56 protein-coding genes (2 of these 56 only partly in view) are annotated in these 54,710 nt (G+C 72.7%); 22 read left to right on the top strand and 34 right to left on the bottom strand.

The window, feature by feature from the left end; all coding sequences use genetic code 11:
- The 3 genes in view from IEY30_RS19105 to IEY30_RS19095 are tightly spaced (at most 59 nt apart) and all read right to left on the bottom strand, a layout consistent with a single transcriptional unit that may run on beyond the window.
- Positions 1-517, bottom strand: partial view of a penicillin-binding transpeptidase domain-containing protein gene (locus IEY30_RS19105; protein WP_043417322.1) — the 5' portion only. The gene continues 1,409 nt to the left of window position 1, outside the view; the window shows 517 of its 1,926 coding nt (coding positions 1-517); it begins with the start codon at positions 515-517; the stop codon falls past the left edge of the window.
- A 35-nt stretch (positions 518-552) separates the two neighbouring features.
- Entirely contained in the window at positions 553-1,605 is a 1,053-nt protein-coding gene (locus tag IEY30_RS19100; RefSeq protein ID WP_156035462.1) for a hypothetical protein, read from the bottom strand.
- Positions 1,606-1,664: 59 nt separating this feature from the next.
- A complete protein-coding gene (locus IEY30_RS19095; protein ID WP_229675098.1) occupies positions 1,665-2,378 on the bottom strand; it encodes an N-acetyltransferase in 714 nt (237 codons plus the stop codon).
- Between IEY30_RS19095 and IEY30_RS19090 the strand changes: the two genes are divergently transcribed.
- Both IEY30_RS19090 and IEY30_RS19085 read left to right on the top strand, forming a co-directional pair.
- Positions 2,377-3,489 carry an App1 family protein phosphatidate phosphatase gene (locus IEY30_RS19090; RefSeq protein ID WP_030202294.1) on the top strand — a complete coding sequence of 371 codons (1,113 nt, stop codon included), beginning with the start codon at positions 2,377-2,379 and terminating at the stop codon, positions 3,487-3,489. The genes IEY30_RS19095 and IEY30_RS19090 overlap by 2 nt on opposite strands.
- Before the next feature lie 12 nt (positions 3,490-3,501).
- Positions 3,502-4,362 carry an Fpg/Nei family DNA glycosylase gene (locus IEY30_RS19085; RefSeq protein WP_030202296.1) on the top strand — a complete coding sequence of 287 codons (861 nt, stop codon included), beginning with the start codon at positions 3,502-3,504 and terminating at the stop codon, positions 4,360-4,362.
- Between the two features lie 58 nt (positions 4,363-4,420).
- Here the strand turns inward: IEY30_RS19085 and IEY30_RS19080 are convergent, their stop codons facing one another.
- Positions 4,421-6,103: a phospholipase C gene (locus IEY30_RS19080; RefSeq protein WP_030202298.1), complete on the bottom strand. Its 1,683-nt coding sequence runs from the start codon at positions 6,101-6,103 to the stop codon at positions 4,421-4,423.
- A gap of 287 nt (positions 6,104-6,390) precedes the next feature.
- On the opposite strand from IEY30_RS19080, the gene IEY30_RS19075 reads away from it, so the two are divergent.
- A complete protein-coding gene (locus IEY30_RS19075; RefSeq protein ID WP_156035463.1) occupies positions 6,391-7,128 on the top strand; it encodes a hypothetical protein in 738 nt (245 codons plus the stop codon).
- Positions 7,129-7,150: 22 nt separating this feature from the next.
- Here the strand turns inward: IEY30_RS19075 and IEY30_RS19070 are convergent, their stop codons facing one another.
- The 4 genes from IEY30_RS19070 to IEY30_RS19055 all read right to left on the bottom strand — a co-directional run bounded on the left by IEY30_RS19070 (position 7,151) and on the right by IEY30_RS19055 (position 9,438).
- Positions 7,151-7,657 carry a CD225/dispanin family protein gene (locus tag IEY30_RS19070; protein ID WP_052358908.1) on the bottom strand — a complete coding sequence of 169 codons (507 nt, stop codon included), beginning with the start codon at positions 7,655-7,657 and terminating at the stop codon, positions 7,151-7,153.
- Positions 7,658-7,773: 116 nt separating this feature from the next.
- Positions 7,774-8,103, bottom strand: a complete 330-nt coding sequence (locus IEY30_RS19065; protein ID WP_043417302.1) for a rhodanese-like domain-containing protein — start codon at positions 8,101-8,103, stop codon at positions 7,774-7,776.
- Between the two features lie 22 nt (positions 8,104-8,125).
- Entirely contained in the window at positions 8,126-9,085 is a 960-nt protein-coding gene (locus tag IEY30_RS19060; RefSeq protein WP_030202316.1) for a DUF1648 domain-containing protein, read from the bottom strand.
- Entirely contained in the window at positions 9,082-9,438 is a 357-nt protein-coding gene (locus tag IEY30_RS19055; protein WP_030202318.1) for a GntR family transcriptional regulator, read from the bottom strand. Before IEY30_RS19055 ends, IEY30_RS19060 begins: the two co-directional genes overlap by 4 nt.
- A gap of 53 nt (positions 9,439-9,491) precedes the next feature.
- Between IEY30_RS19055 and pdxY the strand changes: the two genes are divergently transcribed.
- The 3 genes from pdxY (at position 9,492) to IEY30_RS19040 (ending at position 12,467) form a co-directional block, all read left to right on the top strand.
- Entirely contained in the window at positions 9,492-10,340 is an 849-nt protein-coding gene (pdxY, locus tag IEY30_RS19050; RefSeq protein WP_030202320.1) for a pyridoxal kinase PdxY, read from the top strand.
- A 222-nt stretch (positions 10,341-10,562) separates the two neighbouring features.
- On the top strand, positions 10,563-11,831 hold the full coding sequence (locus tag IEY30_RS19045; RefSeq protein ID WP_030202323.1) for an ATP-binding protein: 1,269 nt from the start codon (positions 10,563-10,565) through the stop codon (positions 11,829-11,831).
- A gap of 96 nt (positions 11,832-11,927) precedes the next feature.
- Entirely contained in the window at positions 11,928-12,467 is a 540-nt protein-coding gene (locus IEY30_RS19040) for a hypothetical protein (RefSeq protein ID WP_156035464.1), read from the top strand.
- 259 nt (positions 12,468-12,726) lie between these two features.
- Here the strand turns inward: IEY30_RS19040 and IEY30_RS19035 are convergent, their stop codons facing one another.
- Complete coding sequence (locus IEY30_RS19035; protein WP_030202328.1) at positions 12,727-13,056, bottom strand: hypothetical protein; 330 nt, start codon at positions 13,054-13,056, stop codon at positions 12,727-12,729.
- A gap of 187 nt (positions 13,057-13,243) precedes the next feature.
- Between IEY30_RS19035 and IEY30_RS19030 the strand changes: the two genes are divergently transcribed.
- Positions 13,244-13,744 (top strand): DUF5063 domain-containing protein, encoded by a 501-nt coding sequence (locus IEY30_RS19030; protein WP_030202330.1) that lies wholly within the window; start codon positions 13,244-13,246, stop codon positions 13,742-13,744.
- Between the two features lie 23 nt (positions 13,745-13,767).
- On the opposite strand, the gene IEY30_RS19025 is transcribed toward IEY30_RS19030, so the two are convergent.
- From IEY30_RS19025 to IEY30_RS19015, 3 genes are read right to left on the bottom strand one after another with little or no spacing between them, the layout of a single operon-like run.
- Entirely contained in the window at positions 13,768-14,292 is a 525-nt protein-coding gene (locus tag IEY30_RS19025; RefSeq protein ID WP_156035465.1) for a hypothetical protein, read from the bottom strand.
- A gap of 44 nt (positions 14,293-14,336) precedes the next feature.
- Positions 14,337-14,600: a type II toxin-antitoxin system RelE family toxin gene (locus tag IEY30_RS19020; RefSeq protein ID WP_030202334.1), complete on the bottom strand. Its 264-nt coding sequence runs from the start codon at positions 14,598-14,600 to the stop codon at positions 14,337-14,339.
- On the bottom strand, positions 14,597-14,860 hold the full coding sequence (locus IEY30_RS19015; protein WP_229675097.1) for a type II toxin-antitoxin system Phd/YefM family antitoxin: 264 nt from the start codon (positions 14,858-14,860) through the stop codon (positions 14,597-14,599). Before IEY30_RS19015 ends, IEY30_RS19020 begins: the two co-directional genes overlap by 4 nt.
- Before the next feature lie 447 nt (positions 14,861-15,307).
- Between IEY30_RS19015 and IEY30_RS19010 the strand changes: the two genes are divergently transcribed.
- A complete protein-coding gene (locus IEY30_RS19010) occupies positions 15,308-15,925 on the top strand; it encodes a DUF1062 domain-containing protein (RefSeq protein ID WP_052358912.1) in 618 nt (205 codons plus the stop codon).
- 23 nt (positions 15,926-15,948) lie between these two features.
- Here IEY30_RS19010 and IEY30_RS19005 read toward each other — a convergent pair whose 3' ends face one another.
- On the bottom strand, positions 15,949-16,875 hold the full coding sequence (locus IEY30_RS19005; protein WP_030202345.1) for a threonine/serine dehydratase: 927 nt from the start codon (positions 16,873-16,875) through the stop codon (positions 15,949-15,951).
- 102 nt (positions 16,876-16,977) lie between these two features.
- Between IEY30_RS19005 and IEY30_RS19000 the strand changes: the two genes are divergently transcribed.
- A complete protein-coding gene (locus IEY30_RS19000; RefSeq protein ID WP_030202347.1) occupies positions 16,978-17,280 on the top strand; it encodes a hypothetical protein in 303 nt (100 codons plus the stop codon).
- Between the two features lie 75 nt (positions 17,281-17,355).
- Here IEY30_RS19000 and IEY30_RS18995 read toward each other — a convergent pair whose 3' ends face one another.
- On the bottom strand, positions 17,356-18,108 hold the full coding sequence (locus IEY30_RS18995; protein ID WP_030202350.1) for a class I SAM-dependent methyltransferase: 753 nt from the start codon (positions 18,106-18,108) through the stop codon (positions 17,356-17,358).
- A 297-nt stretch (positions 18,109-18,405) separates the two neighbouring features.
- Positions 18,406-19,143, bottom strand: a complete 738-nt coding sequence (locus IEY30_RS18985; protein ID WP_081920637.1) for a metal-dependent hydrolase — start codon at positions 19,141-19,143, stop codon at positions 18,406-18,408.
- A gap of 179 nt (positions 19,144-19,322) precedes the next feature.
- Between IEY30_RS18985 and IEY30_RS18980 the strand changes: the two genes are divergently transcribed.
- Entirely contained in the window at positions 19,323-20,117 is a 795-nt protein-coding gene (locus IEY30_RS18980; RefSeq protein ID WP_229675096.1) for an HNH endonuclease family protein, read from the top strand.
- 202 nt (positions 20,118-20,319) lie between these two features.
- Here the strand turns inward: IEY30_RS18980 and IEY30_RS18975 are convergent, their stop codons facing one another.
- On the bottom strand, positions 20,320-21,726 hold the full coding sequence (locus IEY30_RS18975; protein WP_229675095.1) for an alanine--tRNA ligase-related protein: 1,407 nt from the start codon (positions 21,724-21,726) through the stop codon (positions 20,320-20,322).
- A gap of 78 nt (positions 21,727-21,804) precedes the next feature.
- Between IEY30_RS18975 and IEY30_RS18970 the strand changes: the two genes are divergently transcribed.
- Positions 21,805-22,806, top strand: coding sequence for a YdcF family protein (locus IEY30_RS18970; RefSeq protein ID WP_052358916.1), 1,002 nt, complete (start codon positions 21,805-21,807; stop codon positions 22,804-22,806).
- Positions 22,807-22,820: 14 nt separating this feature from the next.
- Here the strand turns inward: IEY30_RS18970 and IEY30_RS18965 are convergent, their stop codons facing one another.
- Together IEY30_RS18965 and IEY30_RS18960 are read right to left on the bottom strand one after the other, a co-directional pair.
- Complete coding sequence (locus IEY30_RS18965; RefSeq protein WP_030202362.1) at positions 22,821-24,359, bottom strand: acyl-CoA synthetase; 1,539 nt, start codon at positions 24,357-24,359, stop codon at positions 22,821-22,823.
- Positions 24,356-25,162, bottom strand: coding sequence for an enoyl-CoA hydratase/isomerase family protein (locus IEY30_RS18960; protein WP_229675094.1), 807 nt, complete (start codon positions 25,160-25,162; stop codon positions 24,356-24,358). Before IEY30_RS18960 ends, IEY30_RS18965 begins: the two co-directional genes overlap by 4 nt.
- Positions 25,163-25,268: 106 nt before the next feature.
- Between IEY30_RS18960 and IEY30_RS18955 the strand changes: the two genes are divergently transcribed.
- From IEY30_RS18955 to IEY30_RS18945, 3 genes are read left to right on the top strand one after another with little or no spacing between them, the layout of a single operon-like run.
- A complete protein-coding gene (locus IEY30_RS18955) occupies positions 25,269-25,868 on the top strand; it encodes a sulfite oxidase-like oxidoreductase (RefSeq protein ID WP_030202368.1) in 600 nt (199 codons plus the stop codon).
- Positions 25,838-26,593, top strand: a complete 756-nt coding sequence (locus IEY30_RS18950; protein ID WP_030202371.1) for a ferredoxin reductase — start codon at positions 25,838-25,840, stop codon at positions 26,591-26,593. The genes IEY30_RS18955 and IEY30_RS18950 overlap by 31 nt, the downstream gene beginning before the upstream one ends.
- A gap of 12 nt (positions 26,594-26,605) precedes the next feature.
- Positions 26,606-26,914, top strand: coding sequence for a DUF6510 family protein (locus tag IEY30_RS18945; RefSeq protein ID WP_030202375.1), 309 nt, complete (start codon positions 26,606-26,608; stop codon positions 26,912-26,914).
- A 4-nt stretch (positions 26,915-26,918) separates the two neighbouring features.
- On the opposite strand, the gene IEY30_RS18940 is transcribed toward IEY30_RS18945, so the two are convergent.
- Complete coding sequence (locus tag IEY30_RS18940; protein ID WP_030202377.1) at positions 26,919-27,443, bottom strand: hypothetical protein; 525 nt, start codon at positions 27,441-27,443, stop codon at positions 26,919-26,921.
- Positions 27,444-27,600: 157 nt separating this feature from the next.
- Between IEY30_RS18940 and IEY30_RS18935 the strand changes: the two genes are divergently transcribed.
- Positions 27,601-28,176 carry an RNA polymerase sigma factor gene (locus IEY30_RS18935; RefSeq protein ID WP_030202380.1) on the top strand — a complete coding sequence of 192 codons (576 nt, stop codon included), beginning with the start codon at positions 27,601-27,603 and terminating at the stop codon, positions 28,174-28,176.
- 176 nt (positions 28,177-28,352) lie between these two features.
- Positions 28,353-28,970, top strand: coding sequence for a hypothetical protein (locus tag IEY30_RS18930; protein ID WP_030202383.1), 618 nt, complete (start codon positions 28,353-28,355; stop codon positions 28,968-28,970).
- An 81-nt stretch (positions 28,971-29,051) separates the two neighbouring features.
- Here IEY30_RS18930 and IEY30_RS18925 read toward each other — a convergent pair whose 3' ends face one another.
- A complete protein-coding gene (locus IEY30_RS18925; RefSeq protein WP_030202386.1) occupies positions 29,052-34,589 on the bottom strand; it encodes an ATP-binding protein in 5,538 nt (1,845 codons plus the stop codon).
- Between the two features lie 91 nt (positions 34,590-34,680).
- On the bottom strand, positions 34,681-35,589 hold the full coding sequence (locus tag IEY30_RS18920; RefSeq protein ID WP_052358920.1) for an aminoglycoside phosphotransferase family protein: 909 nt from the start codon (positions 35,587-35,589) through the stop codon (positions 34,681-34,683).
- Positions 35,590-35,669: 80 nt separating this feature from the next.
- On the opposite strand from IEY30_RS18920, the gene IEY30_RS18915 reads away from it, so the two are divergent.
- Positions 35,670-36,278 (top strand): thymidine kinase, encoded by a 609-nt coding sequence (locus tag IEY30_RS18915; RefSeq protein ID WP_030202390.1) that lies wholly within the window; start codon positions 35,670-35,672, stop codon positions 36,276-36,278.
- A 55-nt stretch (positions 36,279-36,333) separates the two neighbouring features.
- On the opposite strand, the gene cysM is transcribed toward IEY30_RS18915, so the two are convergent.
- Positions 36,334-37,221, bottom strand: a complete 888-nt coding sequence (gene cysM / locus IEY30_RS18910; RefSeq protein ID WP_030202391.1) for a cysteine synthase CysM — start codon at positions 37,219-37,221, stop codon at positions 36,334-36,336.
- Between the two features lie 150 nt (positions 37,222-37,371).
- Here cysM and heR point away from each other — a divergent pair, with 150 nt between their 5' ends.
- Together heR and IEY30_RS18900 are read left to right on the top strand one after the other, a co-directional pair.
- Positions 37,372-38,217 (top strand): heliorhodopsin HeR, encoded by an 846-nt coding sequence (gene heR / locus IEY30_RS18905; protein WP_030202394.1) that lies wholly within the window; start codon positions 37,372-37,374, stop codon positions 38,215-38,217.
- A gap of 58 nt (positions 38,218-38,275) precedes the next feature.
- A complete protein-coding gene (locus tag IEY30_RS18900; protein ID WP_156035466.1) occupies positions 38,276-38,422 on the top strand; it encodes a hypothetical protein in 147 nt (48 codons plus the stop codon).
- A gap of 55 nt (positions 38,423-38,477) precedes the next feature.
- On the opposite strand, the gene IEY30_RS18895 is transcribed toward IEY30_RS18900, so the two are convergent.
- From IEY30_RS18895 to IEY30_RS18865, 7 genes are all read right to left on the bottom strand, one after another.
- Entirely contained in the window at positions 38,478-39,113 is a 636-nt protein-coding gene (locus IEY30_RS18895; RefSeq protein WP_156035467.1) for a uridine kinase family protein, read from the bottom strand.
- Between the two features lie 26 nt (positions 39,114-39,139).
- Positions 39,140-40,306: a VWA domain-containing protein gene (locus tag IEY30_RS18890; protein ID WP_030202398.1), complete on the bottom strand. Its 1,167-nt coding sequence runs from the start codon at positions 40,304-40,306 to the stop codon at positions 39,140-39,142.
- Positions 40,303-42,531 (bottom strand): DUF5682 family protein, encoded by a 2,229-nt coding sequence (locus tag IEY30_RS18885; protein WP_030202402.1) that lies wholly within the window; start codon positions 42,529-42,531, stop codon positions 40,303-40,305. The genes IEY30_RS18890 and IEY30_RS18885 overlap by 4 nt, the downstream gene beginning before the upstream one ends.
- 1 nt (position 42,532) lies before the next feature.
- Positions 42,533-43,630 (bottom strand): ATP-binding protein, encoded by a 1,098-nt coding sequence (locus IEY30_RS18880; RefSeq protein ID WP_030202405.1) that lies wholly within the window; start codon positions 43,628-43,630, stop codon positions 42,533-42,535.
- Positions 43,627-45,147 (bottom strand): DUF5691 domain-containing protein, encoded by a 1,521-nt coding sequence (locus IEY30_RS18875; protein ID WP_052358922.1) that lies wholly within the window; start codon positions 45,145-45,147, stop codon positions 43,627-43,629. Before IEY30_RS18875 ends, IEY30_RS18880 begins: the two co-directional genes overlap by 4 nt.
- Positions 45,144-46,481 (bottom strand): SWIM zinc finger family protein, encoded by a 1,338-nt coding sequence (locus IEY30_RS18870; protein ID WP_030202414.1) that lies wholly within the window; start codon positions 46,479-46,481, stop codon positions 45,144-45,146. The genes IEY30_RS18875 and IEY30_RS18870 overlap by 4 nt, the downstream gene beginning before the upstream one ends.
- Before the next feature lie 89 nt (positions 46,482-46,570).
- A complete protein-coding gene (locus tag IEY30_RS18865; protein WP_043417305.1) occupies positions 46,571-46,786 on the bottom strand; it encodes a MerR family transcriptional regulator in 216 nt (71 codons plus the stop codon).
- A 140-nt stretch (positions 46,787-46,926) separates the two neighbouring features.
- On the opposite strand from IEY30_RS18865, the gene IEY30_RS18860 reads away from it, so the two are divergent.
- On the top strand, positions 46,927-47,619 hold the full coding sequence (locus tag IEY30_RS18860) for an SDR family NAD(P)-dependent oxidoreductase (protein WP_030202416.1): 693 nt from the start codon (positions 46,927-46,929) through the stop codon (positions 47,617-47,619).
- Here IEY30_RS18860 and IEY30_RS18855 read toward each other — a convergent pair.
- A complete protein-coding gene (locus IEY30_RS18855; RefSeq protein ID WP_162181026.1) occupies positions 47,609-49,819 on the bottom strand; it encodes an acyltransferase family protein in 2,211 nt (736 codons plus the stop codon). The genes IEY30_RS18860 and IEY30_RS18855 overlap by 11 nt on opposite strands.
- A complete protein-coding gene (locus IEY30_RS18850) occupies positions 49,788-51,065 on the bottom strand; it encodes an MFS transporter (RefSeq protein WP_030202428.1) in 1,278 nt (425 codons plus the stop codon). Before IEY30_RS18850 ends, IEY30_RS18855 begins: the two co-directional genes overlap by 32 nt.
- A 71-nt stretch (positions 51,066-51,136) precedes the next feature.
- Here IEY30_RS18850 and IEY30_RS18845 point away from each other — a divergent pair, with 71 nt between their 5' ends.
- A complete protein-coding gene (locus tag IEY30_RS18845) occupies positions 51,137-52,066 on the top strand; it encodes a LysR family transcriptional regulator (RefSeq protein ID WP_043417306.1) in 930 nt (309 codons plus the stop codon).
- Here IEY30_RS18845 and IEY30_RS18840 read toward each other — a convergent pair.
- Positions 52,050-52,289 carry a hypothetical protein gene (locus IEY30_RS18840; RefSeq protein WP_030202433.1) on the bottom strand — a complete coding sequence of 80 codons (240 nt, stop codon included), beginning with the start codon at positions 52,287-52,289 and terminating at the stop codon, positions 52,050-52,052. The genes IEY30_RS18845 and IEY30_RS18840 overlap by 17 nt on opposite strands.
- A gap of 117 nt (positions 52,290-52,406) precedes the next feature.
- Complete coding sequence (locus tag IEY30_RS18835; RefSeq protein WP_052358924.1) at positions 52,407-53,078, bottom strand: cobalamin B12-binding domain-containing protein; 672 nt, start codon at positions 53,076-53,078, stop codon at positions 52,407-52,409.
- A gap of 156 nt (positions 53,079-53,234) precedes the next feature.
- On the opposite strand from IEY30_RS18835, the gene IEY30_RS18830 reads away from it, so the two are divergent.
- Entirely contained in the window at positions 53,235-54,275 is a 1,041-nt protein-coding gene (locus IEY30_RS18830; RefSeq protein WP_052358926.1) for a DUF3800 domain-containing protein, read from the top strand.
- Here the strand turns inward: IEY30_RS18830 and IEY30_RS18825 are convergent.
- Positions 54,245-54,710 carry the 3' portion of an NHL repeat-containing protein gene (locus IEY30_RS18825; protein ID WP_052358927.1) on the bottom strand. 539 nt of this gene lie beyond the right edge of the window, so 466 of the gene's 1,005 nt are visible here — the last part of the coding sequence; its start codon lies off the right edge, out of view; the stop codon is at positions 54,245-54,247. The genes IEY30_RS18830 and IEY30_RS18825 overlap by 31 nt on opposite strands.

Raw genomic sequence — 54,710 nt, 5'->3', positions numbered from 1 at the left:
CGCGCTCGGTCATGATCTTGCCGCCGGAGGAGTCGACGATGTCGGCGCGCTGCGGCCACTTGCGGGCGAGGTCGAGCGTCTCGTCGGAGGTCAGCTGGGGCGCGACGACGCCGGGCGTCCACGACACCTGCCACTGGTCGTCGACGAGGGTCATGTTGACCCGCGTCTCGTAGGTCCAGTCGGTTGCGGACTTCGAGACGTCCCAGCGGGTGAAGAGCGTCGCGGTCGCGTGGTCGGAGCCCTCGTTGTGGCTCATCTCGCTGAGCGACACCTGGGGCCGCAGGGTGCCGAGGTCCTTGTAGGCGGCCTGCACGAAGGCGGTCGCCTTGGCCGGCGTGGTGCCCTTGAACGTGACGGCGCCGAGGTCGGCCTTGGCCAGGCCGGTGGCGAGGGCGCGTGCGGCGTCGCCGGGGTCGGGCGGCGACTGGAACATCGAGCAGCCGGCCGACAGCGTGCCGACGAGCACGCCCGTGAGGGAGACGGAGACGAGAGTCCTGGAGCGAGATCCCCTGAGCATGTGCCCACGGTACGTGCCGCCCCGCGACGCCCCGGTCATGAGGCCGTGACGTCGGCGTGACGATCCTGTGCAGGAGCGGTCGTATGCCGTGTGGCCGGGCTCGGCGGCACCGCTGCGCCTCGCATGGGCCGCTTGGGCCGCGTGGGCCGGGTGGCGGGACGCCGCACGCGCAGCACCGAGCCGAGGAGGCCGACGACGACCGCGACGACGTAGACGCCCCAGGCCTGGCGGTCGGGGCCGATGGCGGCGAGGAAGACGTCGCGGCTGGCCTCGACGTGGTCGCGCAGGCTGTCGGGCAGGCCGGAGCGGGGCCGCAGGTAGGCGACGAGGTAGGAGAAGGCCGTCTGGCCGGCGGCGCCCATCGCGACGAGGAGCAGCACGGCGACCCAGGCGAGCAGGCGCCGGGCCGGTCGCAGGCCGAGACCGACGAGGGCCAGTCCGGCTGCGACGCCGACGACGACCGGTGTCCACCGCAGGGCGCTGATCGCGCGCTCGACACCGATCAGCGCCACGAGGACGGCGCTGACCCAGCTGCCGAGGGCGACGGCGAGCGGCGCTGCGGCCAGGGCGCGCAGCACCGGACCGCCGAGCACGACGAGCAGCCCGAGTGCGATCCCGAGCAGGGTGCCGGCGACGGCGACGGCGAGCATGCCGAGCAGCACGCGGTCGTCGCGGTCGAAGTCACTGCCGAGCTGGCGGGTGGCACCGGCCGACTGGGCGATGGCGTAGGCGGCGGCCGAGAGGGCGCCGAGCGCGGCGAGGACGCCGACGACGAGGCGCCGGCGGTCGCGGCGCCCGGCCCAGAGCACGGCCAGGGCAGCGATGCCGCCACCGATGAGGGTGATGGTCACGAGCAGGCCGAGGCGGGCCGTCGTGAAGGGCAGCAGGCTGATGTAGCCGTCGGTCGCCGAGCCGGTCGCGACGTCGTACGGCCAGTCGCGTGGCGACTGCGCACCGAGCCCGTCGAGGACCCAGGGGAGCGCCCCGCCGAGCCACCACGCCGCGGCCGCAAGGGGCAGCACGGGCCACACCCGGGCCCGGACCCACCCGGGCCGAGCTCCTCCACGCATGCCGACGCCGCTGTCCACGCGCAGATCCGATCATGTCTGCCCGACATGCGCCAGTCGCGCCAGTCGCGGCGTCGCCCTCAGCGCTCGGGCCGCCAGAGCTGCACGGAGGCGACGGGCTCGAAGCCCGCGGACAGGAAGGCGCGCAGGGCGCGCGCGTTGCCCGGGGCGCAGGCCGCGACCACGACCTCGCCCTCCGGAATGAGCGTCAGCGCGTCGCGCACGACATCGGCGCCGACGTGGTCCTTGGCCGGGTCGGTCTCGAGGCTGACCTCGGGCAGCCCACCCAGCCCCGTCGAGAGGGTCACGAGCGTGTGGTCGTCCGGCGCGGCATACCCGAACGTCGTGACGTCGCTGCGCACGGACGTCGCGTGCTCGGCGCGCGGGTGGTTGCGCAGGTCGCTGCGCGGCACGAGCGTCGGCTCGCCGCCGGCGCCGCGGGCCACGAGGATGATGTCGAGGGCGTCGATCCAGCCGGTGCCGGCGAGGCGCGAGACGAGGCGCGGGTTGCTCGCGCCGCCGAAGCCGTCGGGGCTCAGCGAGACGAGCGTGCCGTCCGAGACGTCGTCGTCGACCGCGAGGAAGGCGTGACCGGTGAAGGCGACCACACCCTCGACTCCGGGGCGCCACGGCGCGACGCGCTGCCACCCGCCGTCGACGGCGGGGAAGTCGCCACCTGCGGCCTTGCTGAGGACTTCGGCGATGGGGTGCACGCCGTCCATCAAACCCGCCACGTCGCAGCGCCGCCCGTCGGGGTCCACCTGCTGGCACGCCGACGGGTAGGTTGAGGCCATGTCACGACCGCACGCGGCCGCCATCATCGAGGACACCGTCCACGAGCAGGTCGAACGCGTGCTCCGCAGCCGTGGCTGGGGCAACCGCATCATCACGCACGTCGGCTACGGCTCGTCGTCCTTCGTCCGCGTCTACGCGCGGGTCCTCCTCGGGCGCAAGGGTCGTGAGCACATTGAGGGGCCCGAACCGCGTCAGGACGCGACCGGCGCCCTGAGCCCGGCCCACTACGACCGCGGCTGGCGCGCCTTCATCACCTCGCCCGCCACGGGCGTCCCGGTCAAGGTGACGGTCGGCGACCGCGAGGTCTACGGCCGGTCCGACCGCGGCGGCCACGTCGACATCGTGGCCCGCGACCACGGACTCGAGCCCGGCTGGCAGCAGGTCGTCGTCGAGGTGCAGGGCGCCGACCCGGTCGCCGCCGACGTCTTCATCGTCGCCGACGGGGTCACGCACGGCATCGTCAGCGACATCGACGACACCGTCATCACGACGATGCTGCCGCGCCCGATGATCGCGGCCTTCAACACGTTCGTGCGCCGCGGCAAGGCACGGCACGCGGTCTCGGGCATGGCCCCGATGTACCGCCGGATCCTCTCGGCCCATCCGGGCGCGCCCATCGTCTACGTCTCGACGGGGGCGTGGAACACCGCCGCCACCCTCAACCGCTTCCTCGTCGAGAACGGCTTCCCGCTCGGGCCGCTCATGCTCACCGACTGGGGGCCCACCAACACCGGGTGGTTCCGCAGCGGGCAGGCGCACAAGCGCACGAGCCTCGACCGCCTCGCCCGCGACTTCCCCGACATCAGGTGGCTGCTCGTCGGCGACGACGGTCAGCACGACCCCCAGATCTACGCCGACTTCGCCGAGGCCAGGCCCGAGCGCGTCGACGCCATCTGCATCCGGCACCTGTCACCGACGGAGCAGGTGCTGTCCAACCCGATGAAGATCGACTCACCGATCCGGCCGTGGGCCTCTCGCTCCGTGCCGACCTACTCCGCGGCGGACGGGCACGGGCTGCTGCGGGTGCTCGACGCGGCCGGCAAGGTGGGCGAGGTCGTCGCGAGCGACGAACAGCCCTCGCGACCGGGCCGTTCCGTCGCCCCCGGATGACAGACTGGGGCCATGCCTGAGCTGCCGGAGGTGCAGGCGCTCGTCGACTTCCTCGCCGAGCGGACGGACGGTCTCGCCATCACGGGGGTCGAGCTCGCCTCGTTCAGCGTGCTCAAGACCTTCAACCCGCCGCCGCAGGCGCTCGAGGGAGCGCCCATCGACGGCGTCCACCGCCACGGCAAGTTCCTCGACATCGACGCCGACGGCACCCACCTCGTCTTCCACCTCGCCCGCGCGGGGTGGCTGCGCTGGTCCGACCAGCTGCCCACGACCGTCGTGCGTCCCGGCAAGTCGCCGATCGCCCTGCGGGTGCGGCTGTCCGACGGCTCGGGCTTCGACCTGACCGAGGCCGGCACGAAGAAGTCGCTCGCCGCCTACATCGTCAAGGACCCGGCCGAGGTGCCCGGCATCGCACGCCTCGGGCCCGACCCGATGGCCGACGACTTCACCCTCGAGCGGTTCCGGTCGATGCTCGACGGCCGGCGCACCCAGATCAAGGGTCTGCTGCGCGACCAGGAGTTCATCGCCGGCGTCGGCAACGCGTACTCCGACGAGATCCTGCACGTCGCCAAGATCAGCCCCTTCGCCATCGCGGGCACGCTCGCTCCCGAGGTCGTCGACCGGTTGTATGCCGCGTTGCGCGACACGCTGGAGAGCGCGGTCGCGACGGCGTCGGGCAAGCCGGCCAAGGAGCTCAAGGACGCCAAGCGCGCCGGCATGCGCGTGCACGCCCGCACCGGCGAGGCCTGCCCGGTGTGCGGCGACGTCGTGCGCGAGGTGTCCTTCGCCGACACCTCGCTCCAGTACTGCGCGACGTGCCAGACCGGCGGCAAGCCGCTCGCCGACCGCCGGATGTCACGGCTGCTCAAGTAGCCGCGGGGCCGTGAGGTGCGACCACAGGTCGGGCCCGCGGGACGAGGTAAGGGTCGGGCTAGAGGGTCGGGCGCACCGAGGTCACGGCGCCGGTCGAGCCCAGGACGACCTGAGGGGCGCGGGACTCACCGAAGGTGAACAGCCCGCCGAGGGAGCCGGCCCAGGCGTCGGCCGACCCGTCGCCGATGCGGCCGAGGCCCCAGTTGTCCTCGATGAGGCGCAGGATCGAGGCCTGGTCGGTCTGCCGGTGGTCGACGTAGTTCGTCCGCGCGAAGGGCGAGACGACGATGAGCGGCTGTCGCGGCCCGGGCCCGCAGCGGTCCTGGTAGCCGCGGGCGATCGGCACCCCAGCCGCCGCGGCGTCGCGGCAGAAGGCCGCGTCGTCACTCGTGTTCGAGGCGTTCTGCAGCTTCGCGGCGACGTGGTCGTACCACCCGTCGGAGTCGTCGTAGGCGAGGATGATCGCCGTGTCCTTCCAGTGCTTGCTCTGCTGGATCGCGTTGACCTGCTTGACGATGAACCGCTGCTCGTCGATGGGGTCGGAGTAGCCCGCGTGGCCGTCCTGGTAGTTCGCGGCCTTGAGGAAGCTGACGGCGGGAAGGTTGCCGCTCGCGACGACCCGGTCGAAGTCCGACAGGTCGTACTGGTGGTTGGCCCGGCCCGCGTGGCCGATCTCGGCGAGACTCGCGGGCGCCAGGTGATGCGGGTTGGCCGTCGACGCGTAGTACTGGAAGGGCTGGTGGTGTGGGTTGTAGTCGGTCGAGCTCACCCCGGCCACGTTGCGGTGCGAGGTGAGGCAGGCGGCGGGCTTGCCCGGGGCCGCGGCGGTCGTCGGGGTGAAGCCGCCCTGGAACCAGCCCCACGTGATGCGCTTGGCGTTGAGCAGGTCACCGATGTTGCGGCCCGTCATGGCGGCGAGCGGGTTGCGCCTCGTGTGGCTGGCGTTGGAGCAGTCGTCGTAGACGGGGTCGGGGTCGCCGGTCATGGTGCCGACGCCGTTCGCGTCCGGGAAGCGCACCGTGTAGTCGCCGGTCGACGGGGTCGCCGCGGGCTTGCCGTCGGCGGTGAACTCCTTGACGCCGTGGGTCTGCCCGGAGACGAGGTTGATCGCGCCGGGCGTGGACGGCCCGAAGGTCGTGCTGAAGGCGTGGTCGCTCATGGCGTAGTGCTGCGCGTAGTTCCAGAGGGCGGCCACGGTGTTGCCGTCGTAGTAGTTCATCGTCAGGCCCGGCCGGCCGTAGGCCGGGGCGGAGCACGTGTCCTCGCTCGTGAACTCGACGAACTGGTCCATCGCTCCGGAGTGGTAGGCCTTCTGCTCGTTGGTGTAGTTGTGGTCCTGGTCGCACGTCACGGCCTGGCCCGGCGTCAGCCGCTCCGGCTGCGACGCGTTGGGGTTGTCCGGCGCGAGCAGGCCGTCGTGGGCGAGCGTGGCGATGTCGCTCGGGGTGCCCGCCGCGGCCGTGAAGCGGGGAGCCGGCGTCGTCGAGCCCTGGAGAGTCTCGCCCGGGAGGTTGGCAGCACGCGGGTAGGTCGCGAAGTAGTGGTCGAACGACACGTTCTCGCCGAAGATCACGACGACGTGCTTGATCGGGGTCGACGTCCGGTGAGAGGGCGAGGCCCAGGAGCCCGGCTCGTGGTGGACCACGGCGGCGTCGGCGGCAGTGTCAGCGGCAGCGATGACCGGCGTGACGAGGGCGGCAGCGCCGAGCCCTGCGAGCGCGAGACGGACCGGACGTTTCATGGGTCTCCTCCGACGGTCTGCGGTCGGCCTGGGCGGGTGCGCCGAGGCGCGTTGCCGGCCCGCGCCGCTCACGCTAGCCCCGGCCGCAGGCCACGCGGGAGGCCCGGACGCCGTCCCTTAAGGAGTGTTTGCCCGAAATGCGCCAGCGCTTGGCCATCCTGTCAGCGAACTCCCAGCAAAAGCACAGGTTGGACGTCGACCGACCCATCGCGAGCCATCGGTCGGACGAGATGGGCTCGGGCTGCAACGATTCCCGGTCCGTGGTTGTCTTCCCCATCATGAAGCCGATGACGCCCAGGACCCCGGCCGTGCTCGCCACCATCGCAGCGGTGCTCGTGACGAGTGCCTGCGGTCAGGCGACACCGTCCCCGGGGGTGGCCACGCCTGCCGGTGGGGGGAGCGGCGGCACGGCGTCCTCGACGTCGGCGCACGCTGCGTCGACCCAGACCGTGACGGTCGGCGACGTGCGACTCGAGGCGACGATGGCGCCGGGTGGTCCGAAGCCGGCCGGCACGACGGGGGCGGGGATCGCCGCCATGCCGGGTCTGGTCGTCGACTACACCGTGACCAACACCGGCTCGAAGCCGCTCCTCGCCTACGACGTCGTGCCCGCGGACCTCGGCAGCGCCGCGCTGGCAGCCGACGTCGACGCCAAGCACGCCTGGGTCTACGAGCAGTCCGGCGTGCTGCGCATCAGCAAGCAGGGGTTCGCGACGAGCCCCAACGTGCGCTTCGCCGCCGCCCCCGTCATGGGTGGCCATGTCGTCCCCGCGGGCGCCTCGGTCAGCGGGAAGGCGTATGCCGCGTCGCCCCTGAAGCTCGACGTGCCCGGTGAGTCCTTCGTGGCCCCCCGTGCCGCCGTCGACCCGGGCGTGAAGCAGTGGCAGTTCTGCGTCCAGGTGGCCGACCGTGCGGCGCAGTCCCGTCCGTCGGCGGTGGGTGGCGGGGTCGTCGAGGCCGCCTCGATGGCACCGCAGGGGGACGAGCTCGTGTGCACGCCGCCGGCGCCGATCCCCGTGTCCTGAGGGCCCAGAGGCGTCAGAGGCGTCAGAGGCGGATCGAGAGGTGGCCGCCGCCCACCATGCCCATGCAGCTGAAGAGCATGAAGGAGCCGGGCCAGGTCGCGGCGGCCAGCAGGCACCACGTCTTGACCGACTGCGACGCGGCGCGGGCGCCGTCCCAGTCGCCCAGCGCCCACTTCGGGCTGACCTGCGTGGACTTGGCGATGGCGACGATCCCGAACGGCGTGAAGCAGAAGATCGTGCAGAGGATCGCCCAGCCGAGGCGGGTCGACGGCGGTGGTGCCTGGCCCGGGCGGGGGCCCACCCACTCGGCGATGGGGGTTGCGGCATACGGCAGCGGGTCGACCCGGTTGGCGGGCGGCGGCAGCGGGACCGGCGCAGCGGGCGGTGACGTCGGCGGAGCGTCCGGCCCGACCGGCGGCGTGGACCCGGGAGCCACGCCCGGAGTGGGCGAAGTGGACTGCGGCGACTCGAGGTCGGGCAGCCACTGGGACCACGTGTCCTGCGTGGGGTCGGGTCGTCGGTCGTCCATGGTCCGGGTGCTCCTGGCTCGAACGTGCCATCGGTGGGTCACTGGTGAGACCCGTCAGGAGCGACAGCGTTCCATGCGCAGGGGCGGCCCGTCCGCGAACCGGACGAATCGACCCGTCAGATGATGCTGGGGTCGCCGTCCGCCGCGAGCTGTTTGCCAGCCCGCTGCCACTCGACCATGCCGCCCTCGACGTTGGCGACGTCGTAGCCCTGCTGCACGAGCCACTGCACGGCGCGCGCGGACCGGCCGCCCATGCGGCACACGATGGCGACGGTGTCGTCGGTGTCCGGCAGCTCGTCGATGCGGGACGGCAGCTCGCCGAGCGGGATGTGGATGGCGTTCGGGGCGTGCCCGGCGGCCCACTCGTCGGCCTCGCGGACGTCGACGAGGACGGCGTCGTCGGGCAGCTCGGACACAGTGGTCGTGGGGATGCTCATGTGCTCCATCGTGACACGGTGGCCGGGTCGGTCAGGACGCGCGGGCGACGAGCGTGTTGAGCACGGCGGCCGCCTCGTCGGCGTCGTCGACGGTCACGAGGACGTCGGACTCGCCGAGCCGGCGGACGACGAGCGCCTCGCCGCCGCGGGTCACGTAGCCGCGCCGGCCGTCCATCCCGATGCGCCAGCCCCAGCCGCCGAAGTCGCGCATCGGCCGGACGGTGGTGGTGTCGGCGGAGGCGACCCGCTCGAGCGGCACCTTCGACCACGTGAAGCCGGCGCTCGAGACACGCAGGCCCGCGGCGTCGACGGTGACGCGTGCCGACAGGGTCACGGCGAGCAGAGCGCCGAGGCCGATCGCGAGGACCCACACCCACGGGTGCCCAGCCAGCGCGACCCAGACGAGTGGCAGGGCGACGACGACGGCGAGGACCATCGTCGGACGCACCGGCAGGCTCGCCCGACCGGTCCATCCGAGCCGGGTCGAGGCGGGCACGTCGAGACGGGCGGCATCGGCCGGCAGCGGCTCGCGGTGGCCGGCGGTCCCGGGAGGCGTCGTGCGTCCCCAGCGCCACAGGCCGAGGGCGACGAGTGCGGTGAGCACGAGGGTGGGCGCCACCCACTGTGGCGGGAAGGCCTGGGCGGCCTGACCCGGTCTCTGCGCGACGAGTCCGCCGAAGAGCAGGCCGCCGAGGAAGACGGCGAGCCCACCGACGATGGCGGCGACAGGGCCGCGGGCTGACCGGTGCATCAGGGTGCCGAGCCCGACGAGCGCGAGCGGGACCACCGCCGTGATCACGGCCGCGGTGGTCACCGCGCCGGTGAAGGAGGTGAAGCGGTCGGGCGCGCCGTCGATGCCCCAGTGCACGGCCAGCTCGTCGGGCAGACGGTCGCGGACGGCATACGCCATCGCGGTGCCGGAGGCGGCCACGACGGGAGCGAGGACGGCGCTCGCGACGAGGGCATGGGTGGGTCGGCGGTCGGTGGTCATCGCTGGAACTCGCTCTCGATGAGTCGGGTCAGGTCGGTCGGGGTGGCGCCGAGGAGACGGGCCTCGGCGACGATCTCGGTGACGAGGGTGCGCAGTCGGGCGTCCCCGCCGGGATCGGTCGCGGTGACGACCGCGCCCCGTCCGCGGCGCAGGTCGATGAGGCCCTCGTCGCGCAGGGACTGGTAGGCCCGCAGCACCGTGTGGAGGTTGACGTCTAGGACGGCGGCGACCTCCTTGGCGGAGGGGAGTCGGTCGCCGCGCGCCAAGCGCCCGGAGGCCATCTCCCGTCGCACGCAGGCCGCGACCTGGACGTGCAGGGGAGTGTTCGAGGTGGGGTCGACCTGCCACAGCATAGTTATAGTATGACTATAACTAGTCAGTGTTTGCAAACGACTATGGTGGGCGCGTGAAGATCCTGTCGATCCAGTCCCACGTCGCCTACGGCCACGCCGGCAACTCGGCCGCGGTCTTCCCGCTCCAGCGGCTCGGGCACGAGGTCTATCCCGTGCTCACGGTGACCTTCAGCAACCACACCGGCTACGGCTCGACGCGCGGCCCGCTCATCGCACCGACCGACGTCCGCGCCGTCATCGACGGCGTCGAGGAGCGCGGGGCCTTCCCGTCGATCGACGCCGTGCTCTCCGGCTACCAGGGCGCCGAGGCGGTCGGCGAGGTCGTGCTCGACGCCGTCGCGCGGGTCAAGGCCGCCAACCCCGCCGCGATCTACTGCTGCGACCCGGTCATGGGCGACGTCGGTCGCGGCTTCTTCGTGCGCGAGGGCATCCCCGAGTACATGCGCGACCACGTCGTGCCCCGGGCCGACATCGTGACGCCCAACCAGTTCGAGCTCGAGTTCCTCGTCGGCCGTGAGGTCGGGACGCAGGCCGACCTCGTCGCCGCCGCGCGCGAGCTCGTCGCGCAGGGTCCGTCGGTCGTGCTCGTCACGAGCACGCTGACGTCGGACACCCCCGAGGGCACGATCCAGATGGCCTGCGTCACCGCCGACGACGCGTGGGTCGTGACGACGCCGCTGCTGCCGATGACGGTGCGTGGCGGTGGAGACGTGACGGCCGCGATCTTCCTCGCCCACTACCTGACCGACGGTCCGCAGGTCGCGCTCAGCCGCACCGCGGCGACGATGTATGCCGTGCTGGAGCGCACCCACGCCAGTGGCTCGGACGAGATGCTGCTCGTCCAGGAGCAGGACGCGATCGCCTCTCCTGACGAAGTTTTTGAAATCTCTCCTGCCACTTGACCGTTTCGACCAGAAGCGCGTTATAGTCGCAACGCGCCGTTCCGCATGACCACCCCTGACCGTGCGGAACGGCGCTTTTTCATGCCCTGATTCGGTGGAATCCGAACCAAGTGGCTTCGGATTCCATGCAGACGGTGTGTGGGGCCGGGATGGCGCGACGCGCCGATGCCGCTCTCTGCGGATGTCTCAGGTTTGTCGTAGAGACGCATATAGCCTCCGAGCGTGGACCCGATCACGAACCCGTACGCCCCGGGCGCGGGCCAGCGCCCGCCCGAGCTCGCCGGCCGCGACGAGCAGCTGCGCACCTTCGACGTCGTGCTCGAGCGGATCGCCCGCGGCCGCGCCGAGCGCTCGATCGTGCTGACCGGGCTGCGTGGAGTCGGAAAGACCGTGCTGCTCAACGCGCTTCGCTCGTCCGCCGTCCGGGCCGACTGGGGCACAGGCAAGTTCGAGGCGCGCCCCGACCAACGGCTGCGGCGGCCGCTCGCTGCTGCGGCCCACCAGGCCGTGCGCGAGCTCGGCCACCCGCGCGGCGAGGACATCGACCAGGTGCTCGGCATCATCAAGGCCTTCGCGCTGCGTGACGCCCCGACCGGCGCCAAGCTGCGCGACCGGTGGCAGCCAGGGATCGACGTGCCGGCCGTCACCGGGCGCGCCGACTCCGGTGACATCGAGATCGACCTCGTCGAGCTGCTCACCGACATCGGCGGTCTCGCGGCCGACGTCGGCAAGGGCGTCGCCTTCTTCATCGACGAGATGCAGGACCTCGACCCCGAGGACGTGTCCGCCCTCTGTGCGGCCTGCCACGAGATCTCGCAGTCGGGGCTGCCCGTCATCGTCGTCGGCGCCGGACTGCCGCACCTGCCGGCCGTGCTGTCCGCGTCGAAGTCATACTCCGAGAGGCTGTTTCGTTACTCGCGCATCGACCGGCTGCCCCGTGACTCGGCCGACCGCGCCCTCGTGGGGCCGGCCTCGGAGGAGGGGTGCGAGTTCACTCCGGAGGCCCTCGACGAGATGTATGCCGTCACCGCCGGCTACCCCTACTTCATCCAGGCGTACGGCAAGGTGGTCTGGGACGTCGCGCCCAGCTCGCCCGTCACCGCGCAGGACATCCGCGTCGCCGTGCCCGAGGCCGAGTCCGAGCTCGCCGTCGGCTTCTTCGGCTCGCGCTTCGAGCGCGCGACGCCGGCGGAGCGCGAGTACCTCCGGGCGATGGCCGATGCCGCCCTCGTGAACTCGCCTGCGCAGGAGGGGGACTCGGAAGGTGAGGGTCCAGCGGAAGGTGACGTCGCGGCATACGTTCGCGACGGCGTGACCGAGCGCGAAGCTGTCCCGACCTCGGCCGTGGCGGACGTGCTCGGGCGCAAGCCGCAGTCGCTGTCGCCCGCCCGCGACGCCCTGATCAAGAAGGGGCTCATCTACTCCGGCGAGCGCGGCCTCATCGCCTTCACGGTGCCGCACTTCGGGCGCTACCTCCGCACCCAGTCCTGACGGCCCGTGCCAGTGGGAAGCGATTCCGGGGGCGGCTCCACGGTCGGGGAAGCCGTGACGCGAGAGAGGAAACGGTCCGGCGTTCCGATACTCGTCGTGGGCGGCCGAGTGCTGCTGGTCGTGGCGGCGACGATGGTCGTCCTGGCCCGCACGTCCCGTGCCTCGTGGCAGTCGGCACGAGCGGACGTGGCGGGCGTCCCGGACCACTGGATCCCGCAACTGACTTTGCTGACTGCGTTCGTCCTCGGCCTCTTCGCTCCAGCCCTGCTGCTGCCCGTCGGGTCACTGCGCGCCGTCCGGGAGCACGGGGGCATGATCGAGGTTCCTACCGTGCTGGGCTGGCGAACCGTGCCGCTCGAGCCCGTCGCCGCGAGGCGAGTTGTCGTTCCCGGCCGGGGGGCCACGCTCGACGTCCTCATGGTGCGCTCGCGGTGGCGGCTGGCTTTCGTGACCTCGTCCGGGAGCTCGAAGCCCCGCTGGGAGTCGACGCCTCGGCTCCGACGGCTGTGGCGGGAGACCTCTCGGCGCGAGAGCCGTGCGAAGCCGCGGATCATGGGCTGGGTCGTCATGGTGCTGTGGAGCGGTTCCGCTCTGTTGGTCATGTCGCTGTTCGGTGGACTCGCGGGCGTTCTCTGAGCTCCCCACCTGCCTCCGGCGGCACGTTGCCCGGCCATCACTTCACGGACCTGCCTCGGGCTGCCCCGAACGGACGGCGGCCGCTGGATACCTTGGGCGTGATGGGACTCCTCACTGACCTTGACGTCGCGATCGCCGTCGCGGACCACACGGCTGCCCTCGCCTTGGGCTACTTCGAGTCCGGGGTTGCGTCGACGCCAAAGTCTGACGTGTCACCGGTCGCCGTTGAGGGAGAGGGCAGTCACGAGCGCTGCCCCGTCTAGCTGTCATCCGTGGCAGGTTGGTGGAGGTACGTCACCTGCTTGCCCCACGAGTGGGCGTACGCAATTTCGCGCCGGGTGGCCTCGCCGACGTAACCACCGGGGTTCACGATTCGCACCTCATCTGGGAGGTCGATCCGACGGAGGTGCAGCTCTCCCAAGGCGCGGACGAGCGAGGGGTCCGAGACGGACACGTCGGTGGCCTCAGGGGCCAGGACGATCGTCAGATCGAGCGTCAGACGCTCGCGCTCAGCAGCGAACTCCCTGCCGAAGCGCAGGGACCCGCACAGACACACAACTCTGGGGCGAGGAACCGGCACGTCGGACACGAAGACCTTCCCAGAGTCGGAGAATCCGGCAGTATCTCATGGCACGCAGCCGGGAAGGGTGGACGAGCTCGGCTCCTTCCACAATGGCCAGACCGGCGCCAGCCGCACGGTGCCGTGACGGGTGGATGCGGCACCGTGCAGCCATCCCTCTTTGCACTCATCCCAGTCATGACGAAGGCTGGCCCCTATGCCCTCACCCTCCGAACCTGTTGAGGCGTTCATCGAAGTCGCCCGCTCCTACTGCGAACTCATCGAGCACGTCGAGACTCTTCCGCGCGCTACGGTCCTCGATGACCTGGCGGTGTTGCTCCCGCGGTTGCTGGAGCTGGTCGTGCGTCTTCCGGCGGTTGAGCCGTCGGACGACGTCGAGGCGGATGAGGTCAGCTACGGCGAGTGGCGGAAGCGGTACGTCGCGCTGAACGAGATACTTGCTGGCGTCGGTGACTACTGGACCGCGGCGGAGGTGCGCGGCGACCAGCAGCCTGAGGTCGTGAACCTGCCGCTCGCCGATGACCTGGCTGACATCTGGCATGACCTGCGTGCTGGTCTATCGCTCGTGGGCGGTCCCCCGACGGTCGACAATGCCGTGTGGGAGTGGCGATTCCACTTCGAGATCCACTGGGGCAGGCATGCCGTGGAGGCTCTCCGAGCCGTTCACGCAGCCCGATCCGATTCGCCACGAACGTGACGGCCATGCGGCATGACCGGACGTCAGCGCCGGCCGCCGATTTCGTCATGCCAATAGGCCGCGTCGTGACTTCCCACCCGCACGATCGCGTCCGGCGCGATTGGCGCTGGCCAGAGTTCGAGCAGGTAGGTGTCCACGACGCCTTCTGCGAACTCTCCTTCTTGACCCGCGTCACGACCGCGTGCGCTGACCCGTAGACGATATGTGCCGGCGGGGATGCGCAGCGGTCCTCCGTCTTCACCCGCCCACGAGGACCAGCGAGGCTGCGCTCCCTCCGGAATCGCGATCGAGACTTCCACCACGTCTTCCCACTCCTGCTGCCGAGGATCGGGCACCTGCTCCAGCAGTTCGATGCGCACCCGTGAACCGCCCGAACGCCGAGCCAGGTTGAGATACACGCCAGTGTCATCCCCCGCGCCGACAAGACCGTTGACCTGCCCTGCGAAGAACCGGTCGAAGTCCCCGTCGAAGCCGAAGGCATTACTCCAGCCGAGATCGAGCTGGCCGTAGTCCGTCGCGATCACCTGGTCAAGCAGGACCGTTCCCATGGCCGCAGTCTGGCGGATCGCACCGCGGCAGGACCGGGCGTTCGTCACCGACGTTCGTAGATGTCGCGCCGATGGCCAACGGCCACCACCAGGACGACCAGCACGTCGTCGTGGACCTCGTAGACGATCCGGTAGTCGCCGGTACGGACCCTCCACTCGCCCTCTCCGCCAACCAGCTTCTTGGCCCCGCTCGGCCGCGGCTGATCAGCGAGCAGCTCGATGGCCGCTTGGACGCGCCGTCTGGCGGGAGGGTCGAGCTTGCGCAGCTGACGCAGTGCCGCCGGCGCCACCTCGACCCGGTACGTCATGCCAGGCCGAGGTCGGCCTTGACCTGCTCCCACGGAATCGTTGCCTCACCGTCGGCAACCTCGGCCCGGGCGGCCTTGGCGGCTTCGATGTCGGCCAGGTCCTCGGCGGAGGCGATCAGAGCGTCAAGGTCGTCGGCGTCGATGACCGCGGCCACGCGCTGACCCCGACGGGTGAGGTACACCGGGTCATGCCCGACGCGCGCGGCATCCACGACATCGGCCAACCGTGCCCTGGCGTCGCTGACGGTGATCTCACTCATGCCATTCATGCTACCGCCGGAAACGCTGAGTTGTACATCCGAGTCATCACCGTGGTATGCCCTCAAACGTCCGACTCTCGGCATGAGGGTGAACATTCGCCCTTGGCGTGGCCAACCGGCTGGGACGTGAAGGTCTCAGCACCCGCCGACCGGGTCGGTCGAGATGACCTAGTCCGGAAGGCCGCGTCTCCTGGCTGGATTGTCGACCATCGGCCGGCCATGTGTGCCGATGCGCAGCAAGGTCTTTCGGGTCTTCACGGCACACGAAAACTCATGGAAGCGCGCTCGTGCGCGTTGCTACGGTGCCGTCGCCCCTGGTCGTTGTAGCCGAGGACCTGCCGATGCACATCCTGTGAGACCTCTCGAGCGCTGATTCGTCAAGCGTCGCGCCCCGCGCGCCGCGCACCTTTCGCTGTCGAACCTCTCACGGGAAACCGGTGCTTCTCTGTGCCCACGAACTGGGCCGTCGTGCCCATCTGCCTGCCCACCATCGTCCGGCGCTGTCACGCGTGTGCCTCCGACCGCTTCCACGCGAACGGCAAGTTCCGCGTCAACGCCAACCACAAGCTCCTCGACGCCTGGCTCCTCGCTCTCTGCGCCGTCTGCGGAGACACCACCAAGCTCACCGTGTTCGAGCGGACGAAGGTTCGCGCCGCCCGGCCTGAGCTGCTGGATCGCTTGCACCACAACGACATCGGACTGGCGGCCGAGCTGCTGCAGGATCCGGGCGTGCGCCGGCGCAACCACATCCGGCTCGACTGGGCGAACGCCTGGCGACTCGACACCGGCACGCCGCGCCACGACCGTGACGTCGTCGACGCTGCGGGCAGTCCGGGAGCACTGCCTCTCGACGTTGTGGTCCGCTTTGCCGCGCGGATCCCCGTCCGGCCGGTGCGCCTCATCGGTGAAGGTCTCCGGCTCTCACGGGCGGAGGTCGAGAGGCTGGTAGCCGAGGGGGGACTTGTGTCCGCGGTGCGTCTCGGAGGGAGGCGCTCCGACGACTTCTCGTTCACGCTCAGGAAGATTGGCCACTCGCAGACCGTGTTCGATCCGCAGGGACCGTAGTCGCTGTCCCGGCGCTGAGAGGCCTAGGGGAGGGTGGTTGGGTCGGTGTTCGCGCCGCAGATCACCACGGCCACCCGCTCCCCGTCCTCCGGGACGTAGTGCCCCGACAGCAACGCCGCATATGCAGCCGCAGCCCCGTACTCGGCGGCGATGCGGTAGTCGTTCCACAGGGCGGTGCGGGCCCTGATGATGTCGTCGTCCGTGACGAGGACCGACACGGGTGGCTCTGCAGCCTGCGCTGCGAACGCGGCCTCGCCCACGCGTCGCGCCCCGAGCGAGTCTGCGGCGACGCCTGAGACCTCGACGTCCACGGGTCTACCGGCGGCCATGGCCTCGTGCAGCGTCGCGCAGCGCTCGGGCTCCACCGCCACGACGCGAGCCCGGCCGAACGCGGCAGCGGCCACCCCGGCATACAGGCCGCCCCCGCCCACGGCCAGGACGATCGTGTCGATCGAGGGCTCGTCCTCGAGGATCTCCTCGCCGATGGTTCCCGCCCCCGCGGCCACCTCCAGCTGGTCGTACGCGTGGGCGAAGACCGCGCCGCTCTGGTCGGCGAACTCCGTTGCCGCGCGGTAGGCGTCGGCGTATTCGAGTCCGACGTGCCGTACGTCAGCCCCGTAGCCGCGGATGCGACTCACCTTCACCTCTGGTGCGCCTTCAGGCACGAAGACGGTGGCCGTGATGCCGAGCTCGCGGGCAACGTAGGCCTGGGCCAGGCCGGCATTGCCGCCCGACGCCACGACGATGCCCGAGCTGCCCACCTCACCGGCCTCGAGCGCCGCGAGCTGGCGGTTGAAGGCCCCGCGCGTCTTGAACACGCCGCAGTGCTGCAGGAACTCGCACTTGATCCACACGGCATCGGCGTCGGACGGTGGCAACAGTGGCGTGCGCCTGACCCGGCCGGCGATGCGGTTCGCCGCGGCTTGCACGTCCTGTCGGGTGACCTTCACGCACGTCAGTATGCCGTCGCGTCAGCCGAGCCGACCCGGCGCTGCTCGCCACGCGTCCGGGTTTCGGCACGGCTGATGAAACAGGACGGGCAGACTGGTCAGGTGGTCGACGTCGAGCTGAGCCGGGCTGTGGTGACGTACCTGGGCTCCCCCGGTGTGCTGAACGCGCGGGATCCCGAGCGCCGGGTCGCGGACCTGCTGGGTGATCGCGCCTACGACGTCGTCGTGCCCCGCATCCGGGCGATGCTGGCCGACCTCGACGCGGTGAGCCCTCCCCTGTGGAACACGGCCAGCCTGCAGGAGATGGGGCGCAACGTCGAACGATGGCTGGGCGAGAACCATCCGGAGCTCGATGAGGCCGCGGTCGATGCCGTCGCCAACTCGTACACGTTCACCTACAAGTAGCGCGCCAACCCCACCGCGACAGGCGGTGGAGCATCGCGTCATGCTGCCAGGTCGCGGCGACGGGATGCCCCCGCGTCAACGGCGGACTCGGGCCTCGATGAGGTGCCGGGTCGAATGCGCGACGAACGGGTGCCCGCTGCGCAGCTGGGCGTCGAGCTCGCGCAGCCGGTCCTCGTACCTCGCGACGGAGAAGTCGGGGACCCACCACACGCACTTGCGCAGGATCCACACGACGGCCCCGATGTCGTGGAACTCCATCCGGCACCGGGCCCGTTCCAGTCTCTCGACCGCCAGCCCGTGCTGCTCGGCCGCGGCGACCTCCCGCTCGGGGTCGCGGCCCTTGCGCTCCTCGATGAGGGGTCCCAGGAAGTGCTCGATCAGCTCGAAGGCCGAGGCCGGCCCGACGTGCTGCGCCACGTAGCGTCCCCCCGGCTGCAGGACCCTGCGGATCTCGGCCCAGTCGGGCCGCACGGGATGACGCGCCGTGACGAGCTCGAACGTGCCGTCGGCGAACGGGAGCGGGCCGCCGTCGGTGTCGACGACCTGCACGCCGCGCGGCCCCAGTAGCCGGCGCGCACGCTCGGCGTTCGGGGCCCAGCCCTCGGTGACCACCATCGTCGGCGGAAGTGCGGGTGCCTCGGCGACGACCTCGCCACCGCCGGTGTCGAGGTCCAGGGCGGACTGCACCTCGGCGAGGCGCCCGGCGAGCAGCCGCGCGAAACCCCACGGCGGGCGCTCCTCCGTCGCCCGGCCCTCCAGCCACCCGAAGCCCCAGCCGGTGACGTCCGCCGACTCCGCCTCTGCCACCAGCTCCTCGAACGACCTCATGACGTCAGGCTGGCAAGGCCACCGGAGCGTGGCAACTGATATCCATGGCACACGCCGAGCACCCTCATCGAGGTCCGCAGGTCCTACTCGCCCGAGGAGGAGGTGGCCATCATCGACGCGGTGCACGACGCCCTCGTGGCCGCGAGATCGTCAAACGACTCGAGGAGCTGGGGATCCCACGCGACGGCGTGTCGATCCTGTTGCGCGAGAGTGCTGTCGAGAACTGGGGTGTGGGTGGCCGGGCAGCCAGCGACTACGACCTCGGTTTCGACGTCAACGTCTGACCCGGAGGCGAGCTCAGCCCGGGACGAGTGACCGCACGGTCCACCACGACGTGCGCAGCGCCGGGCCGATGACATCGACACCACCAGCCATCGTCACCACGAGCCACGCGGCCGCCAGCATGAGGGCCGGCCCGACGACGTAGCGCTCGACGGCGTGGTCGGTGCTGAGTGCCAGGTAGTTGTAGCGGTGCCGGTGCACCGGCCAGAACAGCGGGCACCCCTGCACTGTGGCCATGTCGCCGAGCAGGTGCACCGTCACTCCCGTGGCCACCGCCCACGGCACGACCTCGACGGGGAACGAGTCGAGCACGGCCCCGCGCGTCAGCATCGCCCCCATGAGCAGGCACAGGAGCGTGTGACCGACGGTCGCGCGGACCATGTTGACGCGCAGTGCTGCCGCGGCGATCGCGAAGAGGAACGAGAGGAGCAGCCCGAGCGGCAGGCCGCCGAGGTGGGTCAGCCAGGCGGCCAGCCCGGTGAAGGCCGCGAGCCCGACGAACGAGTGCGTGCCGTTGCGGTGGCCGCCGCTGAGCAGCCCTACGCACCAAGCGAGTCCGGCCGAGACGGGTCCGAGGGAGCGCGCCGGTGTGGCGTGCGCGTGGTCGACGTCGGGCAGGATCGCGGCGCCTGCGGCCGTGACGGCGGCGACCGGGACGGCCCACGCGTCGACCGTCACGCCGTGGGATCTGAGCAGCGGCGTCAGCGCCAGCACGGCGACCGCCCCCGACAGGGCATGCGTCCTACCGAGCATCGCCGACCACCCTTCTCACGGCGGCAGACTCTAGCCCGCGTGGTCGGTGCCTCCGACGCCGGGGAGTCGTATGCCGTGTGGCCCCTCCCGTGCCCACCGGCGCGCCGCATCCCCTCGAATTCCATTGTGTGGCAATGTCTCCCGTCGTGCCTCGAACCACCCAGACTTCATCCCGGCCGGTGCGGACGCAGCTGGGTCGGTGCCTCACCGCGCTCGCTGCCGCCGGACTGCTTGCGGGCTGCGGGCTGCCGCTCGCGTCCCCGGGAGCCGGGCACGACGCCGGCGGCCCCCACGCCTCGACGCGCGTCGAGGGTGGCGCCAGCCCGTCGGGAACGAAGACCACGACGGCCACGACGAGCGCGACGGCCGTCCCGCCCCTGACCCGTGAGCAGGTGTCGGACGCGCTCGCGGCGCTCGCCCGCCTCCCGGTCAAGGGCCGCGCGCCCAAGACCGGCTACGCCCGGGCCGCCTTCGGGCAGGCCTGGACCGACGACGTCGACGTCAGCCTCGGCCACAACGGCTGCGACACCCGCAACGACATCCTCCGTCGCGACCTCACGGGGGAGCGCCTCAAGCCCGGCACCCGTGGCTGCGTCGTGCTCTCGGGCGTGCTGGCCGACCCCTACACGGCGCGGACCATCACCTTCACCCGCGGCCGGTCCACGTCGTCACGGGTGCAGATCGACCACGTCGTGGCGCTCGGCGACGCCTGGGTCACCGGCGCCCAGCAGCTGACCGCCGTCCAACGCACGACGCTCGCCAACGACCCGCTCAACCTGCTCGCGGTGGACGGGCCGACCAACAGTGCCAAGCGCGACTCGGACGCCGCGTCCTGGCTGCCGCCGAACAAGCCCTACCGCTGCGCCTACGTGGCGCGTCAGGTGAGCGTCAAGCAGCGCTACCACCTGTGGGTCACACCCGCGGAGGGCGCGCAGATCGCCCGCATCCTCGCCGGCTGCGCCGTGACACGCTGAGCCGTGACGCACTGACCCGCGCTGAGCCGCATACGACCTCGTGCGTGCCGGGGATGGCGGAAGGGCCGGACCCCACCTGACTGCCAAGCCGTGAGGGAGGGGTGGAGTGGCAGTCAATCCCGGCCCTTCCAGTAGGACACGCTACGGGAACGAACGCCGAAGTTGGGGCGAAGTGACTGAGCTTTCCCCCACGTCAACTCGGTCAGCCGGATTCCCGCGTGGCAGCACGTGAACGCGCCCGTTGCGCGGCCATGTGGTCGTCGAACTCGGTGCGCCAGGTGTCGCTGACGGCGATGCCCTCCGCGCCTGCCACCTCGGTCGACAGTTCGATGGGGAAGCCGTAGGTGTCGTGGAGCGCGAAGAGGTCGGCGCCGGTCACCACCGAGCCGCGGTGGCTCTCGAGCCGCTCGAGGCCGCGCCGCAGGGTGCGGCGGAAGACCTGCTCCTCGCGCGCGAGCACGTCGACGACGTCGTCCGCAGCCGCCGCCACCTCGGGGTAGGCGGAGGCGTAGGTCGCGGCGACGGTCGTGACGACGTGGGGGAAGAAGTTGTCCTCGATCCCGAGGTCGACGGCGAAACGGACGGCGCGACGCACGAGCCGTCGCAGGACGTAGCCCTGCGCCTTGTTGCTCGGTCGCACGCCGTCGACGGCGAGGAACGTCGCGCCCCGGAGGTGGTCGGCGATGACGCGCATCGCGAGCGTCTCGTCCTCGTAAATGCGCCCGGACAGCGCCTCGAGCCGCTCGACGATCGGCCACAGCAGGCTGATCCGGAAGACGTCGGGGCTGTCGATCGCCGCGGCGGCGATGCGCTCGAGGCCCCCGCCGTAGTCGACGTTGCGGCGCGGCAGCGGCTCGAACCCGGTCTCGGTGCGGCGGTACTCCATGAACACCGAGTTGCCGAGCTCGATGAACCGCCCGCAGTCACAGTTCGGGTGGCAGTGCAGCCCGTAGGCAGGGTCGTGCTCGACGTGCGGGAAGAGGTAGAAGACCTCGGTGTCGGGGCCGCCCGGCTCGCCGACCGGCATACGCTCCGCCGCGCCCTCGCGGCACCACCAGTTCTTCGCGCCGTAGAAGACGATCCGCGCGCCGCCGGTGCCGACCTGCGCGGCGTGCTCCTCGGTGTCGAGGTCGACCTGGCCCGCGTCGACCCCGGCCGCCGTGAAGAGCTCGGTCCACAGCGCGGCCGACTCCTCGTCCTTGGGTATGCCGTGTGGCTCGTCCCCGATGAAGCACGAGACGTGGATCCGGGCGGGGTCCAACCCGACCGTGGCGGTGAGGAACTCCCAGAACTGCCGGAGCTGCACGTCCTTGAAGTAGTCGCCGAGGCTCCAGCTGCCGAGCATCTCGAAGAACGTCGTGTGCCGGTTGTCGCCGACCTCCTCGATGTCCTGGACGCGCAGGCAGGTCTGGCTGTCGACGAGCCGCGCGCCGGCTGGGTGGTCTGCCCCGAGCAGGTAGGGCACGAGCGGCTGCATGCCGCTGCCGGTGAAGAGCGTCGTCGGGTCGTCGTCCGGCACGAGCGAGGCGCGCGGGATGACCGCGTGACCGCGGCGGGCCAGGTGGTCGATGAACGCGCTGCGGATCCCGTCCGCGTCGATGCCGGTCATGCCTCGATTCGACACCCCGGACGGCCCTGCCCACCAGCCGGTTTCGTGACAGGGGGCCAGGGAAGGCATGCTCGTCGCATGCGCCCGCTCGTCGACCTCGTCCTCGTGGCGGCGTTCCTCGTCCTGTTCGTGCTGACCGTGCGGGTCGAGCCGCGGCGCTGGCTGGCGGGTGTCCTGCTCGCGGGGGCCCTCTGGGCGGCGACGACCGCCGCGGGGGCCTCACCCCTCGTGCTGCCCTGGGTGGGAGCGACCGTGCTCGGGCTGCTCTTCGTCGGCAACGGCGTGCGGATGGTGCGCCCGGCGAGCCGCAACAAGGCCAACGCGGTCGCCCTCGTGCTCGGCCTCGCGATGCTCGCCGCGACCGTCCTCGCCGTCGTCCTCCTCCCGTCGAGCCCGAGTGCGGGCGCGAGCACGAGCCGAGGCGCCGTCCTCGGCCTCGTCGTCCTCCTGCTCCCGGGCTACCCCGGGCTCGTGCTGCTCTCCTACGCCCTCTACTGCCTCGCCTACCTGCGGCGGCGCGCGCGGCCGGAGCCGGCGGCGATCATCGCCCTCGGGTCGGGGCTCGTCAACGGCACGGTGCCGACGCTGCTCGCCAACCGCCTCGACGCCACGGGAAAGGCCTGGCGTGACGAGCGCGCCCTCGGCCACGACCCGCTCGTCGTCCCGAGCGGCGGCCAGGGCGACGACGAGCCGATGGCCGAGGGAGTGGCCATGACGGCCTACCTCGTCGCCCACGGCATGCCGCGCGAGGCGCTCGCCATCGAGGACCGCTCGACGACGACCGAGGAGAACCTGCTGCTCTCGCGCGAGATCCTGCGCGCGCGGGGGATCGACGACACCGGTCACCTGCGCGTCGTGACGAGCAGCTACCACGTCGGCCGGGCCGCCCTGCTGACCCGCCGGCTCGACCTCGACGCGGACGTCACGGGCGCGCCGACGGCGTGGTACTTCCTGCCGAGCGCGTTCCTGCGCGAGTACCTCGCGGCGCTCACGCTGCACCCGCGGATCAACCTCGCCGGCCTCGGCGTGTGGATCGCCGGCACCGCCTTCTTCCTCGCGTATGCCGTCCCGCGCGGCTGAGCGCTCCCGCCCGGTCAGGACGTGGCGGGGTGCTGCGCGAGGTCGTCGCGCAGGACGCGCTTGAGCAGCTTGCCGCTCTGGTTGCGGGGCAGCTCGTCGACGAAGTGGATCGCCTTGGGCAGCTTGAACGGCGCGAGCGTCGCGCGGGCGTGGTCGACGAGCTCGGTCTCGGTCGTGGTCTGTCCCGGACGCAGCACGACGACGGCTGTGACCGCCTCGACCCACCGCTCGTGCGGCGTCGCGATGACGGCGACCTCGGCGACCGCGGGGTGCGTGTAGAGCGCGTCCTCGACCTCGCGCGAGGCGACCATGACGCCCCCGGTGTTGATGACGTCCTTGATGCGGTCCACGACCGTCAGGTAGCCGTCCTCGTCGCGCGTCACGAGGTCGCCGGAGTGGAACCAGCCGTCACGGAACGCCTCGCTCGTCGCGTCGGGCTTGTTCCAGTAGCCGGTGCACAGCTGGGGCGAGCGGTAGAGCAGCTCGCCCGGCTCGCCGGCCGGCACGTCGCTGCCCTCGGGGTCGACGACCCGCGCCTCGACGAAGAGCACCGTGCGCCCGCAGGCCTCGGGTCGCTCGGCGTGCTCCTCCGGACGCAGGACCGTGGCGAGCGGGCCGATCTCGGACTGGCCGAAGCAGTTCCAGAACTCGAGCCCGGGCAGCCGCTGCTGCAGGCGGTCGCGCACCGGGACCGGCATGATCGACGCGCCGTAGTACGCCTTGCGCAGCGAGCCGAGGTCGGCGGTGTCGAGCGCCGGGTGGTTCGACAGCGGCACCCAGACGGTCGGCGCGAGGAAGAGCGAGCCGATGCCGTGCGCCTCGACCCGCTCGAGGATGGTCGCCACGTCGGGCCGGGTCAGCAGGTGGTTCGTCGCCCCGACCGCGAGGTAGGGCAGCAGGAAGACGTGCATCTGGGCCGAGTGGTAGAGCGGCATCGAGTGCAGGGGCGCGTCGTCCTCGCGCAGGTCGAGACCCACGATGCACGAGACGTACTCGTGGACGAGCGCACGGTGCGTCATCATCGCGCCCTTGGGCTGCGACGTCGTGCCCGAGGTGTAGAGCAGCTGGACGAGGTCGGTGTCGCTGGTCTCCCGGTCGAGCACGGGCACCTCGCCCTCGCTCCACCGCGGCAGGAGTGCGTCGTCGCTGCCGTGGAGCAGCAGCACCTGCTCGAGGTCGGTGTCCGCGCGGACGGCCTCGACCGGCTCGCGCAGCCCCACGTCGACGAGCGCCACCCGCGCACCCGAGTCACGCAGCAGGTAGGTCAGCTCGGGCCCGGTCAGGGCGTAGTTGATCGGCACGTGCACGAGCCCCGCGCGGGCACAGCCGAGGAAGGCGAGCAGGTAGGCGTCGGAGTTGACCCCGACCGTCGCGACCCGGTCGCCGGCGGCCAGCCCGAGACCCAGCAGGTGGGCGGCCGCGCGTGACACGGCGTCGTCGAGGGCGGCATACGTCCACGTCCGGTCCTCGAAGACGAGGGCCACCCGGTCGGGGTGACGCGTCGCGCTGCGGCGGACGATGTCGTCGACGGTGCTCGAGGTCGTGACACTCATGTGGGCTCTCCGGGGGTCGGACGGGCGGGGGTCGGCCGGGCGGGGGACGCGAAGGCGGCGAGCAGGGCGCCCGCCTCGTCGGTGGACGAGAGGCGCGCGATGGTGGCGGCCTCGTCGGCGAGCGACGCGGCATACGACCTCTCGCCGGAGCGGCGCAGCAGGCGGGCGGCCTCGCCCACGGCCTGGCGCGGGAGGGCGGCGATCGCGCCGACGACCGCGCCCGCGCGGGCGTCGAGGGTCTCGGCCGGGCAGACCTCGCTGACGAGCCCCCAGTCGAGCGCCGTCGCGGCGTCGACGGGCGCGCCCGTCAGGAGGAAGAGCGCGGCCCGACGGGCGCCGACCACGCCGGGCAGCAGCGCGCTGACGCCGCAGTCCGGCGACAGGCCCACCGAGGGGTACGCCGCCACGAACGTCACATGGTCGGCGGCCAGCACCACGTCGGCCGCGAGGACGAGCCCCACGCCCGCGCCCGCAGCGGGGCCCTGGACGACCGCGACGACGGGGACGGGCAGGGCGCGCAGGGCCTCGAGCGTCTCGTGGAGCACGCCCGCGAGCTCGGCGACGAAGGCGGGCCGGTCGGTGGCAGCGGCCATGGCGCGCACGTCACCACCGGCGCAGAAGAGGCGGCCGTCGGCCCGGAGCGCGACGACGTGCACCGGTGGGGTGGCGCTCGCGACCTCGGCGACGACGTCGCGCAGCGCCAGCGCGGTCGGCAGGTCGACGGCATTGCCGGCGTCGGGACGCGCGAGCCGGATCGTGGCCACGCCGCCCGACAGCGACAGCTGCGGCAGCGTCGTCGTCACGGGACTCATCCTGCCCCGCCCGTGCGCGGATGGGGAGGACCGTGCCGGGACCGCTCACGTCGTGGACGGTTCCGCCCGGACGCGCCGGCCCCTACAGTCAGGGGGCATGGACTTCGTCACGCGAGGTTTCCAGGGCCGACCGCGCGGCCGCGACGACCGGCTGCCCCCGGGGCAGTACCTCACGGGTGACTTCCCGGTGCTGTCCGCCGGGCCGACGCCCGGGATCGAGCACCACGAGTGGGAGCTCTGGGTCGCGACGGAGGACGGCACCCGGCACACGTGGTCGTGGACAGACCTCATGGCGCTGCCGGCCGAGACGGTGACCGTCGACATCCACTGCGTCACGAGCTGGTCCAAGCTCGACACCGAGTGGCGGGGCGTCTCGGTCGACACGCTCCTCGCCGACGTCGAGACGGGCGCGGACTACGCGATGGTGCACAGCTACGGCGGCTACACGACGAACCTGCCGCTCGAGGACCTCCTCGACGGGCAGGCCTGGGTCGCCTTCGAGTTCGACGGCGACGACCTCCGGCCCGAGCACGGCGGTCCCGCAAGGCTGCTCGTGCCGCACCTCTACTTCTGGAAGTCGGCCAAGTGGGTGCGCGGCATCGAGCTCGTGGTCGAGGACTCGCCCGGCTTCTGGGAGGCGCTCGGCTACCACGACTACGGCGACCCATGGCGCGAGCAGCGGTACCAGGGGGACTGAGCGCCCGGCGCGCGTGGCGTGAGGCCACGCTCGTCGAGCGCCGTCCCGAGACCGACAGCGCGGTGACGCTCGTCCTCGACGTCGACGGGTGGCCCGGCCACCTGCCGGGACAGCACGTCGACGTCCGGCTGACGGCGCCCGACGGCTACACCGCGACCCGGAGCTACTCCGTCTCGGCGCCCGAGCGTGGCAGCCTCGTCGAGCTCACGGTGCAGCGGGTCCCCGACGGTGAGGTGTCGACGTTCCTCGCCGATGGGCTCGCCGTCGGCGACACGGTGCGCCTGCGCGGACCGGTCGGCGGCTGGTTCGTCTGGCGCACGGGCCAGCCCGGTCCGGTGCTGCTCGTCGCGGGTGGGTCCGGTGTCGTGCCGCTCATGGCGATGCTCCGGGCCCGTGAGCCGGACTCTCCGCCGTTTCGGCTCGTCTACTCGGTGCGGGAGCCCGAGGACGTCATCTACCGCGGCGAGCTCGCGGCGCTCGGCTCGACGCCAGGGGCTGATGTGCTCCTCGTGCACACGCGTCGGGCGCCCGACGGCGGCCCGCGCGCGGTCGGTCGGCTGCGCGAGGAGGACCTCGTCGCCCCCGGGTGGGGCGCCGCCGACGCGCCCACCTGCTACGTCTGCGGCCCGACCGGGTTCGTCGAGACCGCGGCAGACCTGCTCGTCGGCCTCGGCCACGCGGCTGACCACATCAGGACAGAGCGATTCGGGCCCAGCGGCCCGTGAGGAGGCTCCACCATGACGAGTACCGAGATGCCCGACTGGGACGGCAACCTCATGGCCGGCCCGCTCTCCGAGCTCTTCGCGCTCGACGTCACGGCAGCCGTCGTCCGGTGCCGCGGCTGCGGCGCGTCCGCCGAGGTCGCTACCCTGCGGGTCTACGGGCCCGACCCGGGCCTCGTCGGCCGGTGTCCGGGGTGCGACGACGTGCTGCTCCGCGTCGTGCGCACCCCTGATGCCGTGTGGCTCGACCTCGGCGGCGTCACGTCGCTGCGGGTGCCCGCTCCGGCGGCGGGCGGGCCGGCGGTGCCGGGAGCGCCGGCCTGACGCGTCAGGTCAGCAGGGCGTGGATGCCGACGGCCCCGAACGCGATGACCATGAGCACGACGGTGATGCCGGCGAACCACAGCGCGCCGAGCTGCTCGCCGTTCATCTGCTCGCGCCAGCCGAGGTCCGTCGCCGCGCGCCGGATGAGCTGCCTGCCCTCGCCGGCCCGGAACGTGTAGTCGACGACCTTGCCCACGTGGCCGGTGTCGGCGTCCACCCCGACCTCGACCCGGCGCTGGTAGCTGTAGACCCGTCCCCGCTTGATCGAACGGGCGGCCGTGAGCGATGCGCCGCCGGCGCCGTATCTCACGGTGTGCTCGACGTCGGTGATGCCGTAGCGGCCGGGCTTCTTGACGTGGACCTCGTGCGTGAAGACCTTGGTCAGCCCGTGCGCCGCCGTGAGGGTCAGCCATCGCGCGTCGGCGAGGTCGACCGTGACGTCGAAGCCGTACGGCTGCTCGACGACGGTGTAGGGAGTGCCCTCCGCCCCGTCACGGACGCGGGCCATCAGCTCGTGTGCATCCTGCATCGGTTCCCCTGTGGTGTGTCGGTGTCGTGCTCGGTGTCGTGGTCGGTCGGAGCCGGCCCTGGCGGGGCCCGGCTAGGCCCGCGGTCCGGAGACTATAACGGGGGATGCCCGGCAGCTCCGGGTCGCACGGCCGGCGTCGTTGGTCCACACTGACCCGGTGATCGGCGCGGAGTTCGAGTCCGTCCTCGCCGGCGCACAGAGCGGTGACGAGGCTGCGTTCGCCCGGTTGTGGCGCGACCTCAACCCTCCGCTCCTGCGCTACCTGAGTCTCGGGGGAGACGCCGCTGACGAGGTGGCCGCGGAGACGTGGCTCACCGTCGTCAGGGGATTGGCCACCTTCCGGGGTGACGAGATGGCTTGGCGTGCCTGGGTGTTCACGACCGCACGCCGTCGGGCCGTGGACGCCGGGCGCAAGCGCACCCGCTCCTCCCGGCTGTCCTGGCGGTCGTCGTGGGTCGAGCCGGTGGTCGCCGACTGTGACGACGAGGTCGTCGACGCCCTCTCCACCGAGGAGGCGATCACCCTCGTGCGGCGCCTGCCGCCGCTGCAGGCCGAGGTGGTCCTGCTCCGGGTCGTCGCGGAGCTGTCGGTGAGCGAGGTGGCGGAGCTCGTGGGCCGCAGCCCCGGAGGCGTCCGGGTGGCCGCTCACCGGGGTCTGCAGGCGCTGAAGAAGATGGTCGACCCGAAAGGTGTAACGCCAGAGGGCCCGGGGACGCTTCGGGGGGTGACATGACCGATCCACGGCCCGACGCCTCCTCCTCCGTCGACGACCCCGCCCTCGCTCCCGTGCTGGCGGCGCTGACCGCGCCGCCCTCCGCACGCGAGCTGGACGGCTATGCGTCGACGCTGTCGGCCCTGCGGGCGGCCCAGGTCACCCCCGCCCCATCCCCATCACGACGGAGACCATCCATGCTCGCAACCCTCGCCGGCGCCAAGCTCGGCGCCACGATCGCCGGGATCGCAGTCGGACTCGGTGGCGCCGCCACTGTCGTCTACGTGTCCTCGAACGTCGCGCACACGCCGAACAGCCACGCCAGCGCGTCCGCGACCTCCGCGACGCCCGCGTCGTCCGGCGCCTCCCGCACGTCCGACACGGCCGGCGCCCGCACAGGCACCCCGACGCCGCAGGGCACCGCCGTCGGGCCCGACGCGACCGGCGCCGCAGCCCACGGGCTGTGCACCGCATGGAAGGCCGTGGCCGCCAACGGCGGCAGCGGCAAGGCGATGGACTCCGTCGCGTTCACCAACCTCGCCAAGGCGGCGGGTGGCGCGGACAAGATCGCGTCCTGGTGCGCCACCGTGACGGCTCCCGGCGCGTCCGGCGAGCACGCCACCGGCAAGCCGAGCACCAAGGGCAAGCCCGCCACCGTGCCCACCGGCAAGCCGGCGACGGTCCCGACCGGCAAGCCCACCACCGTTCCGACAGGGCGCCCCACGACCCAGCCCGCGGGCAAGCCGACGGTCCTGCCGACCCCCACCGCGACGCCTCCCGTGACGCCGTCGACGCACCCGACCGGTCGCCCCTGACCTGACGCGCCCCGACGAGAGAGGGCGTATGCCGCGAGCCTCGGCTCACGGCATACGCCCTCTTCCGCGTCAGCGGGGTGGTCAGTCCTGCAGGCCGGCCTCGACGGCGGCGATGATGCGCGGGCGCAGGTCGTGCGCCTCGATGACGGCGTCGACCGAGCCGACCGACACGGCCCGGTGGATGCTGTGCACCGTGTCGAACTCCGAGGCCACCTGACCGAGCTTCTCGGCGCGCACCGAGGTGCGCAGCTCGGCGAGCTCCGTTGCGAGCCGGGCCCGCTCGACGCCAGAGGCCTGCGCGAGCGCACCCTCGAGCTCGGCGACGCGCGGGTCGGACGCCGTGCGGGCGTCGACGTCGCGCGAGAAGACCACGGCCGCCGCCGGGGCCCCACCGAGCACCGACGCGAAGGAGCCCTCGATCGCGAGCACCGTCATGCGCGGGTTGAGCGTCTTGGAGAAGACGACGAACGCGCCACCGTGGTAGCGGGAGACGACGGTGAAGACGATCGGGCCGTCGAAGTTGACGATGGCTCGGCCGATCTCGGCGCCGTACTCGAGCTGCAGGCTGCGCATCGACTCGGGTGAGCCGTCGAAGCCGGACAGGTTGGCGAGGACGACGACGGGCCGGTTGCCGCTCGCCGCGTTGATGGCGCGCGCCACCTTCTTGCTCGACCGGGGGAAGAGCGTGCCGGCCGTGTAGGTGTCGGGGCCGTCGGTGGGCGGGAAGCCCCGGCGCGCAACGGACTTGCTCTCGATGCCGATGAGCGTGACCGGGATGCCGCCGACGTGGGCGTCCTGCACGACGGCCGTCTCGGCGTCGGCCATGCCGGCCCAGCGCTCGAGTGGCTCGTGGTCCTGGTCGCTGACCGCGCGCATCAGGGTGCGGATGTCGAAGGGCTTCTTGCGGTCCGGGTTGGTCAGCGAGCTGAAGATCTCGCCGACCGTCCTGAAGTCCGAGCCCGGCGCGTCGTGCGGGTAGAGCGTCACGTCGCGGTGCGACGGGTCGCTCGTCGCGACCCGACGCGGTCCCGACTCACCCGGGCTGACGTAGGCGTGGTCGTAGTGCGCCATGAGGATCGCCCGGGCGCCCGCGAGGTCCTTGGCCCAGTACTGCGCCTGGCCGTTGGGGCCCATGACACGGTCGTAGCCGCCGATGCCGAAGTTGTCCTCGGCCGAGACGCCACCGGAGAAGTCGAGCGACTGCTTGCCGGTGAGCACCATGGCGCTGTCGGGCGTCATGACGAGGATGCCCTTGGTGTGCATGAGCATCGTCGCCTCGGCGTTCCAGTAGGGCTGGGCGCCGACGTTGATGCCCGCCACGACGATGTTGATCTCGCCGCCCGCCTGGGTGAACTCGATGATCCGCTTGAGCGCGCGGGCCACCCAGTCCATGTTCTCCGTGCCGGAGTCCATGGAGATGCGCGCGCCGGCCGACAGGGAGTACCACTCCAGCGGCACCCGCATCTGCTCGGCGAGGTCGATCGCCGCGATGACGCGGGCGCACTCGGCCTCGGCCACCGAGCCGAGCGAGCGCAGCGGGTCGCCCGAGAGCACGACCCGGGTGACGCCCTCGGGGTGGCGCGCCGTCGGCGTGCTGACGACGGCGACGATGATGCCGGCCTTGTTGAGCCCGACCGGGCGTTCGACGGGCACGAGCGAGCCGGTGTCGTCGAGGTCGTGCTCGACGACGGTGCCGCCCTCGCCGGCGATCATCGACTGCAGCTCGTAGGGGTAGACCAGGCCGCGGCGGCGGGCCCGGACGACCTTCGAGGCGTAGTCGTCGAGCGGCTTGAGCGGCTCGGTGGGCGGGGCGCCCAGGGTGCCCGTGACACCCGAGCCCGGCTGGTAGAAGAAGCGGCCCGCGATCGGCACCGGTGCCTCGCCCGGCGACACCGTGACGTTGGCCTGGACGAGCACCTCCTCGATGCCGGCACCGGCGGTGACGGGGGCGATCTTGCCCTGCAGCGCCGTCAGCTGGCCCGGGTCGGCCTCGATGGTGGGCCAGATCTGCACCCAGACGTGGTTCATGTCGAGACGGGATCCCTTGGCACCACGACTCGCTCGCACGCGGCGGATCGCCTCGAGGCAGTTGGCGATGGCCCGCTCGACGTGCGGCAGGCCCGAGACCTGGCCGGACTCGTCGCGCACGACGACGATCTGGCGCACCTGCGCGAGGGCGACGAGGCGGTGGTCGTCGGGGTTGTCCTTGGCGACGCACTCGTAGAGCAGGACGTCCTCGGGGGCCTCGAGGCGGGTGACGTCGAACGACGTGAGGCGCCACAGGTTGAGCCGGCGCCCCACCATCGGGTGCACGCCCCGCACGAGGCGGTCCTCGACGAGCGTGCCTTCGACCGGGCGGAAGGTGAAGTAGCCGACGGGACGGCCCTGTCCGGCGCTCACGGCGACGGCGACGCGGCGGACGTCCTGGGCGAAGGGCAGCTGCTGCAGCAGGGCGGCGAGCTGCTCGCTCGCGGCGTCGGGGGAGTCCGGCTCCTGCGGCCAGCGCAGGTAGAGGTCGACGACGGAGTGCAGGCCGGTCGCGCGCGACCACACGTCGTTGGACACGGCCGCGTCGAGCGGGCTGCCCGGGACGAGCTCGTCGACGCCGCCGATCGTCGACGTCAGGTGGGTCGGGCGGTCGTCGAGCGTGTAGTCGGCGACGGCGAAGGGCCGGCCACCCTCGGAGAAGGTGCGCAGGCCGTGCAGCTCGTGCTCGCGGTAGTGGCGCTTGATGAGCACCTCGAGCATCGGCTCGTGCTCGGGCAGCCGCTCGGGCGCCTCCTCGTGCAGGCGCTCGGTGAGGAAGCTGACGATCTGCTCGGGGATGGCCGCGAGCTCGTCGATGCGGGCCGTGTGGTCGGGGGCGTCGGGCTCGGTGGCCAGGGAGGCCAGCTTGTCGCGGACGCCGGCGAGGACGCTCTCGCGCTCCTCGTCGACGAGCGGCTGGTCGAACCAGCGGAAACGCACGCTGCGGGCGAGGTCGCCGATGACGGGGAAGCGCAGCTGGGTCGCGACGACGAGGCGGTCGAGCGCCTCACGGGCTGCCGCGTCGAGCGGCGGCTGCGGGATCGGCTCGGCGAGCCAGCGCTGGAGGATCGAGGTCGCGAGCTGCACCTCGGGCGCGGAGCGCTGCTGGGCGAGGAAGATCCGGAACACCGCCTCCTCGAGGTCCGGCGTGCGCTCGAAGTCGGTGACGCCGTAGTGCCGCAGCACGCGGGCGAGCTTGTCGCGGAAGTCGGCCGACAGCCCGGCACGGTCGACGTCAAGGCTCTGGAGGTAGGAGTGGAAGTGCTCCCGCGGGCTGTGCACGAGCAGCTCGGTGTGGCGCTCCTCGGCAGCCGGGCGGTTGCGGCTCAGCTCGGCGAAGTCGGTGAACAGCTCGAGGACCGCGATCTCCTCGTCGAGCGGGATCGTGCCGCCGGCGGCGAGCTCGTCGCGCGCCGTGAGGTAGCCCTCGAGCATCCGGCGGTCACCGCTCGGGTCGCCGTCGAAGCCGAGGACGCTCGCCGAGAGGTCCTCGATGCCGCGGTCGACGCGCTCGCGCACGCTCGCGGTGCCGGCGCTCGAGTCGGGCAGGTCGAGGTCGACGCCCTCGGCGGCCGCCGCCTCGGCGACCTCCTCCTCGTCACCGGTCGGCTCGAGCCGCACGAGCGGTGCGCCGGTCTCGACCTGGCTGCCGACCGACACGAGCAGCTCGCGCACGCGGGCCGCGAAGGGGGCCGGCAGCACCGTCTCCATCTTCATCGACTCGAGCACGAGCACGGGTGCGCCGGCGGCGACCTCGTCGCCCACGGCGGCCGGGGTCGCGACGACGAGCGCAGGCGCGGGCGAGCGCACGACGCCGCCCTCGTCGCGGGAGACGCGGTGGGTCACGCCGTCGACCTCGACGAGGTGCACGGGACCGTGGGTGGCCGTGACGAGGCGGTGCGCGCGTCCCTCGACGACGATGCGGCCGGCATACTCGTCGATCCGGTCGAGCGTCGCGTCGACGACGTGCTCGTCGCCTCCGTTGGTGATGCTGACGCGGTAGCGGTGCGACGCGGTGCGCAGCACCATGACCTTGTATGCCGTGCCGCGCAGCTTGAGGTCGATGGCGCGGCCGACGGCGTGCTGCACCTGGGGACGGCCACCGCGCGCCGACTCGAGCAGTCGGGCGCGCTCGATGGCCTCGGCGTCCTCGTAGGCCTCGATGCCGGCGGCCACGAGGGCGATGCCGGAGTGGCGGTGCGAGACGAGACGGCCCTCGGCGCGGACGCGGTCGATCCAGCCGGTGTCGGCCGAGCCGTCGATGATCTCGGGCTGGTCGAGCAGGTCGAGGATGAAGCTCTTGTTGGTCGAGCCGCCGTCGATGACGACGGTCGTCTCGGCCATGGCGCGGCGCAGGCGGGCGAGCGCCTCGTCACGGTCGCGGCCGTGGGCGATGATCTTGGCGATCATCGAGTCGAAGTCGGCGGGGATCGAGTCGCCTTCTCCCACACCGGTGTCGACGCGGATGCCGGGTCCGGCGGGGAACTGGAGCAGGCTGATGCGGCCGGGGCTCGGCGCGAAGTCGCGGTCGGGGTCCTCGGCGTTGAGGCGGGCCTCGACGGCGTGGCCGCGCTGCGTGGGACGGCCGTCGGGCAGCTCGTCGAGGCGGCCGCCGTTGGCGACGAAGATCTGGAGCTTGACGAGGTCGGTGTCGGTCACGACCTCGGTGATCGGGTGCTCGACCTGCAGGCGGGTGTTGACCTCGAGGAACGCGAAGAACCGCTCGCCCGGGTGGTAGAGGAACTCGACGGTGCCGGCACCGGCGTAGCCCACGGCGATCGCGAGGCGCTCGGCGCTCGTACGCACCTCGTCCTCCTGCTCGCGGGTGAGCACGGGCGAGGCGGACTCCTCGATGACCTTCTGGTTGCGGCGCTGCACGGAGCAGTCGCGCACGCCGACCGCCCAGGCCGAGCCCTGTCCGTCGGCGATGACCTGGACCTCGATGTGGCGGGCGCCGGTGACGAGCTTCTCGAGGAAGACGACGCCGGAGCCGAAGGCGCGCTCGGCCTCGTCGCGGGTGCGCTCGTAGGCGTCCGTGAGGTCGGCGTCGGAGTCGACGCGGCGGATGCCACGGCCGCCACCACCGGCGGTCGCCTTGAGCATGAGCGGGTAGCCGATGCGCGCCGCCGCGGCCTTGGCGTCCTCGAGCGTGTCGACACCGCCGCGGCTCCACGGCGCGACGGGCACGCCGACCTCCTCGGCGATGAGCTTGCTGCCGATCTTGTCGCCCAGCTTGACCATCGCGTCGGCGCTCGGGCCGATGAAGGTGACGCCGATGCGGTCGCACAGCTCGGCGAATGCGGGGTGCTCGGCCACGAAGCCCCAGCCGACCCACGCCGCGTCGGCCTTCGTCTCGCGCAGGGCGCGCTCTAGGACCGCGTAGTCGAGGTAGGGACGGGCCGAGGCCGGACCGAGGTCGTATGCCTCGTCGGCCTCGCGCACGAACATGGCCCGCCGCTCGCCCTCGGTGTGCAGGGCGATCGTCTCGATGCGGTGCCCGCCGCGACCGGCCGCCGCGTTGAGGTCCCGCACCGCGTGGATGAGCCGCATGGCGGCCTCGCCGCGGTTCACGATGGCGATGCGCGAGATCATGCGTGCTCCTTCAGGACGGGGGTGGTGTCGCACCCTGCAGCCTTCCACGCCATCCCGGTGACCGGCGAGTAGACAGGCGTCGAGTCGCCCGTCAGGTCAGCTCGGCGACGACGGCGCGCACCATCCGGCGTCCGTGCTCGGCCATCCGGGGGAAGGTGTGCCGGTAGTAGTCGATGCCCGTGAGCGACGGCGCCAGCGCCCACCCGCAGGCCCGGAGCCACGTGGCGTCGTCGGGGCACACGGCCTCGCGGTAGGCGTCCCGGGCCTCGCCCGTGAACGTCCAGAGTGCGGCGGCGACGTCGGGCGCCGGGTCGCCGACGCCGAGGGCACCCCAGTCGATGACCGCGACGAGCCGATTGTCGTCGACGACGAGGTTGCCGGGCTGGAGGTCGCCGTGGACCCACACCGGGTCGCCGCCCCAGTCGGGCGCGGAGACGCAGAGGTCCCAGGCACGCTCGGCGGCTGCGAGGTCGATGCCGTCGTCGTGGGCGCGCAGGCGCTCGAGGCCGGCTCGGGCGCCGGCGTCGGAGTGCACGAGCGGGGTGCCGCGCGATCCAGGCGGCTTGGCGGGCCCGCCCGTGGCGTCGATCGCACGCAGGGTTAGGGCGAACGCCGCGAGGTCCCGGGCGAGCCGGACGTCGTCGACGCCGAGGCGCGGCGGTGTGGACCCGGCGACCCAGGGCACCACCGACCACACCCACGGATAGCCGCCCGAGGGCCGGCCGACGTGGACGGGCACCGGCACGGCGGCAGGCAGGTGCGGCGCGAGCCGGGGCAGCCAGCGCGCATCGGACTCGGCCTGCTCCTGCGCCCAGTCGATCTTCGGCAGGCGCACCACGAGCTCGTCGCCCAACCGGAAGAGCACGTTGTCGGTGCCCTCGAGCTCGTCGGGCAGCGCGGTCACGCTCAGGTCCGCCCACTGGGGGCACTGCTCGCAGACGAGTCGCTCGACCAGGTCGGGCGTCGCGCGGACCTCGTCCTCGTGCATCGGCATCGGCATTGCGGTCACGCTAGGCGGGCACGCGGTCCACGGCGAGGGGTTTTCGGGACTGACACCGGTGGCCGATAGCGTTCTCGCCCGTGACCACGATCGACGACGTCAGGCAGGCCGTCCGCACCGCGTCCGAGGTGTCCCTGGACGTCGTCCTGGGACCGATGAAGTCGGGCAAGAGCCTCGCGCTCATCTCGCTGCTCTCGCCGCTGCAGTTCACGCGGGTCCGCCACCGCGTGTACCAGTCGGAGCGGCACGTCCGTGACTCCGGCGTCACGTCGCGCAGCGGCGGCGAGCTTGCAACGACGAAGGTCAGCACCCTGCACGAGGCGCTCGACGAGCAGCTCGACGTCGTGGCCGTCGACGAGGTGCACATGTTCGACCTCGACGATGTCGCGGTCGTCAGTCAGCTGCTGCGCCGCGGCACCCGCGTCGTCGTGGCCGGCATCGACCTCGACCACCGCGGTGAGCTCTTCGCGCCCGTGCGAGCCCTGCTCGAGCTCGGACCCGACACGGTGACCTACCGGCGCGCCGTCTGCGACCAGTGCCGCGACTTCAGCGCAACCCACACGCAGGTGCTCCGCTCGGGTCTGCCGTTCCTCGACCACCTCGGCGGATCCGAGGCGCTCCCCGACGATGGCACCTTCACCTATGAGGCACGCTGCCGCTCCTGCTTCGTCCGCCCCGCCCGCACCTGAGGCGGAAGCCCCTTCAAGCCGCGATGGCGTATGCCTGCCTGATGGGGGCCGAACCTCACGCGGGGAACACGCCGCTGGAGAGGTACCGGTCGCCGCGGTCGCAGACCACGAAGACGATCGTCGCCCCCTCGACCTCCTGGGCCACCTGCAGGGCGGTCCAGCAAGCGCCGGCCGCCGAGACACCTCCGAAGATGCCTTCTTGGCGGGCCAGCTGACGGGCCGTCTCCTCGGCGTCGGCCTGGGTGACCTCCACGGTCCGGTCCACCGCCGACGGGTCGAAGATCTTCGGCACGTACTCCCGTGTCCAAGCGCGGATCCCGGGAATCTTCGACCCCTCCGCGGGCTGTGCCCCGACGATCTGGACACCGGGGTTGCGTGACTTCAGGAACCGCGAGACCCCGGTGATCGTGCCGGTGGTGCCCATCGCGGACACGAAGTGCGTGATCCGTCCGTCGGTCTGGCGCCACAGCTCCGGGCCCGTCCCTACCTCGTGGGCACGAGGGTTGTCCGGGTTGCCGAACTGGTCCAGGACCCGGCCGCGGCCCTCCCGCTCCATCCGCGCGACGACGTCGCGGGCCTCTTCCATGCCGCCGCGCGCCGGGGTGAGGACCAGGTCGGCTCCGTACGCCCTCATCGTCTGGATGCGCTCGGTGGAGGCGTCCTCGGGCATCACGATGACCAGTGGGTAGCCGCTGATCGCCGCCGCCATCGCCAAGCCGATCCCGGTGTTGCCGGACGTGGCTTCCAGCAGGGTGTCGCCGGGGGAGATCTCCCCCCGCTCCTCGGCGCCGCGGATCATGCTGATCGCCGGCCGGTCCTTCACCGAGCCGGCCGGGTTGTTCCCCTCGAGCTTGGCGAGCAGCACGTTGCCGCGGCGTTCGTTCTCCAGCCCCGGAAGGCGCTGTAGACGCACCAGCGGGGTGTCACCGATGACGTCCTCCATCGTGGGGTACCGCGGAGGGTTGCTCACCCGCCGCAGTCTATGACGGCGGTCGCCGAAGAACCGCAGGCGACTGCTCGACCTCCATGCATCCACCGAGCACGTAGACGTCCGCGAGGATTGACGTTCCTGCCAGGGGTGCAACACTGCGGCATGAGCACCTATCCCTTGGCGCTTCAGACCCGGTCCGTCCACGTGGGCAGCGACACCGCGAAGCGCCTGCGGGTCTTCAACGCGGTCATGGGATTCCTGCATCTGGTGTCCGGCTTGGCCATGGTGGCGCTCAGCAACGACTTCACGCTGCCGGTGTCCACCTTTGCGCTGAACGGGCCGCCGGGCTCGCCGCTCTCTGAGGGCGTCACGAACCTCGTGTTCGACCTGCCACTGGGACCGGCAACGGCTTCGTTCCTGTTCCTGTCGGCGTTCTTCCACTTCCTGATCGCCTTGCCGTGGGGTTTCACCCGCTACATCGACGAGCTCTCGAAGGGTCGCAACCGGTTCCGCTGGGTGGAGTACAGCCTCTCCTCGACGCTGATGATCGTCCTCATCAGCCTGGTGCTGGGGATCTCCGACATCGCGGCACTCATCGGGCTCGGCATCGCCAACGTCTCGATGATCCTGTTCGGGTGGCTGATGGAGATGTCCAACAACGGTTTGATGCACGGCAAGGATGGGCATCCGGTTCGCGGGCAACGCGCCTGGTGGACGCCGTTCTGGTTCGGTTGCGTCGCCGGCGTCGGGCCTTGGCTGGCCTCCGCGGTCTACCTGATCGTCAACGTGGCCGTCAAGGACGGCCCCGGCCCGCCGGGATTCGTCTACGGGATCATCGTCTCGCTCTTCGTGTTCTTCAACAGCTTCGCCATCAACCAGTGGCTCCAGTACAGACAGGTCGGCCGCTGGCAGGACTACCTGACAGGTGAGCGCACCTACATCGTCCTCAGTCTCGTGGCGAAGAGCTTGCTGGCATGGCAGGTGTTCGCCAACGTGCTTGTCGGGTGAGCGTGGGGAGACTGTGGCCGGGTACCGGGTCCGACTCCGCGCGCCATCAGCTTCGCCCGTGACCCTGTCGTCGTTGCGCAGCGGCGCTCCCCAGTGGTCGCGTGACGCCATCCCCGTCACCATCGCCACCCAGGCGCTGGAGGGGCCGGACGGCAACCTCTACGTCGCGACGTACGGACGTGGGATCTACCGCACCGCGTCCTGATCGACGACCTGACCACCGTGGCGTGCCGGGCGGGCGTCGGGCCCTCGGCCCGGCCTCACCCGCGCGCCACGGTGGTGCGGCCGGGCACCCACTCCGACTCGAGCGCGCACACGACGAGGTCGGCGCGCTCCCACGGACGGTCCTGCGCGAGGAACGGCTCCTCGGCCGCCATCCACTCGTCCCAGAAGCGCTCCGCCTCGACCGTCGTGCGCCCCAGCTCGACGTCGCGACGCAGCCCGCGCTCGCGCGCCTCGTCACGGTCCGACTGCACCCAGACGACGGCATCGGCGTGCTCGGCCAGCGACGCGCGGCCCGCACCGACCCCCTCGAGGAGGAGCACGCGTACGCCATCGGGCACCGTCACCGACCCGTCGCGGCCCTGCGCGACCCAGCCGGGCGGGGTGTAGTCGATGCGCTCCCCGCGGCGCCACGGCTCGATGACGTGGGTGGTCGCGAGGTCGTCCCACGCGAAGGCGTCGTGGTGCCAGGCGAGGTCGTCGCTGTGCACGACGGCCCCGTCGAGCAGGGCCGCGATCCGCGCGGCGACGGTGGACTTGCCGGCGCCCGAGCGGCCGTCGACGAGCAGCACGCCACGTCCGTCGGACAGCAGCCTCGCGAGGAGCGCGGCGAGGTCGTCGTCGTCGACGCGGCGCCAGGGCCCGGCCTCGGTCTCGTCGGGGTGCAGTCGCATGGCGTGAGTATGCCGTCCGGCGCGGCTCACGCCGTCGGCTCGGGCTCGTGGGTGGTGACGATGTCGTTGGCCGCGGCCCAGGCGGTGATGTCGCGCTTCTCGATGGCGGTGGCCATGAGGTCGGGGAAGCGGTCGGGCGTGCACGCGAAGGCCGGCACCCCGACGGCTGCGAGCGCCGCGGCGTGGCCCGCGTCGAAGCTCGGCCGGCCGGAGTCGCTGAGCGCCAGCAGGGCGACCATCGTCGCCCCGGACGCCACGATCGAGGACGCCCGCCGCACCATCTCCTCGGCGATGCCGCCCTCGTAGAGGTCACTGATGAGCACGAGCACCGTCTCGCCGGGCTGCTCGATGAGGCCCTCGCAGTAGGCGAGCGCCTGGTTGATGTCGGTGCCGCCACCCAGCTGCACCCCGAAGAGCACGTCGACGGGGTCGTCGAGCTCGTCGGTCAGGTCGACGACGGCCGTGTCGAAAACGACGAGCTTGGTCTCGACCGACCGCAGCGAGGCGAGCACGGCGCCGAAGACGCTGGAGTAGACGACCGACTCGGCCATGGAGCCGGACTGGTCGATGCAGAGGATGATCCGTCGCTCGACGCGGTGCGCGCGCCGGGCGTGGCCGACGAGCCGCTCGGGCACGACGGTGCCGTGCTCGGGCTGGTAGTGCTTGAGGTTGGCCGCGATGGTGCGGTTCCAGTCGATGTCGGAGGCCTTGGGGCGGCGGGTCCTGGACGCCCGGTTGAGGGCGCCGGTGACGGCCTGGACCGTCTCGGCGCGCAGGCGCTCCTCGAGCTCGTCGGTGACGACCCGCACGACGGCGCGCGCGGTCGCCCGGGACCGCTCGGGGATGATGCGGTTCAGCCCGACGAGGGTCGCCACGAGGCCCACGTCGGGCTGCACCGCCTCCATGAGCTCGGGCTCGAGCAGGAGCTGGGTCAGGCCGAGGCGGTCCATCGCGTCGTGCTGCATGACCTGCACGACCGACGACGGGAAGTAGCCGCGGATGTCGCCGAGCCACCGCGCGACCTTGGGCGCGGAGGCGCCGAGTCCGCTGCGGCGCTCGCCGTCGTAGAGCTCGCGCAGGGCGTCGTCGCGCTTGAGGTCGTCGGCCTCGAGCGTGGCCGCCTCGCCGATGCCGTCGGACTGCTCGCCGCCGAGGACGAGCCGCCACCGGGTCAGCCGGTCGCGGTCGGTCATGACGCCACCTCCATCCCGAGCAGGCGCGCGACGGCCGCGATGGCCGGGGCGGCGCGGTCGAGGTCGAGCGAGTCCGTGGTGGGGGATGGCTGGAGCCGGCGCTCTGCGCCGGAATGCCGTCCGGTGGCCAGGTCGCGCAGGTGCGTCCCGATGAGGCGGCGTTCCGCGGGCTGGTAGCGCGAGAAGGTGCGGCGCACGAGCGGCAGGAGGTCCTCGAACGACTCCTCGGTGGCGCCGACGAGCCACTCGTCGATGATCGAGAGCAGGTCGTCGCCGTGGATGAGCAGCAGCGCCTCGCCCGTGAGGAAGCCGTCGAGCCAGGCGGCCGCCGCGGGGGCGGGCGTGCCGGGGGAGAGGCGGCGGCTCAGGCGCGCGGCCGCCTCGTCGTGGGTGAGCAGGCCGCCGTCGAGCAGGAGCCGGTTGACGCGCCCGGCGACGGCGCCGTGGATGGCCTCGTCGCGGCCGACCGTCACGAGCGCCTCGGACCACGGCTCGCGCAGGTCGTCGCGGTCGACGAGGGCCACCCCTCGGTGGGCCGCCTCGACCGCGGTCCGCATCGCGGCGGCGCTGTCGTCGTCGAGGCTGGAGCAGGCTGCCCGGAGCCCGACGGAGGCGCGCACGACGACGGTCTGCAGCACGTGGGTCACGTCGGCGACGTCGACGCCGCGGACGTCGCCGTAGCGGCAGGTGCGGGCGAGGGGCTCGACGGTCTCGAGCAGGGCCCGGGTGTCGTGCTGCTTGGCCGTGCGCTCGGCGAGAGCGGCGACGACGGCGCGCAGGCCCTCGGGCAGGTCGGCGAGCAGGCACTCCTCGATGAGCCGGCCGAGCACGCCGAGGTCGGCTGCCTCACGGGCCTCCTCGGCGATGCGGGACTCGGCCGCGGTGCGGACGGTCGTGCCGTAGAGGCTCGCCTCGATGACGGCGACGGCGAGCTCGGGCGTCCACTCGAGCTCCCACGCCTCCTTGAACGTGCCCATGGTGCGGCCCGCCTCGACCTGCGTGCCCCACGGCACGTCGAGCACCGCGAGGCGGTGCAGCAGCACCGAGCGGGCCAGCTGCGACTCGCGGCGCAGGTCGAGCTGGACGACGGTCGAGGTCGCGGAGGCCTTGAGCCGCAGCGACTTCTGCTGCCGGGCCAGGTCGCCGGCTAGCGGGACCATGGGGGTGGACTCCGGGACCCGGCCGAGCTCCTCGCCGATGACGAGGGTGCGGTCGACGAACCGCAGCGGGAGGTCGGCGCCCTCGGTGAGCACCGCGCGGGCGGCGTCGGTCAGCTCGGCCAGGCCGACGGACGGACGACCACGCACCGCTGCGAGCGCACCGGCCAGCCGGGTCGCCTCGACGACCGACGCCGTCGACGCGTCGAGGTTCTCGCCGCGCAGGGTCCGGGCGACCCGGACGAACCACGACGGCACGACGTCGTCGTCGGGGGTGACGAAGAGGTGGTGGTACCACCCCGGCGAGCGGACCCCGGCGCCGTAGCCACTGGCATACGACAGCCGTTCGGAGCTCCACGGCGCCCACGTCGCGGCGACCTTGATCCTGGGCAGCTTGCTCGTCAGGGCGTTGTCGCGGCTCACCGGCGGGAACGACGCCGGGTCGAGGGCCGGCGCGTGGTAGGCGCCGCAGACGACGGCGACGCGCTCGCGACCGGCGCGCATCTCGGCCCGGATCACCTTGCGCATGAACGCTTCTCGTCGGGCGTCGTCGTCGACCTCGAGGTCTCCACGGACACCGTGCATCGCCTCGCGCAGGTGCGCGAAGTGCGTCAGCGAGGACGTGCGGCGGTGCTCGACAGCGTCCTCCCACCAGCGCTCGGGGTCGTCGTAGCCGGCGGCCGAGGCGAGGGCCGTGATCGGGTCGACCCGCCGACCCGGGCGGCGAGGCGCCTCCTCGCCGTCGCTGTCGGCGAGGTGGTGCGTCGCGGGCAGGTCGGCGAAGCGGACGTCGACGCCGTGCTCGAGCGCCCACCGCAGGGCGACCCACTCGGGTGAGAAGACCGCGAACGGGTAGAAGGCGGCGCGCCGCGGCTCGTCGACGGCATAGACGAGGCCGGCCACCGGCGGCACGAGGTCGGGGTCGGCCGCGAGCGGGACGAGGGCGTCGAGCTCGGGCGGCCCCTCGATGACGACGACGTCGGGCTGCAGCTCGTCGAGGGCGCGCGCGACCGATCGCGCGGAGCCCGGTCCGTGGTGCCGGACGCCCAGCACCTCCACCTGGGTCATGTCAGCCCAGCTCGCGGCACGCGCGGTAGAGGTCGGTCCACTCGGTGCGGTCCTTGACCACGGTCTCGAGGTACTCCTGCCAGACGATCCGGTCCTGGACCGGGTCCTTGACGACAGCCCCGACGAGGCCGGCCGCGACGTCGTCGGCACGGACCACGCCGTCGCCGAAGTGGGCCGCGAGCGACAGGCCGTTGGTCATGACCGAGATGGCCTCGGCCGTCGAGAGGGTGGCCGACGGCGACTTCACCGTCGTGCGCTGGTCGGCCGTGACGCCCGACCGCAGCTCGCGGAAGATCGTGACGACGCGCTCGATCTCCGCGAGCGACTCGAGCCCGGGCGGCAGCTCGAGCGAGCGGCCGAGGGAGTCGACGCGGGTGCGCACGATCTCGACCTCCTGCTCGAGGGAGTCGGGCAGCGGCAGCACGAGCGTGTTGAAGCGGCGCTTGAGCGCCGACGACAGGTCGTTGACGCCCTTGTCGCGGTTGTTGGCCGTGGCGATGACGTTGAAGCCCTGCTGCGCCTGCACCTCGGAGTCGAGCTCGGGGATCGGCAGGTGCTTCTCCGACAGCACCGTGATGAGGGCGTCCTGGACGTCGGCCGGGATGCGCGTCAGCTCCTCGATGCGCACGAGCGAGCCCGTCTCCATGGCGCGCATGACCGGGCTCGGCACGAGAGCGCCACGCGTCGGGCCCTCGGCGAGCAGCCGCGCGTAGTTCCAGCCGTAGCGCAGCGACTCCTCGGGCGTGCCGGCCGTGCCCTGGACGACGAGCGTCGACGACCCGCTGACAGCGGCCGCGAGGTGCTCGCTGACCCACGTCTTGGCCGTGCCGGGCACTCCGAGCAGCAGCAGGGCCCGGTCGGTGGCGAGCGAGGCGACGGCGACCTCCATGAGCCGGCGCGACCCGAGGTACTTCGGCGTGATCTCGGTGCCGTCGTCGAGCGTGCCGCCGAGGAGGTAGGTCGTGACGGCCCAGGGCGACATCCGCCAGCGTGGTGGACGCGGTCGGTCGTCGCTGGCCGCGAGCGCGGCCAGCTCGGCGGCATACGCGTTCTCGGCGTGGGCGCGCAGGACCGTGGTGGCAGAAGGTGATTCGCTCATCTGAAGGCCTCGGTGATCGATCGCTTGACGGAGTGGAACTGGAGCAGGTTGCGCAGGTTGGTCGTCAGGGTCTGGTCGGCGCCGGTGGACTCGATCCAGCGCTCGAGCGGGTCGAGGGCCGCCGGGTGCAGCCCGGCGAGCAGGTGCGGCATCGAGGCCATCACCATGGCGGAGCCGAACCTGGACGCCCGCAGCCGGGAGACGAGCGCGACGCTGAAGTCCGGCGACCACGGCGCGTCGACCGAGCCGACGACCGAGCCGATCTCGTGCACCCGTTCGGTCGTGGCGTCGACCCGCTGGAGCACGATGCGCTCGCGGCGCTCCCGGGGCAGGGCGGGCACGAGCGTGGCGTCCCAGCCCCGCTCGAGCAGCGCTGCCGCCCACTCGGGGTCGCGCCGGGCCTGCACCGCACGGCGTATGCCGGCCAGCGCGTCCGTCGCCTGCGCGTCGGTGAGCCTCTTGACCGTCGCGGACGGGTCGGCGCCGGTCAGCTCGGCCCAGACCTCGAGGGGCGCGCCGGCGCAGAGCTGCTCGAGCCACCAGCCGCGGGCGGAGCGACGCGGCGGGGGCTTGCCGAGGCCGTCGCGGACGCCGGCCGGGTCGGGCTCGTCGGGCAGGGTGACCTCCACGCCACGGCCGAGCAGTCCGGTGCGTCGGACGAGAGGGCGCAGGCGCTCGGCCATCCGCGCGGCGCGCGCCGAGCCGGGCAGGACGTCGAGCAGCTCTGTCGAGATCTCGCGTACGGTGCCGGCGCGGTCGTCGAGCGCCGCCTCGAGCAGCGGCTCGTCGTCGGGGCCCAGGCCGATGCGCAGCGTCTCGAGGTGCGAGCGCCGGTCTCGTGCGGAGTCGCTCGCCCACGTCGAGCTGATGAGCTCCCGTGCCGCGGCTGGGTCGTGCGCGCGGACGGAGGACAGCACGGCGACCCGGTCGGTCGAGGGCAGGCGCCCCCACTCGTCGGCCGGGGGCGCGATGCCGGCGGCGCGTGACGCGCTGCGCGCCTCGGCGCCCGCAGCGGCATCGGTCACCCACGACCAGTCCTCGCGCAGGCCCGCGAGCCACCGGCCGCGCTCGTCGAGCACAGCAGCCGTCGGGCGCCGCAGCTCGCGCGACCCCGTGGCGAGGGTCAGCAGGGTCGGGACGAGCACGTGCGGCACGCGGCAGCCCGCGTCGTCCGCGGCGCGCAGCCAGTGGGCGAGCAGGCCCGTGCGCTGCGCGGCGCCGGCGGGTGGCTGGGTGAGGACGAGCTCGAGCAGCTGGACGGCCCGCCTCGGGGCCTCGGCCCGCTGGTCGTCGGGTGCGGCCTCCGGAGGCTCGGCGTGGTCGAGCCTGCGTCCGGCGCGCAGCGCGGCCCCGCCGAGGGCGGCGGCGTCGAGGAGCGCCTCCTCGCGCGGCTGACCCGCCGGACGAGCCTGCACTCCTGACGGCCCGAGGTCGGGCAGCGGCGGCACCGGGCGCCGGGCCGTGCCGACGACCGCCGCGTTGCCGACGTCACGCCACCACGTGTCGAGGTCGCTCACAGGCCCACGACCTCGCCGTCCCCGTCGCCGGAGCCGCCACCGTCGCCGGCCACGACGACGGTGAGCGGCCGCAGCCGCGACTCCTCGAGCTCGCCGAAGACACGTGCCGGCCGGCCACCGGTCAGGGCGAGCAGCGGCCAGACGTCGGCGTCGTCGGTGAGCCGCACGCTCGCGCCGTCGGCGTCGACGACCCGGTCGACACCGACACGCACGTCGGCGAGGACGACGGGCACCCGGCGCGCCCACGGGTTGCGCCCCCACGCCTGCGCAGCCGCGGACCGGGCCTCCTCGAGGGACGCGCCGGACGGCATACGCCCTCGGTCGTCGGCGACAGCCGGCTCGTCGACGAAGAGCGCACGGCGCACGGCGGCGCCGGGGTAGCGGGCGAGGGTCGCGTCGAGGCTCGAGCCGACGACGCGTGCGACGGGCAGCACCTGACCGCCCGCGGCGAAGTCGAGGACCTGCACGATCTCGCCGGAGGCGTTGCCGCGCAACCAGGTCCGTTGCTGCTGGAGACGTCCGTCGTCGCTGCGGTGCGCGCCGAGGACGAGCCACCGGTCGGTCACGGCGTCGGCCCGGCGCACCGACTCGGTGCTCGTCGACCAGCCGAGGTAGGCGCGCAGGTCGCCGAGCTGGTCCTCGCCGAGCGACTCCCGCGCAGACCACGCCCGAGTCGCCGTCCACCAGCGGCCGAGCGCCACGAGCAGCCGCTCGGCCCAGTCGGGTCGACCGCTCACCGCGCCGCCGACCGAGCGAACGTCGTCGGCGAGCCCGGGCAGCTGCGCGTCGACGAGGCGAGCCGCGGTGCCGTCCCACCACGCATAGGACTGCTGCCGCGCGGAGGCCGTGCCGCTGCGCGCGAGGTCGGTGAGCCAGCGGGCGAAGTCGTCCATGCCGCCGTCCATGAGGGCGAGCCGCTCCTCGAGCCGCTTGGCGGCCGCGGCGGGGTCGGGCGTCCGCGTCGACTTGGCCGCGTCACCCGCGGCCTTCGCCTCGGCGCGGGCCGAGCGCTCGGACGCCCACTCCTGCGCGAAGCCGGCCGCCTCGTCGGCGTCGGCCACCGAGCCCGACCCGTCGACCCAGAGGAGCAGCAGCGCGAGCCCGTGCTTGCACGGGAACTTGCGGCTCGGGCACGAGCAGCGGAACGCCGGGCCGATGAGGTCGATGCTCACCTGGTAGGGCGTCTTGCCCGAGCCCTGGCACTTGCCCCACAGCAGGGTCGGCGTCGACCCGGTGTCGGACCACGGGCCCGGCCGCGCGAGCCGGCGGGCAGCCGTCAGCGACGAGGCGTCGGGGGCCAGGCCGGCCACCTGCTGGGCAGTCCATCGCGTCATGACTCGCACATCATGGCCGACGCCTCCCACAACGGGGGCCGGACGGGCGTATGCCGTGTCGCCCGGTCCTCGGGTGCGCTCGGGCGCGCTCAGCCCTCGGTCTCGTGCAGCAGACGCTCCACGTGGTCGATGACGTAGCTCCGCTCGAACCTGCGGTGGCCACCTGCCGTCCGGGTGCACGGCAGCAGGCCGACGCGAGCCCAGCGGGTGATGGTCGCGGGCGACACCCGGAAGATCTCGGCGACCTCGTGCGGCGCCATGAGATCAGGGTCGTGCCCCTGCGTCGACGACTGCGTCCTTGCCATCGTGTTCTCCCCCGAGAATCCGCGCCCCCTTGACGCTCTCCCACCAGTCTGACCCAAGTTCCGCCGCCGTGGCGCCCGGAGCTCCTCGCAGATTTCGAGCGCGCCTTCCGAGGAGCCCGGGACCGGGTGATGATGTCTCGGTGACCGATCTCGCCGCAGCCCATGTCCTCGTCCTCGGCGCGACAGGTGGCCTCGGCGGAGCGATCGCCAGACGGCTCGTCGCCTCGGGCGCCCGGGTGACGCTGTCCGGCCGGGACGAGCCACGGCTGACGGCGCTCGCCGACGAGCTCGGCAGTGCCGTCGTCACGACGGTGGTCACCGACCTGACGAAGCCCGACGGACCCGCCTCGGTCGTGAGCGCCGCCACCGAGGCCGCGCCGCTCACGGGCGTCGTCAACGCGGCCGGCGTCGTCGCGTTCGGTGCCGTCGAGGACCTCGACGACGACGCGCTCGACGAGGTGCTGCTCCTCGACCTCGTCGCGCCGATCCGCCTGGCCCGGGCCGCGCTCGGCATCATCCCGGAGGGTGGCTTCCTCGCCCAGGTCAGCGCCGTCGTCGCCGAGAAGGCGATGCCGGGCATGGCCGCCTACAGCGCCGCCAAGGCGGGGCTCACGGCCTTCGACGCGGCGCTCGCGACGGAGCTGCGCCGCCGCCGCATCCGCGTGCTCGACGTGCGCCCGCCGCACACCGAGACCGGGCTCGCGACCCGTCCGGTCGCCGGCGAGGCGCCCCGGCTGCCGCAGGGCCTCGACCCCGAGGCCGTCGCCGAGCGCGTCGTGCGGGCCCTCGCCGACGACGAGCGCGACCTGCCGTCGACGGCCTTCACAGCCTGACGCCGGAGGCCCGCAGCAGATGGGTGAGGTCGGGCGCGAGCTGCCGCGCGTACTGCACCGACGTGTGGAGGTAGTCGCCCTTGAGCACCGTGCCGGTCGTGGTCGTGAAGATCGGGCAGCGGTCGTCGACGCAGTACCAGTGCGTCGTGTCGACGAAGACCGCGTGCTGCACCTTCTTCTCGACGTCGCGGGTGCGCGCCCACCACGTCGGTATGCCGGTGACGCACCTTCCCGGCGAGCCGCCCGGTCGGTAGCAGTCGAGGAAGGCGACGCCCGGCATCGACGGCGCGACGATGACGACGGTGCCGACGCTGCCGCGCACCGAGTCGACGAACCTCTGGTCGGCGGCGAGCCACTCCCTCGCCGACGCCGCCCCCTTGGCGCCGGACTTGAGCCGCACCGCCCACGAGTACGTCTCGGTCATGATGAGCACCTTCGGCCTCACCCGCCGCACGTAGTCCAGGACCATCTTCCGGTGGTTGACGCACGGGACCGCCCACTCGTCCTTGCCGTAGTTCGCGTCGACGCCGTTGACGGCGCACGCGATCTTCGTCATCCCGCGCACCTTGTAGCGCGCGCCGTACGCCTTCTCGACCGTCGCGAGGAGCGGGAAGCCGATCGAGTCGCCGTAGACGATGATCTCGGGCCCGGCGCGGTTGCCGAACGTGCACGACTCGGGGTCCGCGGCACCGGTCGCGGTGCACGCGCTCATCGCGGCCCGCTGGTCTGCGGTCGTCTGCCACTGGTCCGGTGACGGGTTGAGGTCGGCGGGCCACGAGCTGGAGGCGAGCGCGCCGCGTAGTCCGTCCTGGATGCGGGTTCCCGTGGCGCCCAAGGGGATGGGAGTCCATCCGGTCGGCGTCGGTGTCTGGGTCGGTGTCGGCGTGGGTGCGGCGGACAGGCTCGGCGGCGACGGGGTAGACGTCGCCTCGGGCGTGGCCGGCGCCTCAGTCGTCTCGGGGGCCTCGCCGACCGGGGGCGGCACCGCGCCGTCGGGCTCCGCGGCCGCCACGACCGTCCCGCCCGAGAAGAGGTCGGGCCGCGCGGCCGCTGCGCCTCCGACGCCGGCGACGAGCAGCACGAGCGCCACGGCCGCGGCGAGCACCCCGCGCCGTCGCACGCGGGGCGCGTCGAGGATCGGGCGCTCGACGAGGTGGTGCGAGATGGCGGCGAGGGCCAGGGTGCCGACGAGCACGACCGCCGTGGTGGCGGCGCCCGTCGTCGCGAGCACCGCGGGCGCGAGCACGACGAGCGGGAAGTGCCACAGGTAGAGCCCGTAGGAGATGTCGCCGACGTAGCCGCTCACCCGGTTCGTCAGCACCACCGCTCCCGGGACGGGCGCACCGATGCCGGCGACGAGCACCAGGGCCGTCCCTGCCGCCGCCCAGAGCGCCGCCGGCCACGGGCTGCCCGTGTCCGGGGAGACGAGGACGTATGCCGTCACGAGCGTCGCGAGCCCCGCCCACGACAGCGCGGTGCGGGCTGCAAGGCGCAGTCGCACGGCATTCCGGCGCTGAGCGCCGGCTCCAGCAGGCAGGGTGGCGAGGGCGGCGCCGAGCGTGAGCTCCCACGCGCGCGTCAGCGTCGAGTAGTAGGCGGTCGTCGGGTCCGACGTGCTCTGGAGGGCGGCCCAGACGAGGGAGGCGGCGCCGACGGCGACGGCCAGCGCGGCGACCGCGGCCCGGTGACGGCGCACACCACCGGCGACGGCGACGGCCAGCACGACGAGGAGCGGCCACGCGAGGTAGAACTGCTCCTCGACGCCGAGCGACCAGTAGTGGAGCAGGGGCGACGGCGCCGAGCCCGTGTCGAAGTAGCTGTCGGCACGCGCGGCGTAGTGCCAGTTCGCGGCGAAGAGCGTCGCCCAGAGCGCGTCGGCGCGGACGGACGCGACCTTGGCCCCCGCCCAGGCCCACGGCGCGACCACGACCACGGCGGCGATGACGACGAGCGCGAGCGGCAGGATGCGCCGTGCCCGTCGGATCCAGAAGGCGCGCAGGGAGATCCGGCCCGTCCGGTCCCGTTCGCGCAGGAGCACCCCGGTGATGACGAAGCCGGACACGACGAAGAAGGCGTCGACCCCGAGGTAGCCGCCGCCGGGCCAGCCGAAGACGTGGAAGGCGATGACGGCGAGCACTGCCACGGCCCGCAGGCCCTGGATGTCCGCCCTACGTGGTCCCCCCACCGGACCGTCGGTCATGCGGGACAGCATGCACCGCGCCGGGTCCCGTCGGAGGCGTAACGGCGGCACGAGCGGGGGAGCGGGCGGGCAGCACCGCGAGGGCGAGCCCGGCAGCGAGGACCGCGAGCGCGACGACGGCTCCGACCACCGCACCCCATCCCGGGCCCGACCATGCGTAGCCGAGCAGCCACCCGACGAGCGCGGATCCGCTGTAGTAGCAGACGTTGTAGAGCGCCGTCGCCTGCGCGCGCCCGGTCGTGGCGCGCGCGCCGACCCACGCCGAGGCCGTCGCGTGCGCCGCGAAGAAGCCGGCCGTGAGCACGAGCAGGCCGCCCACGACCACGGGCAGCGCGCTCGAGAGGGTGAGCAGGGAGCCTGCGGCCATGGTCGTCGTGCCCGCGACGAGCACGCGCCGCCGTCCGAGACGCGGCACCCAGCGGCCGGTCAGTCGCGAGCTGACGGTGCCCGCGGCATACGCGGCGAAGATCAGCGACCCGACCGTCGCGGGCAGCCCGAACTCCGGCCCCTCGAGGCGGAAGGCGAGGTAGTTGTAGACCGCGACGAAGCCGCCCATGAGCAGCGCGCCCTGGGCGTAGAGCGCGAGCAGCGCGGGGTCGCGCACGCTGGTGCGTATGCCGTCCGCGACCGTGCGCACGGTCGCCGCGGTCGTCGGTCGGTAGCCACGTGGACGGGGCATGAGGCGCAGGAAGACGATCGAGGCGATCGCGCACACGGCAGCGACGGTGAGCAGCGCAGGACGCCAGCCCACGATGCCGGCGAGCGGTCCGGCGATGAGCCGACCGGCGGCGCCGCCGATCGTCGTGCCGGAGATGTAGGCCGCGGCGGCCGCAGCCGTGTGCCGCGCATGGACCTCGTCGTGCAGGTAGGTGACCGCGAGGGCGGGCAGGCCACCGAGCGCCATGCCTTCGACGAGGCGCAGCGCGAGGAGCGCTTCGATGCCCGGGGCGAGGACGACGAGGACACCGAGCACGGTCGAGGCGATGATGGCGACCTGCATGGCGCGCAGGCGGCCGACCCGGTCGGCGACCCACGACCAGGGCAGCACGGCGAGCGCGACGCCGAGGGTCGCGAGCGAGACGGACAGGGCCGCGTCGGCGGGGCTCACCTCGAGGCCGCGCGCGAGCGTCGGGAGCAGGCCCTGTGGCGAATAGAGCTGGGCGAAGGTCGCGACGCCGGCCGCCCCGAGCCCGACGAGGATGCGGCGGTACTCGCGGCTCGCGGGGAGGTGTCCGGCCCAGGTCATGCGCTCGACGCTAGGTCGGCGCGACGCATCGCACCAATGCATGTCAGGGCCCCGACTCATACGATCAGCGCATGAGACCTGCCGAGTTCCGGGCCGTCGTGCAGCTGCTGCCGGTCTTCGTCGTCGTCGCCGAGGTCGGCCAGGTGACGACGGCCGCCGCGGTGCTCGGCATGCCGCAGCCCACCGTCAGCCGGGCCCTCGCCCGGCTCGGGGAGCTCCTCGGCACGCCCGTCGTCGAGCGCGACGGGCGCGGGATCGCGCTGACGGCGGCCGGCCGCGCCCTGCTGCCCTTCGCCCAGGAGGGTGTCGGCGCCCTCGAGCGCGGGGTCGACGTCGTGACGCGCTCGAGCGTCGTCGGGCACGGCACCGTGAGCCTGTCGTTCCAGACCCTGCTCGGCGAGGCCGTCGTCCCGGCCCTGATCCGGCGGTTCCGCGACCGGTTCCCGGGCGTGCGGTTCGAGCTCGCGCAGGGCTCGCGGCAGAAGGCGCTCGACGACTTCGAAGCCGGCCGCTGCACCGTCGCGCTCGTCGCCTCCCCGCCGGAGGTCGCCGGAGCCTCGACGACCGTGCTCTACGACGAGCCCCTCGTCGTGGCCGTCCACCGCTCGCACCCCGTCGCGGGCTCCGGCTCGGTCTCGGTCGAGCGGCTCGCCACCGTCGCCCGGGACGAGCTCATCGTGCTCAAGACCGGCTTCGGCCTGCGCGGTCGCGTCGAGGAGATCTACGCCGACGCGGGAGTGCCGCTGCGCGTCGGCTTCGAGGCCGAGGACGTCCACACCGCAAGGGGACTCGTCGGCGCCGGGCTGGGCGTGGCCATCCTGCCGGCCTTCGCGCCAGAGGGTGACGTCGTGCCGGTCGGGCTCGACCACCCGCAGGCGCTGCGGACCATCGGCGCGATGGTGCGCAACCCCGCCCACGACCCGACGGTGGCGGCCTTCGAGGAGTTCGTGACCCGCTCGGGCCGGTCGGTCGCGCTGGCGGCGCTCAGCCGGCCATCGTGATGACGAGGGCGATGAGGCCACCGACGAGCAGCGCCGCGCCGGCGATGCCCGCGATGACGAGGCCGAGGCGTGCGTCGCGCCCCTTGCGCCCGCTGCCCTCCATGAGCCCCGACCCGAGCGGCTCGACCTGGTCCGCGGACTCGACGGACTCGACGGGCTCGACCTGCTCGACGGGCGCGACCTGCTCGATGCGGTCCGGGTGTCCGGTCGGTCCTGCGGTCATGAGGGCTCCATCGGTCGGGTCCTGCGGATCACGGTGCGTGGGCACGGCAAACGAGCCTATCGCCGCAGGGGTCACGCAGCGCGGGCGGTGGCCCGGCAGGGTCCGGGGTGTCGCGTCTCAGGCGGGGGTGTCCTCGGCGAGATCCGGCGTCCCCACGTCGCCGAACGCCGCGTGCAGGGCGCGGGCCGCCCAGATCGGGTCACCGTCGAGCCTGGCCGCGTCGCAGAGGGCGGCGACCTCGTCGGTGGCGCCCTGGGCCGCGAGGTGGACCGTCGTCGACCGCGCCACCCGGCGCAGCGCCGGCGCGTGGGCCGCGAAGGCCGTGGCGCGGTGCGCGGCGACGACGACGGCCTCCGGCTGGAGCGTCCGGGCCGCCAGGGCGAGCTCGGACGTCGGGGTGTTGGCGCCGAGGTAGCTGGTGCGCCAGCCGAGTCGGGACAGCACGATGGAGGTCGCCATGAGACCGAACTCGTGGTGCTCGCCGGGCATGCACGCGAGCACCGCCATCGGACCGTGGGGACGCTCGTCGGCGCCCATGAGGACCGAGAGCCGCGAGCGCAGGACGTTGCTCGCGAAGTGCTCCTGGGCCACGCCGATCGACCCGGCGGACCACCGCTCCCCGACGTCGTGGAGGTAGGGGAGCACGACGAGCGAGAGGGCGTCCTCGACACCGAGCTGCTCGAAGACCTGGCTGAGGACGCGGTGCCCGCCGGCCTCGTCGAACGCCTCGAGCGTGCGCTGGAGGGCGTCCCGCCAGTCGTCGGGAGTCGGCGCGGGTGACGTGGTCATGGTCGGGCTCCTCTCCGCGGGTCGGGGACCGCGAGGTCCGGGGTCAGAACTGACGCGTCGTACCCGTTCGAGCCGATCTGCCCACGGTCGTGACCGAATCGTGCCCTTCCGGGCAAAGTCGGTTGGCGAGCCGTCGCCCGCGGCACAGGATGAGATATGCCGTCCGCCGCGCCCTCGCGCACCGCCGTCCTCCTCGAGGTGGCGTGCGACGAGTCCGGCTCGGAGGGCGAGAAGCTCGTCCGGGGCAGCACCGACACCTTCGCCCACGCGAGCGTCGACGTCACGACCGGCGCCGCCCTCGCGACGATCGAGCGCGTGCGCGTCGAGGCGCGCTCGCCCGCGACGGAGGTCAAGGCGAGCGTCGTCCTGCGACCGCAGAACCGGCGGCTGCTCGAGTGGCTCCTCGGTGAGGACGGCCCGCTCCTCGGCCGTGCCCACGTGCACCTGACCGACAAGGCGCTGCACCTCACCGGCCGCCTCGTGGCGCTGCTCGGCGGCGGGGAGGGCAGCGACGGCGCCCCGTCGGAACGGGACGTCGCCCGCCGGGTGGAGCTGCTGCACCGATCGGCCTCGCGACGCCTCGGCCCGGCGGCGTGGGAGACGGTGCTGGCGGACTTCAACGACGTCGTACGGGCCCGTTCGCTCCAGGACGCGGCGGCGAGCGCGTCGGCGCTGCGTCGTGGCCTCGTCGGGCTGGCGGACCTGCCCGGCCTCCCGGCGGACTCGGGCGAGCTCGTGCGCTCGGTGGTCGCGGCCGTGCCCGACGACCCGGAGGGCCTGCTCGCCCTCGTGGCACGCGGACGCGGTGCGCTCGACCCGATCGTGCCGGCGCTCGCCGAGGTCCTGCGCCACTGGGGAGGCGCGGGCCGCCCGCTCTGGGTCGTGCACGACGTGCAGGCGACCCTCACCGATGCCGCCATCCGCACCGCCGTCGGGTCGAGCGCCGACGGGTGGTCCGACTCGCTCGAGGGCATCAGCTTCGTCGACTCGCAGGACGACCCGCGCGTGCAGCTGGCCGACTTCCTGGCCGGCGCCGCACGGCGGGTCGCCTCGCACGTCCTTGCAGGAGAGGCAGATCCGGTGCTCGTCGAGCTGATCTCGCCCTACGTCAGCCCACGCTCGACGTGGGTCGACGTCCACGAGGGACGTGACGGCATACGCCCTCGTCAGACGGCTGGCAGGCGCGTGATCCAGTAGCTCGCCGTGCCCGGTGAGGCCGCGCCGAAGCGGGCGTTCACGGCCCACAGCCAGCCACCGGCGAGCGTCGCCGTCGACGGGATGTCGAGGGTGTCGTCGGTGCGGGCGCCGGTCCACTTCGCCGACCACCCGGTGCCCGTCGGAGCGAGGCGCAGCATCGAGACCTCGTACTGGCCGCTGCCGCGCACGTTGTAGAGGACCGAGCCGTCCGTCTCGAGCCCGTCGCCGCCGATGATGCCGAGGCCTCCGCGCACCGGGATCTCGCGGGTCGCGCCCGTGGCCGGCGTGACCTGCCAGAGCCCGCCGACGCGGCTGTTGTTGAGGACGATTTCGCCGTCGGGCAGCAGTCGGATCCCGTTGGCGTTGTTGGCGACTCCGTCACCGGCGGGCCACGCGCCGGTCAGCGGCACGAACGTCGGTCCGCTCACTGACATG

The organism is Terrabacter tumescens (assembly GCF_014646815.1).
Lineage (GTDB): Bacteria > Actinomycetota > Actinomycetes > Actinomycetales > Dermatophilaceae > Terrabacter > Terrabacter tumescens.
This window is presented reverse-complemented; position numbering and strand designations above follow the sequence as displayed.

What these genes read in the sequence shown, in the direction of transcription:
- IEY30_RS18930 (WP_030202383.1), top strand. Translation starts at nt 28,353, where the DNA reads ATGCTCGCAACCCTCGCCGGCGCCAAGCTCGGCGCCACGATCGCCGGG.
- IEY30_RS18830 (WP_052358926.1), top strand. Translation starts at nt 53,235, where the DNA reads ATGCCGTCCGCCGCGCCCTCGCGCACCGCCGTCCTCCTCGAGGTGGCG.
- IEY30_RS18985 (WP_081920637.1), bottom strand. Translation starts at nt 19,143, where the DNA reads ATGCTCGGTAGGACGCATGCCCTGTCGGGGGCGGTCGCCGTGCTGGCG.
- heR (WP_030202394.1), top strand. Translation starts at nt 37,372, where the DNA reads ATGAGCACCTATCCCTTGGCGCTTCAGACCCGGTCCGTCCACGTGGGC.
- IEY30_RS19095 (WP_229675098.1), bottom strand. Translation starts at nt 2,378, where the DNA reads ATGGCCTCAACCTACCCGTCGGCGTGCCAGCAGGTGGACCCCGACGGG.
- IEY30_RS18920 (WP_052358920.1), bottom strand. Translation starts at nt 35,589, where the DNA reads ATGCCGATGCCGATGCACGAGGACGAGGTCCGCGCGACGCCCGACCTG.
- IEY30_RS19060 (WP_030202316.1), bottom strand. Translation starts at nt 9,085, where the DNA reads ATGACCACCGACCGCCGACCCACCCATGCCCTCGTCGCGAGCGCCGTC.
- IEY30_RS18895 (WP_156035467.1), bottom strand. Translation starts at nt 39,113, where the DNA reads ATGCGACTGCACCCCGACGAGACCGAGGCCGGGCCCTGGCGCCGCGTC.
- IEY30_RS18965 (WP_030202362.1), bottom strand. Translation starts at nt 24,359, where the DNA reads ATGAGTGTCACGACCTCGAGCACCGTCGACGACATCGTCCGCCGCAGC.
- IEY30_RS19080 (WP_030202298.1), bottom strand. Translation starts at nt 6,103, where the DNA reads ATGAAACGTCCGGTCCGTCTCGCGCTCGCAGGGCTCGGCGCTGCCGCC.
- IEY30_RS19070 (WP_052358908.1), bottom strand. Translation starts at nt 7,657, where the DNA reads ATGGACGACCGACGACCCGACCCCACGCAGGACACGTGGTCCCAGTGG.
- IEY30_RS19020 (WP_030202334.1), bottom strand. Translation starts at nt 14,600, where the DNA reads ATGACGTACCGGGTCGAGGTGGCGCCGGCGGCACTGCGTCAGCTGCGC.
- IEY30_RS19065 (WP_043417302.1), bottom strand. Translation starts at nt 8,103, where the DNA reads ATGGAGCACATGAGCATCCCCACGACCACTGTGTCCGAGCTGCCCGAC.
- IEY30_RS19030 (WP_030202330.1), top strand. Translation starts at nt 13,244, where the DNA reads ATGCCCTCACCCTCCGAACCTGTTGAGGCGTTCATCGAAGTCGCCCGC.
- IEY30_RS18950 (WP_030202371.1), top strand. Translation starts at nt 25,838, where the DNA reads ATGGCGCGAGCAGCGGTACCAGGGGGACTGAGCGCCCGGCGCGCGTGG.
- IEY30_RS19090 (WP_030202294.1), top strand. Translation starts at nt 2,377, where the DNA reads ATGTCACGACCGCACGCGGCCGCCATCATCGAGGACACCGTCCACGAG.
- IEY30_RS18975 (WP_229675095.1), bottom strand. Translation starts at nt 21,726, where the DNA reads ATGACCGGCATCGACGCGGACGGGATCCGCAGCGCGTTCATCGACCAC.
- cysM (WP_030202391.1), bottom strand. Translation starts at nt 37,221, where the DNA reads ATGGAGGACGTCATCGGTGACACCCCGCTGGTGCGTCTACAGCGCCTT.
- IEY30_RS19085 (WP_030202296.1), top strand. Translation starts at nt 3,502, where the DNA reads ATGCCTGAGCTGCCGGAGGTGCAGGCGCTCGTCGACTTCCTCGCCGAG.
- IEY30_RS18995 (WP_030202350.1), bottom strand. Translation starts at nt 18,108, where the DNA reads ATGAGGTCGTTCGAGGAGCTGGTGGCAGAGGCGGAGTCGGCGGACGTC.
- IEY30_RS18955 (WP_030202368.1), top strand. Translation starts at nt 25,269, where the DNA reads ATGGACTTCGTCACGCGAGGTTTCCAGGGCCGACCGCGCGGCCGCGAC.
- IEY30_RS18945 (WP_030202375.1), top strand. Translation starts at nt 26,606, where the DNA reads ATGACGAGTACCGAGATGCCCGACTGGGACGGCAACCTCATGGCCGGC.
- IEY30_RS19055 (WP_030202318.1), bottom strand. Translation starts at nt 9,438, where the DNA reads ATGCTGTGGCAGGTCGACCCCACCTCGAACACTCCCCTGCACGTCCAG.
- IEY30_RS18850 (WP_030202428.1), bottom strand. Translation starts at nt 51,065, where the DNA reads ATGACCTGGGCCGGACACCTCCCCGCGAGCCGCGAGTACCGCCGCATC.
- IEY30_RS18890 (WP_030202398.1), bottom strand. Translation starts at nt 40,306, where the DNA reads ATGACCGACCGCGACCGGCTGACCCGGTGGCGGCTCGTCCTCGGCGGC.
- IEY30_RS18925 (WP_030202386.1), bottom strand. Translation starts at nt 34,589, where the DNA reads ATGATCTCGCGCATCGCCATCGTGAACCGCGGCGAGGCCGCCATGCGG.
- IEY30_RS19075 (WP_156035463.1), top strand. Translation starts at nt 6,391, where the DNA reads ATGACGCCCAGGACCCCGGCCGTGCTCGCCACCATCGCAGCGGTGCTC.
- IEY30_RS18855 (WP_162181026.1), bottom strand. Translation starts at nt 49,819, where the DNA reads ATGACCGACGGTCCGGTGGGGGGACCACGTAGGGCGGACATCCAGGGC.
- IEY30_RS18835 (WP_052358924.1), bottom strand. Translation starts at nt 53,078, where the DNA reads ATGACCACGTCACCCGCGCCGACTCCCGACGACTGGCGGGACGCCCTC.
- IEY30_RS18840 (WP_030202433.1), bottom strand. Translation starts at nt 52,289, where the DNA reads ATGACCGCAGGACCGACCGGACACCCGGACCGCATCGAGCAGGTCGCG.
- IEY30_RS18970 (WP_052358916.1), top strand. Translation starts at nt 21,805, where the DNA reads ATGCGCCCGCTCGTCGACCTCGTCCTCGTGGCGGCGTTCCTCGTCCTG.
- IEY30_RS18870 (WP_030202414.1), bottom strand. Translation starts at nt 46,481, where the DNA reads ATGACGCGATGGACTGCCCAGCAGGTGGCCGGCCTGGCCCCCGACGCC.
- IEY30_RS18885 (WP_030202402.1), bottom strand. Translation starts at nt 42,531, where the DNA reads ATGACCCAGGTGGAGGTGCTGGGCGTCCGGCACCACGGACCGGGCTCC.
- IEY30_RS19015 (WP_229675097.1), bottom strand. Translation starts at nt 14,860, where the DNA reads ATGAGTGAGATCACCGTCAGCGACGCCAGGGCACGGTTGGCCGATGTC.
- IEY30_RS18845 (WP_043417306.1), top strand. Translation starts at nt 51,137, where the DNA reads ATGAGACCTGCCGAGTTCCGGGCCGTCGTGCAGCTGCTGCCGGTCTTC.
- IEY30_RS18865 (WP_043417305.1), bottom strand. Translation starts at nt 46,786, where the DNA reads ATGGCAAGGACGCAGTCGTCGACGCAGGGGCACGACCCTGATCTCATG.
- IEY30_RS18880 (WP_030202405.1), bottom strand. Translation starts at nt 43,630, where the DNA reads ATGAGCGAATCACCTTCTGCCACCACGGTCCTGCGCGCCCACGCCGAG.
- IEY30_RS18940 (WP_030202377.1), bottom strand. Translation starts at nt 27,443, where the DNA reads ATGCAGGATGCACACGAGCTGATGGCCCGCGTCCGTGACGGGGCGGAG.
- IEY30_RS19025 (WP_156035465.1), bottom strand. Translation starts at nt 14,292, where the DNA reads ATGGGAACGGTCCTGCTTGACCAGGTGATCGCGACGGACTACGGCCAG.